This is a genomic window from Arthrobacter horti (assembly GCF_030731045.1).
GTDB classification, from domain to species: domain Bacteria; phylum Actinomycetota; class Actinomycetes; order Actinomycetales; family Micrococcaceae; genus Arthrobacter_E; species Arthrobacter_E nanjingensis.
Map to the genome: position 1 here is coordinate 55,463 of NZ_JAVALS010000008.1, position 55,977 is coordinate 111,439.

Annotated in this window: 55 protein-coding genes (2 of these 55 only partly in view); 39 read left to right on the forward strand and 16 right to left on the reverse strand. The window is 69.4% G+C overall.

Features of this window, described 5'->3' with window-relative positions:
* The 4 genes from Q9R02_RS11845 to Q9R02_RS11860 all read left to right on the forward strand — a co-directional run.
* Positions 1-95: the end of an FtsK/SpoIIIE family DNA translocase gene (locus Q9R02_RS11845; RefSeq protein ID WP_305996901.1), read on the forward strand. 2,785 nt of this gene lie to the left of the window's left edge; the window shows 95 of its 2,880 coding nt (coding positions 2,786-2,880); the start codon falls outside the window, past its left edge; the stop codon is at positions 93-95.
* Positions 96-105: 10 nt separating this feature from the next.
* Complete coding sequence (gene pgsA / locus Q9R02_RS11850) at positions 106-687, forward strand: CDP-diacylglycerol--glycerol-3-phosphate 3-phosphatidyltransferase (protein ID WP_305996902.1); 582 nt, start codon at positions 106-108, stop codon at positions 685-687.
* Positions 680-1,210: a CinA family protein gene (locus Q9R02_RS11855; protein ID WP_425279271.1), complete on the forward strand. Its 531-nt coding sequence runs from the start codon at positions 680-682 to the stop codon at positions 1,208-1,210. Before pgsA ends, Q9R02_RS11855 begins: the two co-directional genes overlap by 8 nt.
* 114 nt (positions 1,211-1,324) lie before the next feature.
* Complete coding sequence (locus Q9R02_RS11860) at positions 1,325-1,744, forward strand: helix-turn-helix domain-containing protein (RefSeq protein WP_305996903.1); 420 nt, start codon at positions 1,325-1,327, stop codon at positions 1,742-1,744.
* A 79-nt stretch (positions 1,745-1,823) separates the two neighbouring features.
* Here Q9R02_RS11860 and Q9R02_RS11865 read toward each other — a convergent pair whose 3' ends face one another.
* Entirely contained in the window at positions 1,824-2,315 is a 492-nt protein-coding gene (locus tag Q9R02_RS11865; protein ID WP_305996904.1) for a MarR family winged helix-turn-helix transcriptional regulator, read from the reverse strand.
* Positions 2,316-2,449: 134 nt separating this feature from the next.
* Here Q9R02_RS11865 and Q9R02_RS11870 point away from each other — a divergent pair, with 134 nt between their 5' ends.
* From Q9R02_RS11870 to dapF, 6 genes are all read left to right on the forward strand, one after another.
* The gene (locus Q9R02_RS11870; RefSeq protein WP_305996905.1) at positions 2,450-2,677 is read left to right on the forward strand and encodes a DUF3046 domain-containing protein; all 228 of its coding nucleotides are present in this window, start codon (positions 2,450-2,452) and stop codon (positions 2,675-2,677) included.
* A 241-nt stretch (positions 2,678-2,918) separates the two neighbouring features.
* The gene (gene recA / locus Q9R02_RS11875; protein WP_305996906.1) at positions 2,919-3,974 is read left to right on the forward strand and encodes a recombinase RecA; all 1,056 of its coding nucleotides are present in this window, start codon (positions 2,919-2,921) and stop codon (positions 3,972-3,974) included.
* A 295-nt stretch (positions 3,975-4,269) separates the two neighbouring features.
* Positions 4,270-4,923 carry a regulatory protein RecX gene (locus tag Q9R02_RS11880; protein ID WP_305996907.1) on the forward strand — a complete coding sequence of 218 codons (654 nt, stop codon included), beginning with the start codon at positions 4,270-4,272 and terminating at the stop codon, positions 4,921-4,923.
* Positions 4,924-4,965: 42 nt separating this feature from the next.
* Positions 4,966-6,528, forward strand: a complete 1,563-nt coding sequence (gene miaB, locus Q9R02_RS11885; protein ID WP_425279270.1) for a tRNA (N6-isopentenyl adenosine(37)-C2)-methylthiotransferase MiaB — start codon at positions 4,966-4,968, stop codon at positions 6,526-6,528.
* Positions 6,525-7,460, forward strand: a complete 936-nt coding sequence (gene miaA, locus Q9R02_RS11890; protein WP_305996908.1) for a tRNA (adenosine(37)-N6)-dimethylallyltransferase MiaA — start codon at positions 6,525-6,527, stop codon at positions 7,458-7,460. The genes miaB and miaA overlap by 4 nt, the downstream gene beginning before the upstream one ends.
* Positions 7,457-8,401 (forward strand): diaminopimelate epimerase, encoded by a 945-nt coding sequence (gene dapF, locus Q9R02_RS11895; protein ID WP_305996909.1) that lies wholly within the window; start codon positions 7,457-7,459, stop codon positions 8,399-8,401. The genes miaA and dapF overlap by 4 nt, the downstream gene beginning before the upstream one ends.
* Positions 8,402-8,496: 95 nt before the next feature.
* Here the strand turns inward: dapF and Q9R02_RS11900 are convergent, their stop codons facing one another.
* Positions 8,497-9,108, reverse strand: a complete 612-nt coding sequence (locus tag Q9R02_RS11900) for a class I SAM-dependent methyltransferase (RefSeq protein WP_305996910.1) — start codon at positions 9,106-9,108, stop codon at positions 8,497-8,499.
* A gap of 310 nt (positions 9,109-9,418) precedes the next feature.
* Between Q9R02_RS11900 and hflX the strand changes: the two genes are divergently transcribed.
* On the forward strand, positions 9,419-10,975 hold the full coding sequence (gene hflX, locus Q9R02_RS11905) for a GTPase HflX (RefSeq protein WP_305996911.1): 1,557 nt from the start codon (positions 9,419-9,421) through the stop codon (positions 10,973-10,975).
* Positions 10,968-13,058, forward strand: coding sequence for an ATP-dependent DNA helicase (locus Q9R02_RS11910; protein WP_305996912.1), 2,091 nt, complete (start codon positions 10,968-10,970; stop codon positions 13,056-13,058). Before hflX ends, Q9R02_RS11910 begins: the two co-directional genes overlap by 8 nt.
* A gap of 60 nt (positions 13,059-13,118) precedes the next feature.
* On the opposite strand, the gene lexA is transcribed toward Q9R02_RS11910, so the two are convergent.
* Positions 13,119-13,835: a transcriptional repressor LexA gene (lexA, locus tag Q9R02_RS11915; RefSeq protein ID WP_305996913.1), complete on the reverse strand. Its 717-nt coding sequence runs from the start codon at positions 13,833-13,835 to the stop codon at positions 13,119-13,121.
* Between the two features lie 374 nt (positions 13,836-14,209).
* Here lexA and Q9R02_RS11920 point away from each other — a divergent pair, with 374 nt between their 5' ends.
* The 8 genes from Q9R02_RS11920 (at position 14,210) to Q9R02_RS11955 (ending at position 20,409) form a co-directional block, all read left to right on the forward strand.
* The gene (locus tag Q9R02_RS11920; RefSeq protein ID WP_305996914.1) at positions 14,210-14,626 is read left to right on the forward strand and encodes a LysM peptidoglycan-binding domain-containing protein; all 417 of its coding nucleotides are present in this window, start codon (positions 14,210-14,212) and stop codon (positions 14,624-14,626) included.
* Between the two features lie 73 nt (positions 14,627-14,699).
* A complete protein-coding gene (locus Q9R02_RS11925; protein ID WP_305996915.1) occupies positions 14,700-15,803 on the forward strand; it encodes a histidinol-phosphate transaminase in 1,104 nt (367 codons plus the stop codon).
* Between the two features lie 67 nt (positions 15,804-15,870).
* On the forward strand, positions 15,871-16,485 hold the full coding sequence (gene hisB / locus Q9R02_RS11930) for an imidazoleglycerol-phosphate dehydratase HisB (protein ID WP_305996916.1): 615 nt from the start codon (positions 15,871-15,873) through the stop codon (positions 16,483-16,485).
* Entirely contained in the window at positions 16,482-17,240 is a 759-nt protein-coding gene (gene hisH, locus Q9R02_RS11935; RefSeq protein WP_305996917.1) for an imidazole glycerol phosphate synthase subunit HisH, read from the forward strand. The genes hisB and hisH overlap by 4 nt, the downstream gene beginning before the upstream one ends.
* On the forward strand, positions 17,240-17,398 hold the full coding sequence (locus Q9R02_RS11940) for a CG2302 family histidine operon protein (protein WP_305996918.1): 159 nt from the start codon (positions 17,240-17,242) through the stop codon (positions 17,396-17,398). Before hisH ends, Q9R02_RS11940 begins: the two co-directional genes overlap by 1 nt.
* 25 nt (positions 17,399-17,423) lie before the next feature.
* Positions 17,424-18,176 (forward strand): bifunctional 1-(5-phosphoribosyl)-5-((5-phosphoribosylamino)methylideneamino)imidazole-4-carboxamide isomerase/phosphoribosylanthranilate isomerase PriA, encoded by a 753-nt coding sequence (gene priA, locus Q9R02_RS11945; protein WP_305996919.1) that lies wholly within the window; start codon positions 17,424-17,426, stop codon positions 18,174-18,176.
* 3 nt (positions 18,177-18,179) lie between these two features.
* The gene (locus tag Q9R02_RS11950) at positions 18,180-19,040 is read left to right on the forward strand and encodes an SseB family protein (RefSeq protein ID WP_305996920.1); all 861 of its coding nucleotides are present in this window, start codon (positions 18,180-18,182) and stop codon (positions 19,038-19,040) included.
* Positions 19,041-19,089: 49 nt separating this feature from the next.
* Entirely contained in the window at positions 19,090-20,409 is a 1,320-nt protein-coding gene (locus tag Q9R02_RS11955; RefSeq protein WP_305996921.1) for an MFS transporter, read from the forward strand.
* A 66-nt stretch (positions 20,410-20,475) separates the two neighbouring features.
* On the opposite strand, the gene Q9R02_RS11960 is transcribed toward Q9R02_RS11955, so the two are convergent.
* On the reverse strand, positions 20,476-20,853 hold the full coding sequence (locus tag Q9R02_RS11960; protein ID WP_342006924.1) for a DUF1844 domain-containing protein: 378 nt from the start codon (positions 20,851-20,853) through the stop codon (positions 20,476-20,478).
* A gap of 403 nt (positions 20,854-21,256) precedes the next feature.
* Between Q9R02_RS11960 and infC the strand changes: the two genes are divergently transcribed.
* The 5 genes from infC to Q9R02_RS11985 all read left to right on the forward strand — a co-directional run bounded on the left by infC (position 21,257) and on the right by Q9R02_RS11985 (position 24,898).
* Entirely contained in the window at positions 21,257-22,165 is a 909-nt protein-coding gene (gene infC, locus Q9R02_RS11965) for a translation initiation factor IF-3 (RefSeq protein WP_425279269.1), read from the forward strand.
* 137 nt (positions 22,166-22,302) lie between these two features.
* On the forward strand, positions 22,303-22,497 hold the full coding sequence (rpmI, locus tag Q9R02_RS11970) for a 50S ribosomal protein L35 (protein WP_305996922.1): 195 nt from the start codon (positions 22,303-22,305) through the stop codon (positions 22,495-22,497).
* An 83-nt stretch (positions 22,498-22,580) separates the two neighbouring features.
* Positions 22,581-22,961: a 50S ribosomal protein L20 gene (gene rplT, locus Q9R02_RS11975; RefSeq protein WP_305996923.1), complete on the forward strand. Its 381-nt coding sequence runs from the start codon at positions 22,581-22,583 to the stop codon at positions 22,959-22,961.
* Between the two features lie 11 nt (positions 22,962-22,972).
* On the forward strand, positions 22,973-23,887 hold the full coding sequence (locus Q9R02_RS11980; protein WP_305996924.1) for a TrmH family RNA methyltransferase: 915 nt from the start codon (positions 22,973-22,975) through the stop codon (positions 23,885-23,887).
* Between the two features lie 99 nt (positions 23,888-23,986).
* Positions 23,987-24,898 (forward strand): cation diffusion facilitator family transporter, encoded by a 912-nt coding sequence (locus tag Q9R02_RS11985; protein ID WP_305996925.1) that lies wholly within the window; start codon positions 23,987-23,989, stop codon positions 24,896-24,898.
* 80 nt (positions 24,899-24,978) lie between these two features.
* On the opposite strand, the gene Q9R02_RS11990 is transcribed toward Q9R02_RS11985, so the two are convergent.
* Positions 24,979-26,220 carry an MFS transporter gene (locus tag Q9R02_RS11990; protein WP_305996926.1) on the reverse strand — a complete coding sequence of 414 codons (1,242 nt, stop codon included), beginning with the start codon at positions 26,218-26,220 and terminating at the stop codon, positions 24,979-24,981.
* Between the two features lie 138 nt (positions 26,221-26,358).
* Between Q9R02_RS11990 and Q9R02_RS11995 the strand changes: the two genes are divergently transcribed.
* Entirely contained in the window at positions 26,359-26,790 is a 432-nt protein-coding gene (locus Q9R02_RS11995) for a (deoxy)nucleoside triphosphate pyrophosphohydrolase (protein ID WP_305996927.1), read from the forward strand.
* On the opposite strand, the gene Q9R02_RS12000 is transcribed toward Q9R02_RS11995, so the two are convergent.
* Complete coding sequence (locus Q9R02_RS12000) at positions 26,701-27,930, reverse strand: Rv2578c family radical SAM protein (protein ID WP_305996928.1); 1,230 nt, start codon at positions 27,928-27,930, stop codon at positions 26,701-26,703. The two genes, Q9R02_RS11995 and Q9R02_RS12000, sit on opposite strands and share 90 nt — an antisense overlap.
* Positions 27,931-27,985: 55 nt before the next feature.
* Positions 27,986-28,615, reverse strand: a complete 630-nt coding sequence (locus Q9R02_RS12005; RefSeq protein ID WP_305996929.1) for an SIMPL domain-containing protein — start codon at positions 28,613-28,615, stop codon at positions 27,986-27,988.
* Between the two features lie 129 nt (positions 28,616-28,744).
* Here Q9R02_RS12005 and pheS point away from each other — a divergent pair, with 129 nt between their 5' ends.
* From pheS to Q9R02_RS12020, 3 genes are all read left to right on the forward strand, one after another.
* A complete protein-coding gene (gene pheS, locus Q9R02_RS12010) occupies positions 28,745-29,806 on the forward strand; it encodes a phenylalanine--tRNA ligase subunit alpha (RefSeq protein WP_305996930.1) in 1,062 nt (353 codons plus the stop codon).
* A 2-nt stretch (positions 29,807-29,808) separates the two neighbouring features.
* Positions 29,809-32,352, forward strand: coding sequence for a phenylalanine--tRNA ligase subunit beta (gene pheT, locus Q9R02_RS12015; RefSeq protein ID WP_305996931.1), 2,544 nt, complete (start codon positions 29,809-29,811; stop codon positions 32,350-32,352).
* Between the two features lie 86 nt (positions 32,353-32,438).
* Complete coding sequence (locus Q9R02_RS12020) at positions 32,439-33,143, forward strand: 4'-phosphopantetheinyl transferase family protein (protein ID WP_305996932.1); 705 nt, start codon at positions 32,439-32,441, stop codon at positions 33,141-33,143.
* On the opposite strand, the gene Q9R02_RS12025 is transcribed toward Q9R02_RS12020, so the two are convergent.
* From Q9R02_RS12025 to Q9R02_RS12035, 3 genes are all read right to left on the reverse strand, one after another.
* The gene (locus Q9R02_RS12025; protein ID WP_305996933.1) at positions 33,088-34,440 is read right to left on the reverse strand and encodes a M1 family metallopeptidase; all 1,353 of its coding nucleotides are present in this window, start codon (positions 34,438-34,440) and stop codon (positions 33,088-33,090) included. The genes Q9R02_RS12020 and Q9R02_RS12025 overlap by 56 nt on opposite strands.
* A gap of 41 nt (positions 34,441-34,481) precedes the next feature.
* Positions 34,482-38,357 carry a Pls/PosA family non-ribosomal peptide synthetase gene (locus tag Q9R02_RS12030; RefSeq protein ID WP_305996962.1) on the reverse strand — a complete coding sequence of 1,292 codons (3,876 nt, stop codon included), beginning with the start codon at positions 38,355-38,357 and terminating at the stop codon, positions 34,482-34,484.
* A 185-nt stretch (positions 38,358-38,542) separates the two neighbouring features.
* Positions 38,543-39,514, reverse strand: coding sequence for a quinone oxidoreductase family protein (locus tag Q9R02_RS12035; RefSeq protein ID WP_305996934.1), 972 nt, complete (start codon positions 39,512-39,514; stop codon positions 38,543-38,545).
* 133 nt (positions 39,515-39,647) lie between these two features.
* Between Q9R02_RS12035 and argC the strand changes: the two genes are divergently transcribed.
* The 9 genes from argC to Q9R02_RS12080 all read left to right on the forward strand — a co-directional run bounded on the left by argC (position 39,648) and on the right by Q9R02_RS12080 (position 49,136).
* Positions 39,648-40,679 (forward strand): N-acetyl-gamma-glutamyl-phosphate reductase, encoded by a 1,032-nt coding sequence (gene argC, locus Q9R02_RS12040; RefSeq protein ID WP_305996935.1) that lies wholly within the window; start codon positions 39,648-39,650, stop codon positions 40,677-40,679.
* Positions 40,676-41,842: a bifunctional glutamate N-acetyltransferase/amino-acid acetyltransferase ArgJ gene (gene argJ / locus Q9R02_RS12045; protein ID WP_305996936.1), complete on the forward strand. Its 1,167-nt coding sequence runs from the start codon at positions 40,676-40,678 to the stop codon at positions 41,840-41,842. Before argC ends, argJ begins: the two co-directional genes overlap by 4 nt.
* 46 nt (positions 41,843-41,888) lie before the next feature.
* Positions 41,889-42,824 carry an acetylglutamate kinase gene (argB, locus tag Q9R02_RS12050; protein ID WP_305996937.1) on the forward strand — a complete coding sequence of 312 codons (936 nt, stop codon included), beginning with the start codon at positions 41,889-41,891 and terminating at the stop codon, positions 42,822-42,824.
* Positions 42,821-44,098, forward strand: a complete 1,278-nt coding sequence (locus Q9R02_RS12055; protein WP_305996938.1) for an acetylornithine transaminase — start codon at positions 42,821-42,823, stop codon at positions 44,096-44,098. Before argB ends, Q9R02_RS12055 begins: the two co-directional genes overlap by 4 nt.
* 6 nt (positions 44,099-44,104) lie before the next feature.
* On the forward strand, positions 44,105-45,073 hold the full coding sequence (gene argF / locus Q9R02_RS12060) for an ornithine carbamoyltransferase (RefSeq protein WP_305996939.1): 969 nt from the start codon (positions 44,105-44,107) through the stop codon (positions 45,071-45,073).
* Entirely contained in the window at positions 45,073-45,600 is a 528-nt protein-coding gene (locus tag Q9R02_RS12065) for an arginine repressor (RefSeq protein WP_305996940.1), read from the forward strand. Before argF ends, Q9R02_RS12065 begins: the two co-directional genes overlap by 1 nt.
* A 75-nt stretch (positions 45,601-45,675) precedes the next feature.
* Positions 45,676-46,881, forward strand: a complete 1,206-nt coding sequence (locus tag Q9R02_RS12070) for an argininosuccinate synthase (RefSeq protein ID WP_305996941.1) — start codon at positions 45,676-45,678, stop codon at positions 46,879-46,881.
* A gap of 2 nt (positions 46,882-46,883) precedes the next feature.
* Positions 46,884-48,299, forward strand: a complete 1,416-nt coding sequence (gene argH / locus Q9R02_RS12075) for an argininosuccinate lyase (RefSeq protein ID WP_305996942.1) — start codon at positions 46,884-46,886, stop codon at positions 48,297-48,299.
* Between the two features lie 93 nt (positions 48,300-48,392).
* Positions 48,393-49,136: a maleylpyruvate isomerase family mycothiol-dependent enzyme gene (locus Q9R02_RS12080; RefSeq protein ID WP_305996943.1), complete on the forward strand. Its 744-nt coding sequence runs from the start codon at positions 48,393-48,395 to the stop codon at positions 49,134-49,136.
* 58 nt (positions 49,137-49,194) lie between these two features.
* Here the strand turns inward: Q9R02_RS12080 and Q9R02_RS12085 are convergent, their stop codons facing one another.
* Together Q9R02_RS12085 and Q9R02_RS12090 are read right to left on the reverse strand one after the other, a co-directional pair.
* A complete protein-coding gene (locus Q9R02_RS12085) occupies positions 49,195-49,695 on the reverse strand; it encodes a methylated-DNA--[protein]-cysteine S-methyltransferase (protein WP_305996944.1) in 501 nt (166 codons plus the stop codon).
* Entirely contained in the window at positions 49,688-51,214 is a 1,527-nt protein-coding gene (locus Q9R02_RS12090) for a DNA-3-methyladenine glycosylase 2 family protein (protein ID WP_305996945.1), read from the reverse strand. Before Q9R02_RS12090 ends, Q9R02_RS12085 begins: the two co-directional genes overlap by 8 nt.
* Before the next feature lie 85 nt (positions 51,215-51,299).
* Here Q9R02_RS12090 and Q9R02_RS12095 point away from each other — a divergent pair, with 85 nt between their 5' ends.
* A complete protein-coding gene (locus Q9R02_RS12095; protein WP_305996946.1) occupies positions 51,300-52,007 on the forward strand; it encodes a DNA-3-methyladenine glycosylase in 708 nt (235 codons plus the stop codon).
* 102 nt (positions 52,008-52,109) lie between these two features.
* Here the strand turns inward: Q9R02_RS12095 and Q9R02_RS12100 are convergent, their stop codons facing one another.
* The 4 genes in view from Q9R02_RS12100 to fdrA are tightly spaced (at most 29 nt apart) and all read right to left on the reverse strand, a layout consistent with a single transcriptional unit that may run on beyond the window.
* Complete coding sequence (locus Q9R02_RS12100) at positions 52,110-52,604, reverse strand: nucleoside deaminase (protein WP_305996947.1); 495 nt, start codon at positions 52,602-52,604, stop codon at positions 52,110-52,112.
* A gap of 29 nt (positions 52,605-52,633) precedes the next feature.
* Complete coding sequence (locus tag Q9R02_RS12105) at positions 52,634-54,136, reverse strand: cytosine permease (RefSeq protein WP_305996948.1); 1,503 nt, start codon at positions 54,134-54,136, stop codon at positions 52,634-52,636.
* Positions 54,133-55,557 (reverse strand): YlbE family protein, encoded by a 1,425-nt coding sequence (locus Q9R02_RS12110; RefSeq protein ID WP_305996949.1) that lies wholly within the window; start codon positions 55,555-55,557, stop codon positions 54,133-54,135. Before Q9R02_RS12110 ends, Q9R02_RS12105 begins: the two co-directional genes overlap by 4 nt.
* On the reverse strand, positions 55,557-55,977 hold the 3' end of the coding sequence (fdrA, locus tag Q9R02_RS12115; RefSeq protein ID WP_305996950.1) for an acyl-CoA synthetase FdrA. It continues 1,127 nt past the right edge of the window; the window shows 421 of its 1,548 coding nt (coding positions 1,128-1,548); its start codon lies beyond the right edge, outside the window — the gene reads right to left on this strand; its stop codon occupies positions 55,557-55,559. The genes Q9R02_RS12110 and fdrA overlap by 1 nt, the downstream gene beginning before the upstream one ends.

Genomic DNA, 55,977 nt, shown 5'->3' on the forward strand with positions numbered 1-55,977 from the left:
TCGTCCAGCAGGACCTGGACAACCGCACGCAGGCGGTGGACTACGGCGATGACGACGACGGCGGCGAGGACGCCTGGCAGCTGACCGGGCGGTAGCCTTGGGAGGGTGAGCAGTACCTCCTCCTCGCAGGTCTGGAACCTGCCCAACATCCTGACCATGCTCCGCATCGTGATGGTGCCCTTCTTCGCCTGGTTCCTCCTCGCCGACGCCGGCGCCCAAGGGCCTTGGCGCTGGGCGGCGCTCGGAGTCTTCGTCGTCGCCATGTACACCGACCAGCTGGACGGGGACATCGCCCGTAAGCGCGGGCTCATCACCGACTTCGGGAAGATCGCGGACCCGATCGCGGACAAGCTCCTGACGGGCACCGCGTTCGTGATCCTCTCCATCCTGGGGCAGGTCCCGTGGTGGGCCACCGTGGTGATGCTGGTCCGGGAGTGGGGCATCACCTTGCTGCGGCTGGTGGTGATCCGCTACGGCGTGATCCCCGCCTCGAGCGGAGGCAAGCTGAAGACGATCCTGCAGACCGTGGTCCTGTTCCTCTACCTCCTGCCGTTCACGGCCCTGTGGGGCTGGCTCGGTGTGGTGGCGTTCGTCCTGCTCATGCTGACGGTGGCCGTCACTGTAGTGACCGGTCTGCAGTACGTGGTCCAGTCGGTGAAGCTTATCCGGGGAGGTTCCCGTGGCTGAGCCGCGGAGCGCGGAAGCCGGCCGCGCAGCGGCGGGCGGGCTGGACGCCGTCGTGCGGGAGACCGTGGCGCTGGCCGTCTCCCTCGGGCTGACGACGGCGACCGCGGAATCCCTGACGGCAGGCCTGGTGGCAGCGCGCATCGCCGACGTGCCCGGCGCGTCAGCCACGCTGCGCGGGGGAGTGGTGGCGTACCACAACGGTGTCAAGGAGCAGGTCCTGGGCGTCCCGGCCGGGCTCCTGGCCGAGAGAGGCTCGGTGGACCTGGACGTGGCGCGGGCCATGGCGGCCGGCGCTCGGACGGCCTGCGGCGCGGATGTCGCGGTCAGCACCACCGGTGTGGCCGGTCCTGACCCGCATGACGGCAAGCCCGTGGGAACGGTGTTCATCGGCATCGCGGACGCGTCCGGGAGCCGTGGATACGCGCATCAGTTCGACGGGGACCGCCCGCGGATCCGGGAGGCGGCCCTGAGCGCGGCCGTGGGCCACTTGCTGGACGCTCTCCGTGAGTTGTCTGGAAAATGACTGCGGGGGAACAAAAGCCCAGGGCGAGAAGTTACTTTAGTGTCGCCATCACGATAGTGATGGCCATAGGATGACAACAGGCCTTGGGCCTGCAAGAAGGAGCGAGCGATACACATGGTCAAGCAGCCCGTATCCGTGAACGGCGTGGTCCGCTGGAAGGATGTGGGCCTCCTCGATCCGGCACAGCACGAAGCGAAGGAGCGCAAGATGGTGATCCTGCGTCACGAAATCGGTGATGTCCTCCGCGATGTCCGCCAGCGTCAGGGGCGTACCCTGCGGGAAGTCTCCCACAGCGCACGCGTCTCGCTCGGCTACCTGAGCGAAGTGGAGCGCGGCCAAAAGGAAGCCTCCTCGGAACTGCTCTCCTCGATCTGCACCGCCCTCGACGTCCCGCTCTCCAGCATGCTCCGCGAGGTCAGCGACCGGGTTGCTGTGGCCGAAGGCCTCGCCGTGCCGGACACCGTCCCTCAGGACTTCGCCCAGCGTTACGGCCGCGGCCTTGGAGACGAACTGGAACTCGTCGGAAGCCGCTGATCCAGCGGTCCGGTCCGAAGACAGACGACAATGCCCGGTGGCGCCTCAGGCGTCACCGGGCATTGGTCGTCTCCGGGCCTCAGAGCCCGTCGCGCTCGTACAGGGTGTTGAGCTTCCCCAGGTTCTCCGCCAGGGCGTCCAGTTCGCCGGCGTCCCACTCGCCCAGCCGCTGCCGGAAGATCGCCCGGCGAGCGTCCTGCACCCGGGCCATGGTGGCCTCGCCGTGCCCCGTGAGCCGGAGCAGCCACGCCCGGCCGTCCTGTGGGTCGGCGTCCTTGGTCACCAGGTCGAGGCTGATGAGAAAGGCCACCTGCCGGCTGACGGTGGGCTTGCCCACCCCGATGAGCGAGGCCAGCTCGGTCAGGCGGATCGCGCCGTGCTGGCGCAGGATGGTCAGCAGGCCGTAGGCCGAGGGATCCAGGTCCGGGTGGACTTCGCGCGAGAGCCGCAGGGAGACCGCTCTGCCGCGCCGCCACAGGAGGCTCAGCTGGTGCTCTACGGCGTGAATCGCCTGGTCGAGGTCCGTGTCCCCGTCAGGGGTGAACGGGCCGTCGCCCGGTGAAGCAGTCATGCTCCTAAGGTTAGTACGCGTGGGGGCCGAGCGGCGTGGGACCCGGCTTGAGCGTCCGCGCGAGGGTCAGTGAGCGGAACGCCCGGTGGTAGGCAGTTTGGGGGCTGACCCGGGCCCCGTGAGAAGCTGGGGCAGTGCGACGTTCTCAGTTCTGGCAGTTGATGGATGACGAGTTCGGGGCCGCCTATTCGCGGCATCTCGCCGGGAGCCTGGCGCTCCGGGAGCTGGGCAGCCGGACACCCTTGCAGGCCATCTCTGACGGCTGGGATCTGAAGGCCGTCTGGATCGCCGTCTGCGAGGCCCAGGACGTGCCGGAGCAACGGCGTCTGGGGAAGGAACCCAAGCCCGTCCGGGGCCGCTGAGCGGAGCGGTTCCGGGCAACACGCCGGCAAGTATTCGAATAGTTGTTCGAATGGGGCTAAGCTCGAATCCAGGAAAAAACTCGGCCGGGTTGTCCACATGGAGCGGCTCGCGGGAATTAATGTCAGTGCCCGCATCTACTCTCGGAAATGAGGCCACACGGCGAACCGTCGGGTGGTTCAGGACTCAGGTCATCAACGTCGCGGGCCCCGCCGGGATCGCGAATGAAACAAGGGGTATGTCATGGCGGCAGCAACACCGGACCGCGCCAAAGCTCTCGAGGCGGCGCTGGCCCAGATCGATAAGCAGTTCGGCAAGGGATCCATCATGCGTCTGGGTGACGACACCCGGGCACCCATCGAGGTCATCCCTACGGGTTCCATCGCCATGGACGTGGCCCTGGGCATCGGAGGACTTCCGCGTGGCCGCGTGGTGGAGATCTACGGTCCGGAATCCTCTGGTAAGACCACCGTGGCATTGCACGCCGTGGCCAACGCACAGCGTGCCGGCGGCCTGGCCGCGTTCATCGACGCCGAGCACGCGCTGGACCCGGAGTACGCGGCCAAGCTGGGCGTGGACACCGACGCCCTCCTGGTCTCCCAGCCGGACACCGGTGAACAGGCCCTGGAGATCATGGACATGCTGGTCTCCTCCGGCGCCCTGGACATCGTCGTCATCGACTCCGTGGCCGCCCTGGTGCCGCGTGCGGAAATCGAAGGCGAGATGGGTGACAGCCACGTCGGCCTCCAGGCCCGCCTCATGAGCCAGGCCCTCCGTAAGATCACGGGCCGTCTGAACCAGACCAAGACCACGGCAATCTTCATCAACCAGCTGCGTGAGAAGATCGGCGTCTTCTTCGGCTCCCCGGAAACCACCACGGGTGGTAAGGCGCTGAAGTTCTACGCCTCCGTGCGTATCGATGTCCGCCGGATCCAGACCCTCAAGGAGGGCGCGGACTCCGTGGGCAACCGCACCAAGGTGAAGATCGTCAAGAACAAGATGGCCCCGCCCTTCAAGACCGCGGAGTTCGACATCATCTACGGCCACGGCATCTCCCGCGAGGGCGGCATCATCGACATGGGCGTGGAGCACGGCATCATCAAGAAGTCGGGTTCCTGGTACACCTATGACGGTGACCAGCTCGGTCAGGGCATGGAGAACTCGCGGCGCTTCCTGCGGGACAACCCCGACCTGGCGGACGAGCTGGAGCGCCTCATCAAGGAGAAGCTCGGTGTCGGCCCGAGTGCCGCGACGGCCGAGGAAGACAACCCGAAGCTGAAGGCCGTTGACGGACTCTGATCATGGAGGTGCTGAATCCGTGAGTGGCGATCAGACCTCACGAGGTGCTTCATCCTGGAGCCCCGGCATGCCCATGCCGGGGCTCCAGCCCGCTTCCCGGTTGTCCAAGCCGACGGGGCCCGCCCGGGAGCTTCCCTGGAGTCAGGCTCCGGACGGCGGCACCGGGGGCCACGGTACCCCGGAAGGGAACGTGGACGGCACCGCGGCCCGGAGGCGGTCCCGGAGCGGACCGAAGGCGGGGCGGCGTGGTGGCCGGGCCCGCGGCACGGGCCGAGCCGTCCTGGAAGACCCTTTCATGCGCGAGGACGCCGTCACTGCCGAACCGCCGCCGTCTCTGGAGACGATGTTCGACGGTCCGCCACCGCTGGACCTGGAACCGCCCCCGGAGGAGGAGGCGTTCGGGGAGCCGCCGTTCCCCGAGGACGAGCGGGATTCCGATGCCGACGCCGACCCTGAGTCCGTGGCGCGGGCCATCGTGCTGCGTCAACTGAGCGCGGGCCCGCGGACCCGGCATCAATTGGCCGTGAAGCTCAAGGACCGCGAGGTCCCGGAGGCCGCTGCTCGAGTGGTTCTGGACCGCTTCGAGGAGCTCACGCTCATCGACGACCGGGAGTTCGCCGCACTCTGGGTGCGCAGCCGCTCGGAACACCGTCACCTCGGTTCCGGGGCACTGCGCCGGGAACTCAGGGACAAGGGTGTCGCGGAGCCGCTCATCGCCGAGGCGTTGGAGCAGCTCAGCCAGGACGCCGAACGCGAGTCCGCTCAGCATCTGGTGGCGCGCAAGCTCGCCCGGGTGGACCGGGGTTCTCTGGACCGCAAGGAGCGGGACAAGCACACCCGCAGGCTCGTGGCCATGCTGGTGCGCAAGGGCCATTCTCCCGGGACCGCTTTCTCCGTGGTCGCGGAGGAACTGGACCGGGAGCCGGAGGAGTGGGACGCGGACGAATGACACCGGCCCGTGCCGTGCGGAGGCCCCGGTACCCTTGTAAGGGTGAGCACCACCCTCCCTTCTCCCGTCGCCCTGGCCCCTGACGGCCGTCCTGCATTCGAGGACGCCCAGGATACGAACCGCCGCACCTACCAGGTACGGACTTTCGGATGTCAGATGAACGTCCACGATTCGGAGCGCATGGCAGGCCTCCTGGAGGACGCCGGCATGGTTCCGGTGACGGAGGGACTGGCGGATGTCATCGTCTTCAACACCTGCGCCGTCCGCGAGAACGCGGACAACAAGCTGTACGGCCACCTGGGCCAGCTTGCTCCCCTGAAGGAGAAGAACCCGGACCTGCAGATCGCCGTCGGCGGCTGCTTGGCCCAGAAGGACCGCGACACCATCCTGCAGAAGGCGCCGTGGGTGGACGCCGTGTTCGGCACGCACAATGTCGGGGCCCTCCCGGCGCTGCTCGAGCGCGCCCGCCACAACTCGAAGGCCCAGCTGGAGATCCTCGAATCGCTCGAGGTCTTCCCGTCCACACTGCCGACCAAGCGCGACTCCGTGTACTCGGGCTGGGTGTCCATCAGCGTGGGCTGCAACAACACCTGCACCTTCTGCATCGTCCCGTCCCTGCGCGGCCAGGAACGCGACCGCCGCCCCGGTGAGATCCTGGCCGAGATCCAGGCCCTGGTGGACGACGGTGCCATCGAGGTCACGCTGCTCGGCCAGAACGTGAATTCCTACGGAGTGGAGTTCGGCGACCGCCTGGCGTTCAGCAAACTGCTGCGCGCCTGCGGCCAGATCGAAGGACTGGAGCGCGTCCGCTTCACCAGCCCTCACCCGGCGGCCTTCACCGACGACGTCATCGAGGCCATGGCGGAGACACCGAATGTCATGCCGCAGCTCCACATGCCACTGCAGTCCGGTTCGGACAAGGTCCTCAAGGACATGCGCCGTTCCTACCGTTCCACCAAGTTCCTGGGCATCCTGGACAAGGTGCGTGAGCGCATTCCGCACGCGGCCATCTCCACGGACATCATCGTGGGGTTCCCCGGTGAGACCGAGGAAGACTTCCAGGCCACCCTGGACGTCGTCGAGCAGTCCCGCTTCGCCACGGCCTTCACCTTCCAGTACTCCAAGCGCCCGGGCACCCCGGCCGCCGATCTGCCGGACCAGCTGCCCAAGGCCGTGGTCCAGGAGCGTTACGAGCGCCTGGTCGCCCTGCAGGACCGTATCGCCGCCGAAGAGAACGCCAAGCAGGTGGGCCGCGAGGTCGAGGTCCTGGTCGCGGCACAGAGCGGACGGAAGTCGGAACAGACCCACCGCCTGAGCGGCCGTTCCCAGGACCAGCGCCTGGTCCACTTCAGCGTCCCGGAAGGCGCGGAGGTGCCGCGCCCCGGCGACCTGGTCACCGTCACCATCACCGAAGCGGCTGCCTTCCACCTGGTCGCCGATCCCGCCACACCGGCCGACTACCGTTTCCGCCGTTCCCGCGCCGGCGACGCCTGGGACCGCTCCCAGGCCGAGTCCTGCGGCGTGCCCGGAACCGGCACCGCAGGCACCGTGCCGGGCAAGGGCGTCCTGCTCGGCATGCCGAAGCTGCCCACGCCCGTCCGGTGACTCTTCCCTCGGCGAGCAGCGCGGCTCGCAACGGTGTCGCGCTGCCGCTCATCGCCGTCGTCGGCGCCACCGGCACCGGGAAGTCCGAGCTGGGCATCCGCCTCGCCGAGCGGCTGGACGGCGAGATCATCAACGCGGACGCCATGCAGTTCTACCGCGGCATGGATATCGGCACGGCGAAACTGAGCCTGGCCGAGCGCGGCGGCATCCCGCATCACCTGCTGGACACGCTGGACGTCACCGAAGAGGCCAGCGTCAGCGACTTCCAGCGTCAGGCCCGTGAACTCATGGCCGAGATCCGTGGCCGCGGCAGGGTCCCCATCCTGGTGGGCGGATCCGGCCTGTACGTGCGGGCCGCCGTGGACGTCCTCGAATTCCCCGGCACCGACCCTGAAGTCCGCGCCGCGCTGGAGGCTGAGGCCGCCGAGCGCGGGCTGGCGCCCCTGCGTGAGCGGCTGCGCGCCGTCGACCCCGTGAGCGCCGAACGCCTCGGCGACGAACGCCGGGTGATCCGGGCCCTGGAGGTCCACCGGCTCACCGGCCGGCCCTTCAGCTCCTTCATGCCGCAGCGCGAGTACGTGCAGCCGACGGTCCAGATCGGGCTTGAGGCGGACCGGGAGGTGCTCAAGGAACGATTGGCGCTGCGAGTCCACCGCATGGCCGACGCCGGCCTGGGCGAGGAAGTGCGCAGGCTCGATGCCGCCGGGCTCAGGGACGGGAAGACCGCCTCCCGTGCGATCAGCTACGCCCAGTTCCTCGCGGCCCAGGACGGGCTGATCACCGAGGCGGGAGCCGTTGAGGACACCATCGTCGCCACGCGCAAGTTCGCCCGCCGGCAGCTGACCTGGTTCCGGGCCGATCCGCGCATCCGCTGGCTGGACTGGATGGCCCCGGACCTGGTGGAGCGCGCGACGCTATCCTTGGGAGTATGACTGAAACTGTTGCCATGCACGCCCCCACCGTCCTCGCCGGACTGCGAGGCCTGGAATTCGCCAAGGGGCATGGCACCGGCAACGACTTCGTGCTGATCGCCGACGCCGAGGGCGTCCGTGACGTGACGGACGAACAGGTCGCGGTGCTGTGTGACCGTCACCAGGGCATCGGCGGCGACGGCCTCATCCGGGCCGTGCCATCCCGTTTCCTGCCCGAGGGACAGGCCCTGCTGGAGACCGATCCGGACGCCGAGTGGTTCATGGACTACCGCAACAACGACGGCTCCATCGCGGAGATGTGCGGCAACGGGGTCCGCGCCTTCGTGCACTTTCTCCTGGACTCCTCGCTGGCCGAACTGCCGGAAGGCGGATCGCTGAGGATCGGCACCCGCGCGGGCGTCAAGGAGGTCACCCGCATCCCCGGCGGATACGCCGTGGACATGGGACCCTGGGGTTTCATCCACCCGGAGGAGGCCGAAGAACGCGCCGTCGACTCCATCGTCAGCGCCCGGGGGCTCGAGGGCGAGCGGCCCGCGCTCTCCATCACCATGGGCAACCCGCACACCGTGCTGGCCCTCGCCGGGCTGGACGAGCTGTCCGCCCTGCCGCTCACCGAGATCCCCACGGTGCACCCACTGCCGCCGCACGGGACGAACGTCGAGTTCGTCGTGCCCGCCGAGCCGCTGGTGCACGACGGCGTGGGGCGGGTCAGCATGCGCGTCCACGAGCGGGGCGTGGGGGAGACCCAGTCGTGCGGCACCGGTGCGTGCGCCGCGGCTGCGGCGATCCGCTACTGGGCCGGCCCGGCAGCGCCGGCGCAGTGGCAGGTCAGCGTGCCCGGCGGCGTCGTCGGCGTCACCTTCCTGCCGGCCGGTGCGGACGGCGAGCACGTGATCCTCAGCGGCCCCGCCACGATCGTGGCCCGCGGCCGGCTCGGCTGATCCCCAGCCGCTCCCACACTTCGCTTCGCTCAGGGTGGGCCCCTCGCGGCCGGGGCCCCACCCAGCCGCTCTGCCCCAGTCGGACGTCAGCTCAGTCAGCTCTCGCGGCGCACCAGCAGGGTCCGGAAGGCCTTCGCCGTGGCGAAGCGGCTGACAGCGAAGCCGGCCGGAAGCGACTCCGCGAGCCACTTCTGCAAGGAGTCGGAGCCGAGGTTCTTCTGCACCACCAGGTACGCCTCGCCGCCCGGGTTCAGCCGGGGGATCCAGCGCAGCAGCAGCTCGTGAAGTTCGGCCTTGCCGATGCGGATGGGCGGGTTGGACCAGATCAGGTCGAAGCCCAGCGCGGGGTCCACGTCGTCCGGCAGCGACGCTGTCAGGTGTTCCAGGCCCAGACTCAGCGCGTTCTCCCGGGTCAATGCGATGCAGCGCTGATTCACGTCCACCGCCGTCACACGGGCCGCGGGGGACTTCAGCGCCAGCGTCAGAGCGATGGGTCCCCAGCCGCATCCGATGTCCAGGAAGGAGCCCTCGGCCGGAGGCTCCGGGACGTCGGCCAGGAAGACGGCCGTCCCCTTGTCCACGCCGTCGGGGCTGAAGATCCCGGAGGACGTGTGCAGCTGCCGTTCCCGGCCGTCCAGGGTGACCCGGAGGGGCTTACGGACGAACTCCCCGGCGGGCTCGGCGCTGAAGTAATGTGCGGACTCCATGGGAGTAAAGACTAGTCGGCGGTCCGGGACCGGAAGAGCTGGTAGAATTGCTGAATGCTGATTTTCCTGTGACCCCTCCCGGCCTGCGAAACGGACCCTCAGGGACCACTCGCCCCGTGCCAGTCGAGGACCGCGAACCCGCTGATTCATCAGATCCGACTTCCGGGGTGCGCACCACAGGAAACCATCCGGCCTCCAGACGCAAGGCGTCTCCGGCAGGCTGTTGACAGTCCTTCCGCATCCCTTTCATCCCGTCCCGTTTCCGTCGGTGCCGCCGACTACCATGGGACCGAACGCTTCGAGGGAGAACATGACCGAAAAGACTCAACCCGGTTCCGAACTGAGCCCGGAGGAGATGCAGGCCGTCATCGACCGCATCCTGGCCACGGACGCCGCCGGCACGGCCGCCGCGGAGCAGCTCGACGAGCGTGCCGGACTCCTGGGCGGCAAGGCCCAGGCCCTGTCCAGCCTGGACAAGGAGCACAGCAGCTACGACGGCGCTCAGGAGGACCTCGCGGAACGCCGGGCTCTCCGCCGCATCGCCGGCCTCTCCACGGAACTCGAGGACGTCACCGAAGTCGAGTACCGGCAGCTGCGCCTGGAGCGGGTGGTCCTGGCCGGCCTCTGGACCGAGGGCACCCTGGCGGATGCGGAGAACTCCCTGCGGGAGCTGGCCGCACTCGCGGAGACCGCAGGATCCGAGGTGCTGGACGGTCTGGTGCAGAAGCGCCAGAAGCCGGACGGCAGCACCTTCCTGGGGTCCGGCAAGGCCCTGGAGCTCCGGGACATCGTGATGGCCACCGGCGCCGATACCGTGGTGGTGGACTCCGAACTGGCGCCTTCGCAGCGCCGTGCCCTGGAAGACATCGTCAAGGTCAAGGTCATCGACCGGACCGGCCTCATCCTGGACATCTTCGCGCAGCACGCCAAGAGCCGCGAGGGCAAGGCCCAGGTGGAACTGGCACAGCTCGAGTACCTCCTGCCGCGACTGCGTGGCTGGGGTGAATCGATGTCCCGCCAGGCCGGTGGCCAGGTGGGCAGCGCCGGCGCCGGCATGGGCTCCCGTGGCCCCGGTGAGACCAAGATCGAACTGGACCGCCGGAAGATCCGCAACCGCATGGCGAAGCTCCGCAAGGAGATCGAGGGGATGAAGCCCGCCCGGGAGGCCAAACGCGCCAACCGCAAGCGGAACGAGATCCCCTCCGTGGCCATCGCCGGGTACACCAATGCCGGCAAGTCCTCGCTGCTCAACCGCCTCACGGACGCGGGCGTCCTGGTGGAGAACGCCCTGTTCGCCACCTTGGATCCCACCGTCCGCCGGGCGCAGACCCCGGACGGGATCACCTACACCCTTGCGGACACGGTCGGCTTCGTGCGGTCCCTGCCGACCCAGCTCGTGGAGGCCTTCCGCTCCACCCTGGAGGAGGTGGCGGACGCCGACCTCATCCTCCACGTGGTGGACGTGTCCCACCCGGATCCTGAAGGGCAGATCGCCGCGGTACGGCAGGTGTTCACCGAAGTCGACGCCCGCAAGGTGCAGGAGATCATCGTCCTGAACAAGGCCGACGCCGCAGACCCGTTCGTGGTGGAGCGCCTGCGCCAGCGGGAACCCCGCAGCCTGGTGGTGTCCGCCCGCTCCGGCGAGGGGATCCCGGAACTTCTTGAGGAGATCAGCCGCTCCATCCCGCGCCCCGACGTGCGGATGGAGCTCCTGGTGCCGTATCAGCGCGGGGACGTGCTGAACAAGCTGCACGAGGGTGAATCGGAGATCCTCTCGATCGAACACACAGGCGAGGGCAGCCTGGTCCGTGTCATCGTGCGGCAGTCGCTGGCCGCGGAATTGGAGCAGTTCGTCATCCATGAGTGAGACGTCCACCGCAGGCCGCCCGGAAGACCAGGAACCCGGGGAGGACAGCCCCGCCGTGCGGCGGGCGCTGGCGCTCCTGGACACTGCGGTGTCCGCCATGGGCGGCCAGAGCCGCACCGGGCAGCACCAGATGGTCAGCCGGGTCGCTTCGGCACTGGACGAGCAGCGCCATCTGCTTGTCCAGGCCGGCACCGGCACCGGTAAGTCGCTCGGCTATCTCGTCCCGGTGATCGATGATGCCGTTCGCAACGGCAACCGCGCCATCATCTCCACGGCCACGCTCGCCCTTCAGGCCCAGATCATGGGGCGGGACCTCCCGCGCCTGCTCAAGGCCCTGGACCCCGAACTGCCCCGGCCCGTGAAGACCGCCCTGGTCAAGGGCCGGTCGAACTATCTGTGCATGCACAAGGTGGGCGGTGGCTTCCCGGAGGAGGACCCGGCAGAGGACCAGCTCTTCGGTGTCGGCGCGGACGGCGCGCTCTTCAGCTCCTCCACCGGCCCGGGCCTGGGAAGCGGCCCGGGCACCCAGCTGGGGCGGGAGATCCTGCGGCTGCGCGACTGGGCCCAGGAGACGGACACGGGGGACCGGGACGATCTCACGCCCGGCGTCTCCGAGCGTGCCTGGCGGCAGGTCTCGGTGACCGCGCTCGAGTGCATCGGCCCGGCCAAGTGCCCCATGGCGGAGGAGTGCTTCAGCGAGCGGGCACGTGCCGTCGCCGCCGAGTCCGACGTCATCGTGACGAATCACGCCATGCTGGCGATCAACGCCTTCGAAGGCGTCGCCGTACTGCCCGAGTACGACGTCGTGGTGGTGGACGAGGCGCATGAGCTGCAGGACCGCGTCACCGGCGCCGTGACCGGGCAGCTCTCCGAGGCAATGGTGACGGCCGCGGCACGCGCCGCCCGGCGGCACGCCCACATCGACATCGGTGCACTGGAATCGGCCGCACGGGGCCTTGAGGACGCCTTGGCGCCGCTCCCCACGGGCCTGCTGGCCAGGGGAATCGACGAGCCGCTCGGCCTGGCGATCGACGCCGTCCGTGAGGCGTGCCGCGCCGCGCTCTCCGACTCCAAACCGGACCAGGGCCAGCCTGCCGACGGCGCGCTCCAGGCGGCGCGGTCGCGCCTCACGCAATTGCTGGAGGTGAGCGAGCGCCTGCTCGTGGTGGGGGAGCGGCAGGAGGTCGTGTGGCTGACCCGCACCGGCACCTTCGAGCCTGGTGCCGGCTACCGCCCGGCCGACGACGACGCACCCGCCACCGTGACCGTCGCGCCCCTGAGCGTGGCCATGAAACTGCGCGATGGACTGTTCGACGGGCACACCGCGATCCTCACGTCGGCGACCCTTGCCATCGGCGCCGCCTTCGACCAGGCCGCCGGCGACGTCGGGCTCAAAGGCCCCGGTGCGCCGGACTGGGAGGGCGTGGATGTCGGATCGCCGTTCGACTATCCGCGGCAGGGGATGCTTTACGTGGCCCGCCACCTGCCTAAGCCCGGCCGCGGCATCGGCGCGGAAGCCCTCCAGGAAGTGGTGGACCTCATCAAGGCCTCCGGCGGAGGAGCACTCGGCCTGTTCTCCTCCCGCCGGGCCGCGGAGGAAGCGGCGGACTATGTCCGGGAGCATGTGGACGTTCCGGTGCTGTGCCAGGGCGAGGCCACCATGAGTTCCCTCATCAAGGACTTCGCAGAGGACCGCGACGCCTGCCTGTTCGGGACGCTGACCCTGTGGCAGGGCGTGGACGTCCCGGGAGACTCCTGCCGTCTGGTCATCATGGACCGGATCCCCTTCCCCCGTCCGGACGATCCGCTGAACACGGCGCGGTCCCGTGCCGTGGCACAGAACGGCGGCAACGGGTTCATGGCGATCTCCGCCAGCAGCGCCGCCATCAAGATGGCACAGGGCGCGGGGCGTCTGATCCGTGCCACGGGGGACAAAGGCGTGGTGGCTGTCTTGGATTCGAGGCTCGCCACGGAACGCTACGGAGGTTTCATCCGGTCCACGCTCCCGCCCTTCTGGGCGACCACGGACCGCCAGGTGGTCCTGGAAGCCCTGGGCCGGCTCGCGGTTCCGCAGAAGGCGTGAGAAAGGCCGGGCGCCCTTGTGGGGTGCCCGGCCTTGTCCGTCCGCCTGGACGTCCGTCGATCAGAGCGAGCGGAGCACCGAGACGACCTTGCCCATCACGGTCGCGTGGTCACCCAGGATGGGCTCATAGCGGGTGTTCTGGGGGAGCAGCCAGGTGTGGCCGTCCCGCTGGCGGAACGTCTTGACGGTCGCCTCGTCGTCCAGGAGGGCCGCGACGATGTCCCCGTTCTCCGCGCCGCTCTGCCGGCGCACCACCACCCAGTCGCCGTCGCAGATGGCGGCGTCCACCATGGAATCACCCACCACCTTCAGCATGAACAGCTCGCCGTGGCCCACCAGCTGCCGGGGCAGGGGCATGACATCCTCCACTTGCTGGTCGGCCAGGATCGGGCCACCGGCCGCGATGCGGCCCACCAGGGGGACCATCGCCGCATCGGTGGACGTGCTGAGTTCGGCCACCACGGAACGCGGCTGGGTCACCGCCGCCGGCGAAGGAGTGGCGCTCTCCAGGGTCAGGGGGATCAGGATCTCCATGGCCCGGGGCCGCTTGGGGTCGCGGCGGATGTAACCCAGACGTTCCAGCTGACTCAGCTGGTGCGTGACGCTGGACAGGCTGGCCAGGCCGACCGTGTCGCCGATCTCACGCATCGACGGCGGGTAGCCGTTGGTCTCGACGGACCTCTGGATGGTCTCCAGGATCTTCTTCTGCCGGGGGGTGAGGCCGCGGTTGCCGGAGACCCTGCCCTGGGCGGGCTCGCTCGCTGAAGTCCTGGCCATTCCCACTCCTGTCGGACAGACCCCCTGCGGAGGGGTCCGGTGTTCGTTCGATGGACCGCGTCCGGCGCGGGCGCCGGGGGCGGAACGGGAGCCTCCGGGCGGGAGCCTGGAATTAATGTCAGACCCCTCTGATGTCCTTGTCACCAGCAGGAAGTTCCCACCTCCCACGCTAGGTGAGGAACGGGGCTGAATCAAACATTTGTTCTAGCGAGTCTTGACAGTATTCGTAGATATGTCCTAAAAATGAAATGTCCCGAGTTCGAATACATGTTCGAACTCCGAGCCTGGAACGGTCGCTGGGCATCGAACGAAGATGCGCCACCGCGTACCGGAACCCGCGACGAACGCCCGGCGGGTCAGAGAAGGGGAAAGAAATGTCTGCACAGCTTCTGGCGGTTCCGTCGCTGCCCATCGAACGCAGGGTCACCCGTCCCGCACCGGCCATGCGGCACGCGTCCGTCGCGCGGACGGTTCCGGACGGGCCGCGGATGCGGCTCACCCGCCGTGGTCGCTTCGTGTTCTTCGGGCTGCCGACGGCGATCCTTCTCGCAGCGCTCCTGACTGTCGGCGCAGGCGCACTGCTCAACCCCGTGCGCGCCACGGATGCGCATACCCGGGGCGCGTCGACGGTGTCCGTAGTGGTACGCCCCGGTGAGACCTTGTGGGGCATCGCCCAGCGAGTGGCTCCCGAGCGCGACCCCCGCGAAGTCGTCGGCGAGATCGCGCGGCTGAACGGCCTGAAGGCGTCCCAGCTCATGGCCGGTCAGGAACTGTTCCTCCCCGCCAACTAGCAGGATCTGTCCCAGAATGCCGGTGGAGAGCAACAATTCCTGCCCGGGGACCCGGGCAACCTAGACTGTACGGGTGAGTGAACAACTGCAACGTCTGGCGAAGCTCCCCTTGCGGGAGAACCTGAAGGGCATCAGCCCCTACGGCGCCCCGCAGATCGATGTCCCGATCCTCCTGAACGTGAATGAGAACACTCATGGCGTTCCCGCGGAGGTCGTGGAGTCCATCACGGAGGCAGTGGCCAAGGCCGCAGCTTCGCTCAACCGCTACCCGGACCGTGAGTTCACCGAGCTCCGGGCCGCCCTGGCCGACTACCTTGGCCACGGGCTCGCCCCGGAGAACATCTGGGCGGCCAATGGCTCCAATGAAGTGCTCCAGCAGATCCTTCAGGCGTTCGGCGGCCCGGGCCGCACCGCCCTCGGTTTCCCTCCCACGTACTCCATGTACCCGTTGCTCGCCAGCGGCACGGACACCGAGTACGTGAAGGGTGAGCGCGACGCCGACTTCGAGCTCTCCGCCGAGTCCGCCGCACGCCAGGTGCGCGAGCTCGCGCCGAACATCGTCTTCCTCTGCTCACCGAACAATCCCACGGGCACCAGGCTCGGCCTGGACGTGGTCGAGGCCGTCTATGACGCGGGCGAGGCGAGCCGGACCATCGTCATCGTGGACGAGGCCTACCACGAGTTCGCGCACGACGGGACTCCGAGTGCCCTGTCGCTCCTGCCCGGCCGCGAGCGGCTGATCGTCTCCCGCACCATGAGCAAGGCCTTCGCCCTCGCCGGAGCCCGGCTCGGCTATCTCGCCGCCGCCCCCGAGGTGGCCGACGCTCTGCGGCTGGTCCGCCTCCCATACCACCTCTCGGCGGTCACCCAGGCGACCGCCCTGGCAGCCCTGGCCAACCGGGAACTGCTCATGGCCGACGTCGAGGACATCAAGGTCCAGCGTGACCGGATCGTCGACGAACTGCGCTCCATGGGCCTGACTCCTGCGGCCTCGGACTCCAACTACGTCTTCTTCGGCGGCCTGGAGGATCCGGCGGCCATCTGGAAGGGGCTGCTGGAGGAGGGCATCCTGATCCGCGACGTCGGGATCCCCGGCCATCTGCGGGTCACTGCCGGCACCGAGACGGAGACCACGGCCTTCCTGGTCAGGCTCCGCGAACTGCTCGGTCAGGCCTGAGCGGACCCGGCGGCACCGAGCCGCCGGCCATGAGATTCAACCAGCGCGAACCCTAAGGAGCACTCGCATGAGCGCAGCGACCACGCCCCGTACCGCCAGCATGGAGCGGACCACCAGCGAGTCGAGCGTCTTCGTCAGCATCGACCTGGATGGCAGTGGCGTCGCCGATATCAGCACCACAGTGCCGTTCTACGACCATATGCTGAACGCGCTGTGCAAGCACTCCCTCATCGACCTCACCGTGCGTGCCACGGGTGACACCCACATCGACGCCCACCACACCGTGGAAGACGTGGCGATCACGTTCGGTGAGGTCCTCAAGCAGGCGCTCGGCTCCAAGGCCGGCATCCGCCGCTTCGGTGACGCCACGGTGCCGCTCGACGAGGCTCTCGCCCGCGCCGTCGTCGACGTCTCCGGCCGCCCGTACCTGGTGCACGAAGGCGAGCCCGCCGGTCAGGAATACCACCTCATCGGCGGTCACTTCACCGGCTCGCTGACGCGCCACGCGTTCGAAGCCATCACGCTGCACGCCGGCATCTGCCTGCACATGGACGTGCTGCGCGGCCGGGACCCCCACCACATCGTGGAAGCCCAGTTCAAGGCCTTCGCCCGCGCGCTGCGCGCCGCGATCGAGCCGGACCCGCGCGTCGAGGGTATCCCGTCCACTAAGGGAGCACTGTGAGCCAGGACGAGAAGAACAGTCCCACTCAATCACTGAATGAGGGCGCCGTTCGCGATGCCCACTCGGGCAAGCGGATTCAGAGCCCGGAAGGCAAGCCGACCGTCACGGTACTCGACTACGGTTCCGGCAATGTCCGCTCCGCGGTCCGTGCACTGGAGGCCGCGGGCGCCGAGGTGACTCTCAGCGCCAAGGCCGAGGACGTCCTGAACGCGGACGGACTGCTCGTCCCGGGCGTCGGCGCGTTCGCCACCGTGATGAAGGAACTCAAGGACGTCGACGCGATCCGTCTGATCGGGCGCCGGGTGGCCGGCGGCCGCCCCGTGCTCGCCATCTGCGTGGGCCTCCAAGTCCTCTTCGAGAAGGGCGTGGAGCACGGTGTGGAGGCCGAGGGCATCGGCGAATGGCCCGGCACTGTCGAGCTCCTCCCGGCACAGGTGGTCCCGCACATGGGCTGGAACACCGTCACGGCGCCGAAGGGCAGCCTCCTGTTCGAAGGTGTGGAGAACGAGCGCTTCTACTTCGTGCACTCCTACGGCGTCCAGCACTGGGACTTCGACGTCACCCAGCCGCACATGGCACCGCCGAAGGTCACGTGGTCCGAACACGGTGCCCCGTTCATCGCGGCCGTGGAGAACGGACCGCTCTGCGCCACACAGTTCCATCCGGAGAAGTCCGGGGAGGCCGGAGCCAGGCTCCTGCGGAACTGGGTCGGGTCGCTCCGCAAGGCCGGCGCCGCCAAGGGGGCCACCGCCTGATGTGGTCGGTTCTCCTGATGGGCCTGGGCGGACTGCTGGCCGGTGGAGGGATCTCCTTCATCCAGCAGAAGAAGCCCCGCTGGCTCGTCATCGCTTTCTTCGTCCTGGCCGCCATGTCCTTGCTGGCAGCCTTCCTTCTCACGTTCAATGCCAAGTAGGCGCCCCGCGCCGTCCGGAGGGACCATGACCGACACCCAGCTCCCCGTCCTTGAACTCCTGCCCGCCGTCGACGTCGTGAACGGCCAGGCCGTGCGCCTGGTGCAGGGCGAGGCCGGCAGCGAGACCAGCTACGGCACGCCTCTCGAGGCCGCGCTCAACTGGCAGCAGAATGGTGCGGAGTGGGTCCATCTGGTGGACCTGGACGCCGCCTTCGACCGCGGGGACAACGCCGCGATCCTGCGCGAGGTGGTCACCTCGCTGGACCTGAAGGTGGAGCTTTCCGGCGGCCTGCGCGACGACGCGAGCCTCGAGCGTGCCCTGGTGGACCTGGGCGTCGCGCGCGTCAACCTGGGCACCGCCGCGCTGGAGAATCCTGAGTGGACTGCCCGTGCGATCGAGCGCTTCGGCGACCGCATCGCCGTCGGCCTGGACGTCCGGGGGACCACCCTGGCCGGCCGCGGCTGGACCAAGGAGGGCGGCGACCTCTGGGAGGTCCTGGCCCGCCTGGAGGACGCCGGCTGCGCCCGGTACGTGGTCACCGACGTCACCAAGGACGGCACGCTGCAGGGCCCCAATGTGGAGCTCCTGAAGCAGATGGTGGAGAAGACCGGCAAGCCCGTGGTGGCGTCCGGCGGCATCTCCAGCCTGGCCGATCTGGAGGCCCTGCGTGCCCTCGTACCCCTCGGAGTGGAGGGCGCCATCATCGGCAAAGCACTCTACTCCGGTGCGTTCACCCTGCCCGAGGCGCTCGACGTCGCCGGCCGGCGGCAGGCCTGAGCCATGGCCGCCCACCGCGAGCTTCCGGGCCACATCGCGGCCGCCCTGGCAGGTGCCGGCGGTCCCGCCGACTCAGCCGGCCGCCCCTGGGAGGGACGCTCCCTGGCCGGGGATGACGCGCACATTCACAACTTCGAGCACGACGACGGCGAGGCGAGCCCCGCGCTGGCCGCAGCCCTCGCCGCGCTACGGGACGGGAGCGGCGGAGAGGCCGGCGTGCTGGCCGCCCTCGCGACGGCCCGGGTGTTCATCCCGATCGTCGCCCAGCTGGCCGAGGAGGGCGAGGGACACGACGGGCTGCACGCCGACAAGCAGGCCGACATGGCCCTGGTGACCATCAAAGCTCCGGACGGCCGGATGGCCCTGCCGGTGTTCAGTTCGGCAGGAGCCCTGGAGCGCTGGCATCCCGAGGCCCGTCCGGTGGCGACGTACGCCGCCCGGGCGGCGCTCTCCGCGGTGTCGGAGCAGGCGCAGCTGATGGTCCTGGATCCGGGCTCGGACTTCACCTTCGTGGTGCGCCGGGCCCCGCTGTGGGCGCTCGCTCAGCAGAAGGAGTGGACGCCGTCCTATGAGGATCCGGCCGTCGCCGAGGCCTTCCGCGCCAGCGGCCAGTGGCACCCGGCCGTGGGGGCCATCCAGGTCCGACGGGGCTCCGGCGTGGTCTCGCGTGACGCCCAGGGCGTGGAGGTGGCCGGTGGTGGCATCGGCCCGGAACTCTGCGTTGAGCTGGGGCTCCGCCCAGGGCTCGACTCCGCTCAGGTGAGTGCTCTGGTGTCCGAACTGCAGCGGAACTGGGCCGGAAATGAAACACTTGCTGAAGGGGTTGACTCCATCGAGGTCAAGGTGACCCTCTTCCACGATTGACGGTGCGTTCAGTGCGCCGTCTCCGCGACTCGCACGTAAGGAACGGGCTGTGAATTTCGTCCGGTACAAGGAACTCCTGGCCGACAAGGAGGTCCGCTGGCTCCTGCTGGTGGGCATGATCGCCCGCATCCCGCATTCGGCGTCGGGCATCCTCCTGACCCTGCACGTCGTCCTGACTCTCGGCAAAGGGTTCGCGGCGGCCGGCGCGGCCGCCGCACTCTTCACGATCGGAATGGCCGTCGGGGCGCCGTGGCGCGGCCGTCGGGTCGACGTCGCCGGACTGCGGGTCGCCTTGATCCCGTCGATCGTCTCCGAGGCCGTCATCTGGACCGTCCTCCCGCACGTCTCCTACGAATGGATCCTGCCGCTGGCGCTGGTCGGCGGTGCGTTCAGCCTCCCGATCTTCAGCGTGATCCGTCAGTCGCTCGGCGTGCTCGTCCACGACGAGAAGATGCGCACCGCCTACGCCCTGGATTCGATCGCCACCGAGATGGTCTTCATGATCGGGCCGGCCGTGGCGGCCGTGGCCGCCACCGGATGGTCCACGGTGTGGGGCATGACGCTGGTGGGCTGGCTGACGGCCCTGGCGGGCCTCTTCCTGGTCTGGATGAACCCGCCCACCCGCAGCGAGGTGCCGGAGGCCGACGAGGAGGAGCAGCAGCGTCTCGCGGCCGAGTGCGAGGCCGCCGAGCACGCGGTCGCGGATACCGCCGTCGGCAATCCGCAGGGTGCGGCAGGTGAACTCCTGGAGGTCGCCGTCCGCCGGTCGACCGTCGCCGGGCGACGGCGGGGCAGCCGGCTCCCGCGTCCCTTCTCCTGGATCACCGGTGGCCTGCTGGCGCTCTTCCTCACCGCGGCCGGTGCAGGCCTGGTCCTCAGCGGCACCGACGTGTCCGTGGTGGGTCTGCTGAGGCAGCAAGGGCACGAGTCCGAACTCGGGATCGTGTTCTTCTTCTGGTGCGCGTCCTCCATGGTGGGCGGCCTGGTCTACGGGGCCATGAAGCGCAAGGTCTCGCCCATGCTCCTGCTCCTGGCCATGGCGGTGCTGACCATCCCCATGGGCTTCGCGCAGGACACCTGGTCCCTGGCGCTGCTGTCCAACCTACCGGGCTTCCTGTGCGCACCGGTGCTGTCCGCCACGTCCGAGTACGTCGCCGAGATGGTGGAGGAGCAGCGTCGTGGCGAGGCCATGGGCTGGTACGGCTCATTCCTCACGGCCGGCACGGCGCTCGGCTCGCCCATGACCGGTGTCTTCATCGACATGGTCGGCCCGTGGTCCGGTTTCGTGGTCATCGGTGTGGCCGGTGTGCTCCTGGTCCTGGTGGCCACGGGAGCGCGGATGCTGCGGCGGCGCCTCGCGTCCGTGTGACAGGGAACGACGACGGCGGGTGGCCACCTCAATGAGGTGGCCACCCGCCGTCGTCGTTGAGGAAGCTCAGGCCACCGGGCCGGTGAACTTCTCGCCCGGGCCCTTGCCCGGCTCGTCCTTGATGAGGGAGGCCTCGCGGAAGGCCAGCTGCAGCGTGCGCAGGCCGTCGCGCAACGGGCCCGCGTGCTGGGAGCCGATCTCCGGTGCGGCTGCGGTGATGAAACCTGCCAGCGCGGTGATGAGCTTGCGGGCCTCATCGAGGTCCTTGAGCTCCTGCGCGTCCGGGCCGTCCGCCAGTCCGAGCTTGACCGCTGCCGCGCTCATGAGGTGGACGGCCGCGGTGGAGATGACCTCCACGGCGGGAACCTCCGCGATGTCCCTGGTGTGGTCCGTGGCGCCCTGGGCCTCGGAGCCGTTGCCTTCTGCCTGTTCGAAACTACTCACTTGATAAGCTTGGCACAGACCGACTGGGAGTCATGACAGGGAGGGCGCGCCGTGCAAACGGGGCGTTTGGCCAAGTCGTGCCGCTTTCGTGTAAGATTTATTCCTAGTTTGCAAGTGGAGCTTTCTCCCACCCGCGTCGACCGCCGTCCACGCAGGATAAGCGCTGTCAAGCGCCTTCCTGTGGATCGGACACCAAAGGTCGCCGGGTCAGAAACGGGCCTTCGCCCCGTGCCTGCCGCCCCAGGGTGGCCAGGTGTGACGAAGGACTCCGTCTCAGATTCCTGAGGCCTCCCTTGCACTGGCAAGAGGAGGCCTTTCTCATTGCCAGTGGACACCAGGCAACGAGCAACAGGAGCTACACATTAGCGATCCACGTATCAATGAGCGTATCCGCGTCCCCGAGGTGCGGTTGGTCGGCCCTGCAGGTGAGCAGGTGGGCATCGTCCGCATTGAGGACGCCCTCCGTCTTGCCGCGGAAGCGGACCTTGATCTCGTTGAGGTTGCACCCCAGGCCAAGCCTCCGGTCTGCAAGCTGATGGACTTCGGCAAGTACAAGTACGAAGCCGCAGTGAAGGCCCGCGAGGCCCGGAAGAACCAGACGAACACGGTCCTCAAGGAAATCCGTTTCCGCCTGAAGATCGACAAGCACGACTACGAGACCAAGCGTGGCCACGCCCTCCGCTTCCTCGGTGCCGGTGACAAGGTCAAGGCCATGATCCAGTTCCGTGGCCGTGAGCAGCAGCGCCCGGAGATGGGCATTCGCCTCCTCCAGCGTTTCGCCGAGGACGTCGCCGAGGTCGGTGTGGTGGAGTCCGCACCGCGCATCGACGGCCGCAACATGGTCATGGTGGTCGGTCCGCTGAAGAACAAGGCCGAGGCCAAGGCGGAAGCCCGCCGAGCCGCCCAGCGTGCCGAGTCCCTGGCCCAGAACGAGGCCAAGGCCCGTACCGAGGCCGAGCGCGTCGACACGGACAACGCCACCCCGCTGAGCAACAACCTGGGCGAGCAGCTCGCCGAGGCACTCAAGCAGAGCGAGGCCGCGCAGGCAGAGGTCGTCGAGACTGAAGCCGTGGAAGCCGAAGCGATCGAGACCGAAGTGGCCGAGGCCGCTGAGGCTCCCGTGGAGGAGACCGTGGCTGAGGAAACCGCCGTCGTCGAGACCGTAGCCCCGGTCGAGGAGGCCGTGGTCGTGGAGGAGTCCGCTCCGAAGCCGGCCGCCGCCCCCAAGCCCGCTGCGACGCCTCGCCCCGCAGCCCCGAAGGCCGCTCCGAAGCCGGGTGCTCCCAAGCCCTCGGCCCGCAAGGCCAACTAGACCACCACTCGTTCGTTCCGGTGGCGCTCCACGATGAGAGCCACCGGAACGGCAAGCCCCGCGGCGCCCCGTCAGGGACGCCGGAATGTGATTCGCAGGCCGCAAGGTCCTGTGGCAACGTAAGGAGATCGGTTCTCATGCCGAAGATGAAGACCCACAGTGGTGCCAAGAAGCGCTTCAAGCTCACCGGTACCGGCAAGCTGAAGCGCCAGCAGGCCAACCGCCGCCACTACCTGGAGCACAAGCCCACCACGCTGACCCGCCGCCTGGCCGGTGACAAGATCGTCGCCAAGGGTGATGCCAAGGTCATCAAGAAGATGCTGGGCCTCTAATCCAATTCCCGGCCGGACGGCCAACCACTTGAAGTCCTGCGGGCGCTGGAAAGCGCGGCAGGCATGATTGAAGGAGTACGCACGTGGCACGTGTGAAGCGGGCGGTCAACGCCCAGAAGAAGCGTCGGGTTGTTCTTGAGCGCGCCAAGGGTTACCGCGGCCAGCGGTCCCGCCTGTACCGCAAGGCCAAGGAGCAGCTGCTCCACTCGTTCGTCTACAGCTACGGCGACCGCCGCAAGCGCAAGGGCGACTTCCGCCGCCTGTGGATCCAGCGCATCAACGCCGCCTCCCGCGCCAACGGCCTGACCTACAACCGCCTCATCCAGGGCCTGAAGGCCGCCGAGGTCGAGGTCGACCGCCGCATGCTCGCCGAGCTGGCCGTCTCCGACGCCGCCACCTTCGCCGCTCTGGTGAAGCTGGCCAAGGACGCCCTTCCGGCTGACACCTCCGCCCCGAAGAACTGAATCTTCACAGCGTGAGCTTTTCCGAGCGCCCCCAAGCCTCCCTCATGTCCAACCCCCGGGCCGACCGGGTCAGGGACGTGGCACGGCTTGCGGGGCGCTCGGCGCGTCTGAAGCGAGAGCACTTCCTCGCCGAAGGCCCGCAGGCAGTCCGTGAGGCGCTCGTGGCGCACCGGGACCGCGTGGCGCGCGGCGAGGAAGGGCTGGTCACCGAGGTCTACGCGAGCCAGGCATGCCTGGACCGCCACCCGGAGATCGCCGAAGCCGCCGCCCGGGTCACCACCCGGCTGGCCACGGATGAGGTCCTGGCCGCCATGGCGGACACCGTCAACCCTCAGGGCATCGTGGCCGTGTGCCGCTTCGTGCACCGGCCGCTGGCCGAGGTGCTCGACGCCGGCCCGCGCCTCCTGGCGGTCCTGTGCCAGGTCCGCGACCCCGGAAACGCCGGCACCGTGCTGCGCGCCGCCGATGCGGCCGGTGCGGACGCCGTCATCTACTCGTCCTCCAGCGTGGACATCTACAACCCGAAGGCCGTGCGCTCCACGGCGGGCTCCCTGTTCCACCTGCCGGTGGTGACCGGCGTCGACGTCGCAGAGCTGGCAGCCGAATGCGCCGCCCGCGGCATCGGCATCCTCGCCGCCGACGGCTACGGCAGCCTCGACCTGGACGAACTGCAGGACGCCAGTGCCGCCCGCCGCCTCGGCGTCGCGCCCTCAGAGAGCGACGACGGCGCCGCTGCGGCGTCGTACGATCTGGCAAGGCCCACGGCGTGGTTCTTCGGCAATGAGGCGCAGGGTCTGTCCGCCGAGGAGATCGCGCTGGCGGACCACCGCGTGGCGGTCCCCGTCTACGGCTCGGCCGAGAGCCTCAACCTCGGCACCGCGGCGACCGTCTGCGTCTACGCCAGCGCCCGCGCTCAGCGCCGCTGAGCGGCTTCCCGCGCACTCCGGAGCCTTCCGCCTCCCTGGAGTTTCCCCGGGCCACTACGCTTGGGTGTTGACTCATCACAGCGAACTCCAAGGGGAATCATGTCCGCAAGTGGCGGAACCAAGGCCGTTGTGGCCGCATTGACGGCCAATCTCGCGATCGCAGCCATGAAGTTCGTGGCCTACGCCTTCACGTTCAGCAGCTCGATGCTCGCGGAGGCGATCCACTCCGTGGCCGATTCCGGCAATCAGCTCCTGCTCCTGCTGGGCGGCAAGCGTTCCCGACGGGCCGCCGACTCGGCCCACCCTTTCGGGTACGGCCGCGAGCGGTACATCTACGCCTTCATCGTCTCGATCGTGCTCTTCAGCGTGGGCGGTCTGTTCGCGCTGTACGAGGCGTACGAGAAGTTCCATGACCCGCACGGCATCGACGGCCCGTTCTGGTGGGTCCCGCTGGCTGTTCTGGTGGGCGCGATCGTGGCGGAAGGCTTCTCCTTCCGGACGGCCATCAAGGAGGCCAACCACACGCGCGGCAAACAGGGGTGGATCCCGTTCGTCCGCAACGCCAAGCAACCCGAGCTGCCCGTGATCCTCCTGGAGGACTTCGGCGCCCTCATCGGTCTGGTGTTCGCCCTCTTCGGCGTGAGCATGACCCTGCTGACCGGCAACGGGATCTGGGACGCGTTGGGCACGGGCATGATCGGCCTGCTCCTGGTAGCCATCGCGATCATCCTGGCCCTGGAGACGAAGTCCCTGCTCATCGGGGAGTCGGCGGGCGCCGCTGACCTCGCCGCCATTGAGGAGGCCATCCAGGAGGACGGCACCCGCATCATCCACCTGCGGACCCTGCACCTGGGTCCCGAGGAGCTTCTGGTGGCCGCTAAGTTCAGCGTGGCCAAGGGGGCCACCGGCGCGGACATCGCCCAGGCGATCGACGGCACCGAGGCCCGCATCCGCGGGGCCGTCCCGTCAGCCCGGGTGATCTACCTGGAACCGGACGTGTACCGCGGCTGAGGCCCCAGGATTCCGAATGCGCCGAAGGCCGGACCCGAAAGGGTCCGGCCTTCGGCGCATTCCGTCCATGCAGCCGTGGCTCAGTGCTGGACGTCGTGATGCGGTGCCGCGTGGACCGGGAAGCGGCGTTCGAGGCGGCCGCTGGTGAAGGCGATGGCAAGACCCATGAGCGCCAGGACGGAGCCGACCAGTGCAGGAGCCGCGTAGCCGAAGCCCAGGGCGATGACGACGCCGCCCAGGAAGGCGCCGATCGCATTGCCGACATTGAGCGCCGCGTGATTGAGAGAGGACGCCAGGCTGGGTGCGTCGGGGGAGGCGTCCAGCAGGCGGCTCTGCAGGGGAGCCGTGAGCAGCGATCCCATGCCGCCCACGATGAAGACCATCAGGAGCGCCGTCGGGGCCCACTGCACGGCGAAGAAGTACACGGCCAGGGCGATCGCGATGAGGATCAGGGCGCGGTAGATGGCTCCCATCACGGACTTGTCCGCGAGGCGCCCGCCGATCAGTGTGCCGATCACCATGCCGAGGCCGTAGATGGCCACCACCAGGGGGATCAGGACCTGTGGCAGGTGGCTGACCTCCGTCATGGTGTGGGAGATGTAGGTGTAGGTGGCGAAGAAGCCGCCGAAGCCGATCATGCCGGTCAGGAGCGCCATCCAGACTTGGATGCGCTTGAGGGCACCGAGCTCGCGCCGGATGCTGGCGCCGGGGTGCACCGGCTCGTACGGGACGAAGACGGCGATCGCGAGTGCCGTGAGCAGCGCGATCGCCGAGACCAGCGCGAACAGGAGCTGCCAGCCGAAGTTCTGTCCCAGCCAGGTGGCGAAGGGGACACCGATCACGTTGGCGACCGTCAGGCCCGTCATGACCATGGAGATCGCCCAGCCGCGCTTGGTGGCCGCGACCAGGGAGGAGGCGATCACGGCGGCGATGCCGAAGTAGGCGCCGTGGGGGAGCCCGGAGATGAAACGGGAGAGAGCCATGGCCCCGTAGCCGGAGGCGAGCATGCTGGACGCGTTCGCGACGGCGTAGAACAACATGAGCCCGATGGCCAGGTGCTTGCGCGGCAGCTTCGCCCCGAAGGCTGCCAGCAGGGGAGCTCCGACGCACACGCCCAGGGCGTAGGCGGAGATGAGAGTGCCGGCCTCCGGAGTGCTCAAGTGAAGACCGTGTTCCACCTCCTTGAGGAGGCCCATCATGGCGAACTCGACAGTTCCGATGGCGAAGCCGCCCAGTGCCAGGGAGACGACGGCCAGGGTCAGAGCCCGGGGCGAGAGCTGTGGACGCGGCAGAGTGGTGCCCGTCGAGGGTGCGGTGGTCACGGAAATTCCTTGCATGGAGTGAGGGATGGTGATCACGACGTCGGGACCAGAGGTTTCCATTGTCGCAACGCGAACGCCCTCCGCGCTATTTCAGGCCGTCTGAGCTAGACCGTGCACGGCTCTCGCTAAGCTGAATGGATGACTCTCGCACCCCGCCTGGTGGTCGGCGCCGCCGTACTCGATTCTCTGCAGGAGCCCCGCATGCTGCTTTGCGCGCGCAGGAGCGCGCCGGAATCCCTTGCCGGCCTCTGGGAGTTCCCCGGCGGAAAGGTCGAGCCGGGTGAAGGAGCGGAGGAGGCTCTGCACCGGGAACTGAGCGAGGAACTCGGGGTCACCGCGGTCCTGGGGGAGGAAGTGCGCTCGGGGCGCGCCGACGGCTGGGTCCTGAACGAGAAGGCCGTCATGCGGGTCTGGCTCGCGGAACTGAGCGGCGGCACGCCACAGGCCTTGGAGGACCACGACGAGCTCCGCTGGGTGCCTCTAGAAGAGAGCGCCCTGAACGCCCTGCCGTGGATTCCTGCGGACTTCCCGATCGTGGCCGCCGTCGTGGAGGCGACGCGGGGCTCCTGACAGTCGGTGTCCGCTCTCCGCCGCGAGGGAGCGTGGCGCGGCCACGTTCGGGTGGGGCCGTTCGGGCATGCTGCCTTGGGGATACTGTGCCTCCTCCACCCGGGGATCCGGATGGAACTCGGTGGCGGAGTCCTGGGTCAGGCCGTCGTGGGCGAAGGCCCCGGACGGCGGGAAACCGTGCTTCCGTTTGAAGAACGCCACACGCTGTGCGAGCCACTTCCGGTAGCCGGCATCGGCGTAGGAGCCGGAGCCCTGCGGGCCGCCGTAGAGACGGCGGTACTTGCCCACCAGCGACGGGTGGTTGCGGGCCAGCCAGCTCATGAACCACTCCCGGGTCCCGGGCCGGAGGTACAGTGCGCCAGCCGTCACTCCCGTGGCGCCCGCGGCCGCCAGAGAGGAGAAGAGTTCGTCCAGAGCGTCGTCCGAGTCACTGAGGTACGGCAGGATCGGCATGGCCATGACCCCGCACGGCAGGCCGGCCTCGCGGAGCCGCGACACGAGGCGCAGCCGGGCGCGTGGCCCAGGTGTTCCCGGCTCGATGGCGGCCTGCAGTTCCTCGTCCATCATGGCCAGGGAGATGCCCAGCCCGATCGGCACCAGCTGGGCGGCCTCCTTCAGCAGAGGGATGTCCCGGGAGAGCAGCGTCCCCTTGGTCAGGATGGAGAACGGCGTGCCGGATTCCGCCAGAGCTTCGATGATGCCCGGCATGAGCCGGTAGCGGCCCTCGGCCCGCTGGTACGGGTCCGTGTTGGTCCCCAGCGCCACGTGCTCGCGCGTCCAGGACGGGCGGGCCAGCTCGGCGCGCAGCACCGGTCCCGCGTTGACCTTCACCACCACCTGGGAATCGAAGTCGAGGCCCGAGTCGAAGTCCAGATAGGTGTGGCTCTTCCTCGCGAAGCAGTACACGCAGGCATGGCTGCAGCCCCGGTAGGGGTTGACGGTCCAGCCGAACGGCATGGTCGACTGAGGCGGGACCTTGTTGAGCACCGATTTCGCGGTGACCTCATGGAAGGTGATTCCCGCGAACTCGGGCGTTGAGATGGAACGCAGCAGGCCCGCCATGGGCAGAAGGGGGGCGGCCGTCGGGGCAGTGACATCGTCCACCAGAGCCGGCTGGAGTGCCTGTGCGTCCCATCTCATGCAAGTATTCGAACATATGTTCGAACCATGCGCAAGGGTCCGGGCCAGGCTCCCGTCAGGCCACGGCCCAGGACACCGCCAGGGACACGGTGATGGCCTCCTCGCCCGCTTCGATCCCGGACGGTGTGCCGACCGCCATGGCCCGTGCGAACGCGATGGGCGGAGACTGATCGCCGCTCTCCTGCACGGACAGCACCTCACCCAACCGGACCCCGGCCGAGGCTGCCAGCTGAGTGGCGCGGGCCAGTGCGTCCGCCCAGGCGGCGTCGCGCGCCTCGCGTTCCGCGGCCGTCGTATCGGAGACGGAGAGTGAGAAGCCGTTCAGGCGCAGTGAAGCACCGCCCGCGTCGATCGCGGAGGCGAGCGCCTCCGGGGCGTCCTGGAGGAAACGGAGGGTGACGCTCAGGCCGCCCTGCGCCACGTAGCCGCGCAGGCCGACGTCGTTCCCGTCCTCCCAGCGGCGCTCCGCGCGGAGGCTGCGTCCGGTGGTGGAGAGGTCCTTGCCGTCGACCCCGGCCACACGCAGCGCCGTGGCGACCGCGTCGAGGCAGGCCGCCGACGCGCGGAACGCCTCCTGCACGGTGTCCGCCAGGCATTCGACGGTGAACTGGGCTGTGGCGAGGTCCGGCGTGGCATGAGCAGTGCCGTGCCCCACCACTGAGATCGCCCGTTGAGTGGATTCCATGCGTTGCCTCCTGCTGGCTCGGGGGATTCCGGCCCGCGGACCGCCGCGACCCGGCATGCGCACGTGAATTAGACTGGCTGCGGGGCCGTACGCCCCGACACCAAACCCTGCGATGTGAGAACACGGTACATGTCTGAGACCACGAAGGAAGTCATGGCACCCAGTCCTCTCGACGAAGAGGCTCTGCAAGGAGCCGTCGCCGAGGCACTGGAGGCCTTCGCCGCCGCCGCCGATCTGGAGCAGCTGAAGGCCGCCCGTCTGGCGCACACCGGCGAGAAGTCGCCGCTGAGCCAGGCCAACGCCGCCATCCGCGACCTTGCCAAGGACCAGAAGAGCGCCGCCGGCAAGCTGATCGGCGCCGCCCGCGGCCAGGTGAACAAGGCGCTCGCCGCCCGCGCCGCCGTGCTGGAGGAGGAGAACGACGCGCGGATCCTCCTGGAGGAGACCGTGGACGTCACGGCGGCCCCGCGCCGTCGTCGCGCCGGCGCACGGCACCCGCTCTCCGTGCTGCAGGAGCAGGTCAGCGACATCTTCGTGGGCATGGGCTGGGAGATCGCAGAAGGCCCCGAGCTCGAGTCCGAGTGGTTCAACTTCGACGCCCTGAACTTCCAGCCGGACCACCCGGCCCGGGAGATGCAGGACACCTTCTTCGTGGAGCCGCCCGAGGCCCACCTCCTGCTGCGCACCCACACCTCCCCGGTGCAGGTCCGCTCCATGCTGGAGCGTGAACTGCCCGTGTACGTGCTGTGCCCCGGCAAGGTGTTCCGCACGGACGAACTCGACGCCACCCACACCCCGGTGTTCCACCAGTTCGAAGGCCTGGCCATCGACAAGGGCCTGTCCATGGCGGACCTGCGCGGCACGCTGGAGCACTTCGCCCGGCAGATGTTCGGCGACGAGGCCCAGATCCGTCTGCGCCCCAACTACTTCCCCTTCACCGAGCCCAGCGCCGAACTGGACATCTGGCACCCGGGCGCCAAGGGCGGCCCCCGCTGGATCGAGTGGGGCGGTTGCGGCATGGTCAACCCGAACGTGCTCCGCGCGGCCGGGATCGACCCGGAGGAGTACTCCGGCTTCGCGTTCGGCATGGGCATCGAACGCACCCTCATGTTCCGTAACGAGGTCGCAGACATGCGGGACATGATCGAGGGCGACATTCGTTTCAGCGAGCACTTCGGGATGGAGATCTAAGCGTGCGCATTCCACTTTCCTGGCTCCGTGACTACACGGAGCTCCCTGCAGGCGCGTCCGCCGAGGACCTCATGGCGGACCTGGTCCGCGTCGGCTTCGAAGAGGAGGACGTGCACCGTCCCGCCGACTCCATCTCCGGCCCCGTGGTGGTGGGCCAGGTGCTGTCCCTGGTCAAGGAGCCGCAGAGCAACGGCAAGACCATCAACTGGTGCCAGGTCCGCGTGGTCCCGGAAGGCCGGGAGCAGACCCTGGAAGGCAAGGGCATCGACCCCTCCGGCGTCCAGGGCATCGTCTGCGGCGCCCACAACTTCGTGGAGGGCGACAAGGTGGTGGTGACCCTCCCGGGCGCCGTGCTGCCCGGTGACTTCCACATCTCCCCGCGCAAGACCTACGGCCACGTCTCCGCCGGAATGATCGCCTCCGCCCGCGAACTGGGCCTGGGCGACGAGCACGATGGCATCATCGTCCTCTCCACCCTGGGCCTGGACCCTGAGCTCGGCACCGACGCCTTGGAGCTGTTCGGGCTGAAGGACGAGGCCGCGGAGATCAATGTGACCCCGGACCGCAGCTACGCCTTCAGCCTCCGCGGTGTGGCCCGCGAATACGCGCACGCCACCGGCACCCCGTTCACCGACCCGGCCACCACGGTCACCGTGCCGGCCGGCCTCACGGGCGGATTCCCGGTCACCCTGGCCGATGACGCCCCCATCTATGGTGTCCCCGGCTGTGACCGCTTCGTGGCCCGCGTGGTCCGTGGCGTGGATGCGAGCCGTCCCACCCCGCAGTGGATGGTCTCCCGGCTGCGCCTGGCGGGCATCCGCTCCATCAGCCTGCCCGTGGACATCTCCAACTACGTCATGCTGGAGCTCGGTCAGCCGAACCACTGCTACGACCTGGACACGCTGGACACCGGTATTACCGTCCGCCGTGCCCTCCCGGGCGAGCGCCTGGTGACCCTGGACGACAAGGACCGCGAGCTCAGCGGCGAGGACCTGGTCATCGCCGACGCCTCCGGTGCCATCGGCATCGCCGGTGTCATGGGCGGCGCCCGCACCGAGGTTTCGGATTCCACCACGGACATCCTGGTGGAGGCCGCGCACTTCGACACCGTCTCCATCGCCCGTTCCCGCCGCCGCCACAAGCTGCCGAGCGAAGCGTCCAAACGCTTCGAGCGCGGCGTCGACTGGCAGCTCGGCCCCGTCGCCGCCCAGCGCGTCGTCGACCTGCTGGTGGAACTCGCCGGTGGCACCGCCGATGACGCCGGCACCGACGTGGGCACCGCGCCGTCGTCCGTGGCCGTCTTCCTGCCCGCAGGCTTCGCGGCCGCCCGCATCGGCGTGGACTACAGCACCGAGCAGATCGTGGGCAGCCTCACCGATCTGGGCGCCACGGTGGAGGACACCGAGGGCGGCTGGACCGTGACGGTCCCGTCCTGGCGCAACGACCTGGTCACCAAGGAGGACCTCTCCGAGGAGATCGCCCGCCTGGTCGGTTACGACACCATCCCGGCCACCCTCCCCGTGGCGCCCCCCGGCCGGGGCCTGAGCCGCGTGCAGAAGCAGCGCCGCCGGGTGCTGCAGGCGCTCGCCGACGCCGGCCTGGTGGAGGTCATGGCCTACCCGTTCGTCTCCAAGGCGTCCAACGACGTGTTCGGCACGGCCGAGCCGGGCGCCCCGGTGCCTGCCGTGAAGCTCGCCAACCCGCTGAGCGAGGAGTTCGGCTGGCTGCGGACGTCCGTGCTGCCGGGCCTGATCGAGGTGGCCAAGCGCAACATCTCCCGCGGTTTCCGCGATCTGGCCCTGTACGAATCCGGTCTGGTGTTCCTGCCGTCCGGCGAGTTCGGCACCGCGTCCATCCCGACGCTCGGCGCCAAGCCGGCCGAGGACGTCCTGGACGGCCTCTACAACGGCATCCCGGAGCAGCCTCTGCACATCGGCGGTCTGCTGGTGGGCAAGGACAGCCCCGCCGCGCCGGGCAACAGCCCGCGCGCCTGGGACTGGTCGGATGCCCTCGACGCCGCCCGCGTCGCCGCCGATGTGCTCGGCGTCGAGGTCGTCGTGGAGCAGGGCGCCCACCAGGCGTTCCACCCGGGCCGTGCCGCCCGCCTGAGCCTGCGCTCCGGCGAGCTGGTCGGTTACGCCGGCGAGCTGCACCCCAAGCTGCTGGCCTCGCTGGACCTGCCGGCCCGGACGGTCGCGTTCGAGATCGACGGCGACGTGCTCTTCGAGGCGGCGGCAGACGTCGTCGTCGCGAAGCACATCTCCACCTTCCCGGTGGCGACGCAGGACGTGGCGCTGATCGTCGACGGCGGCCTGCCCGCCGCCCACGTGCAGGACGCCCTGCGCGAGGGTGCCGGTGAGCTGCTGGAGGATGTGGCGCTGTTCGACGTGTACGTCGGCATCGGCATCCCGGAGGGCAAGAAGTCCCTGGCCTTCGGCCTGCGCTTCCGCGCCGAGGACCGGACGCTGACCGCGGACGAGGCCTCCGAGGCCCGCGCCGCGGCCGTGGCCCTGGCCGCCGAGCGTTTCGGGGCCGTCCAGCGCTGATCCCACTCCATCGACTGCTCCGTAGATGTCGTTTTGACCGTTCAGAACGACATCTACGGAGCAGTCGATGTGTTTAAGGTGGGATCATGCGCGTGATCACCTGGCTCGGGTCTCTGGAGGAGGCCGCGCGCCGTGGAGACCTTCCGCCTCTGGACGCACGCGAGCAGGACAGGGCACGGGCCTTCGCGAACCCCGGGGCCCGGAATCGCTTCGCCACCTTGCGCTCTGTCCAGCGGCGTCTGCTCGCCGGGGCGCTCGGCGTGGCCCCGGACCTCCTCCTCAGCGACTACGCCTGCCCCGAGTGCGGCCCCGACGCCGGCCACGGCCGGCCCGGCTACCGGCTCACCGACCGCTCAGGGAATCGGACGACGCCGCCCTTCGCTCTCTCCGCCAGCCGCGCGGGGGAGTGGGGCGCCGTCGTCGTGGCCCTGGACGTGCCGGAAGGCTTCCGGCTGGGTGTGGATCTGACGCTCGAGGCGGAGATCTTCGACGGCTTCGATACGGTGGCGCTCAGCGCTGCCGAGCGGGCGTGGATCGGGTCACTGCCGCCGGAGGAGCGCATCAGTGCGCGGGCGGGCCTGTGGGCCGCCAAGGAGGCGATCGCCAAACGGGACGGTCACGGCCTCCGCAAAGACCCATCCACGATAGAGGCGCTCGGCCGCCGGGGCCTCGTGGAGCTGAGAGTGAGCGCGGCGGGACCCGGGACCGGCGGAGGCGCACTGCCCCCGCACCGGCTCATGGCCGCGGTGCCGGAAAAGGCGGAAGCCGCTTTTCGTAGAGCCACGGCCTGAGCAGGGCGGCCGCACCGAGCCCGGGCACCAAGGTGTCCGCCAGGGCGAAGAAGTCCGCCGAGGTCACCGAACCGTGCCGGTGCGCGCGGGTCCAGGTGTGCAGGAAGGCGAAGAACGCCTCGGAACCCATGGCCAGGCGCAGAGCATGGACGGCCAGGGCGCCACGCTTGTACACACGGTCATCGAACATGTCCTCCGGCCCGGGTTCCCCCACCACCAGGTCCTGTGGGGAGTCCGCCAGCTTGCGCCAGGCGGCCAGGGCTCGCAGCCGGGTGCTCAGGGTGGCGCTCGCCTCGCTCCACAGCCATTCGGCATAGCAGGCGAAGCCCTCGTGCAGCCAGATGTCCTTCCAGGACGCCACGGTCAGCGAGTTGCCGAACCACTGGTGGCTCAGCTCGTGCGCCACCAGACGCTGGGCCTCCCACTCGAGCTCCAGATGATTGCGGCCGATGATGGAGAGCCCCTGCGCCTCGAGCGGGATCTCCAGCTCGTCCTCGGTGACCACCACGCCGTACTCGCCGAACGGGTAGGGGCCGAAGAGGTCCTCGAACACCTCCATCATGCGGCGCTGCTGCTCCAGGCCACGCTCGGCCTCGAGGCGGAGCGCCGGGTGGACGGCCACGTTGATGGGCACGGCCGCGAGGGAACCGGGGATGCCGAAGGAGGTGTACCTCCCGATCTGCAGCGTGGCGAGATAGCTCGCCATGGGAGCCTTCTGTTCGTACACCCACGTTTCGCGGCTGGACTTGCGGCGGTGCTCCACGAGGCGGCCGTTGCAGACCACGCGGTAGTCCGCGTCAGTCGTCACGGTGAAGCGGTAGGAGGCCTTCTGGCTCGGGTGATCATTGCACGGGAACCACGACGGCGCGCCGTCGGGCTGCCCGGCCACCAGCACGCCGTCGCGCAGCTCCTCCCAGCCGACCTCGCCCCAGGTGCCGCGGCGCGGACGCGGATTGCCGTCGTAGCGGACCTCCAGGAGGAAGTCTTCGCCCTTGCCGACGGGGTGAGGGGCGTTGATCACGAGTTTGTCGCCGCGCTGGCTGAACTTGGAGACCCGGGAGCCGTTGAGCTGAACCTTCCCGGCCTTCAGCCCGGCGAGGTCCAGCATGATCTGGTTCAGCCGCGTGGTGGCCCGGCCCCGGATGACCGCGACGCCCTGAAGGCGGTTGCTCGCCAGCCTGATGTCGAGTTCCAGCTCGTAGTGCCGGACGGTGTAGTCCGGACTGCCATGGCCCGGGGTGTACGGGTCCGGGATGGAGGCCGGGTGGCTTTTCTTGCCGTGCTGGTGCTCAGACATGGTGGGTTTCGGGTTACCTGGGGTCGGGGACAGGGACGGGGTCAGACGGACGGGCCGCGCCAGGGGCTGACCGGGTTGCCCATCCAGTAGCTGCCCGCTGGAACGGCTTCGCCGCGCATCACGAGTGAGGCGGGCCCCACGGTGGCCCCTGCCCCCAGCGATGCCTGGGGCAGGATCACGCCGTGCGGTCCCATGGTGGAGCCGGCCTCCAACGTTACGGTATCAATCGCCATGATCCGGTCGTGGAACAGGTGGGTCTGGACCACGCAGCCGCGGTTGACGGTGGAGCCGTCGCCGAGCGTGACCAGATCCGCCTCCGGCAGCCAGTAGCTCTCACACCAGACCCCGTGCCCGATCTTCGCGCCGAGCGCCCGGAGCCACCAGACGAGCGCCGGGGTGCCGGCCGCCGCGCGGGCGAACCAGGGAGCGGAGACCACCTCGATGAACGCGTCCACCACCTCGTTCCGCCAGATGAAGGAGCTCCACAGCGGGTGCTCGCCTTCGCGGATGCGGCCCACCAGGAGCCACTTGGCGATCACGGCGCTGCCGGCCGCCACCGCTCCCGCGGCCAGCACGACGACGCCGCCCAGCAGCGCGGCGAGCCAGTACCCTGCCCAGTGAGCGACGGCGTCGAGAGCGGCCATGACGCCCACCGCCAGGTAGGCGGTGAGCAGCACCGGGACCACCCGGCAGAGCTCCCAGAGGCTGCGGGCCACCTTCAGGCGGGTGGGCGGCTCGAAGGTGCGGCTGGCGTCGCTGCTCTGGGCCACCCGCCGGAGGCGGACCGGTGGGCTGCCGAGCCACGAGGTGCCGGACTTCGCCTTGCGGGGCGTCGCGGACAGGACGGCCACCAGGGAGTTCTTCGGCACACTGCGGCCGGCGGCCGTCATGCCGGAGTTGCCCAGGAACGCCCGCTTGCCCACCTTGGCCGGGGCGATGTGGAGCCAGCCGCCGCCGAGCTCGTAGGAGGCGACCATCGTGTCATCGGCCAGGAACGCGCCGTCGCCCACGGTGGTCATCTTGGGGACCAGAAGGACGGTGGAGGCCTCCACGTTCTTGCCGATCGAGGCTCCCAGCAGACGCAGCCAGACAGGCGTGAAGAGGCTGGCATAGATCGGGAAGAGCAGGTCTCTCGCCATGTCCAGGACGCGTTCCGTGGCCCAGACCTGCCAGCCGATGCGGCTGCGGACGGGGAAGTGGCCCTCCCGCAGTCCCGTGCCGAGCGCCCGCGTGGCCAGCAGGATGAGGAGGGCGTTGCCCAGGAACCAGATGAGCGCGCCGAGTGGGACGGACCAGGCGAGGGCGCCCAGCGCCGTGCTGAGCCGGTCCGCACCGCGGAGGGAGCCGGCCACCATCAGACCGGCTCCGGCGGCCGTCACGAACGGGATGCAGGCCAGGAGGCCGGAAGCCGCAGCGAAGGCGCTGAGCCAGGCGATCTCCTGTGCGCCGTGCCGGATCCTGGTGTGCTCCGGCCAGTCAGGCTTGGCCTTGCCGATGCGCTCGGCGGGGGAGCCGGCCACGGTGACGCCGGCCTTGACCTTACCGGTCACGGCGGAGCCGGGTTCCACGATGGCGTCGGCTCCCACCCGGGAACCTGGCATGAGCGTGCTGCGCGCGCCGACCGTGGCGCCCGCCCCGATGGAGATGGCCCCGATATGGACCGTGTCCCCGTCCACCCACCAGCCGGAGAGGTCCACCTCGGGCTCGATGCTGGCCCCGCGGCCCACAGAGAGCAGACCGGTCACGGGCGGGACCGAGTGGAGGTTGACGTCCGGGCCGAGCTTCGCGCCCAGGGCGCGCGCGTAGTACGGCACCCAGGGGGCGCTGGCCAGGCTGACCGCATTGGCGGAGTCCTGGATCTGTTCGGCGAGCCAGAGCTTCAGGTGGACCCGGCCGGCCCGGGGGTACACACCCGGAGTGACGCCCTTCAGCAGCAGGCGGGACGCCAGGACGGCGATGCCCATCCGGCCCAGGGGACTGACGAACACGGCCCAGGAGAGCAGCACCCACCACCAGGAGACCGTGGGCGCCCCGTGCAGCACGCCCCAGGAGGAGAGCAGATTGTTGGCCGCCATCAGGTAGGTCAGCCAGCGCATGCCCACCAGGATCAGCAGGGGCGCACCCATCAGCGTCTGGAAGGTCTGGGTCTTCTTGCCGGTGCGGCGGACCAGCCGTTCCTTCTGGACGACTGCCTCGCCGTCCGGCACGGAGTCCCGGCAGGCCTCGATCAGGGCGCCGACGCGCGGGTTCGCGTAAATGTCCGCCACGGTGACGGTCGGATACTTCCGGCGCAGCGCGGAGACCAGCTGGGCCGCGGCGAGGGAGCCGCCGCCATGCGCGAAGAAGTCCGCGTCCAGGCCGCCGGCCGGGGTGCCGAGCACCGAACCCCAGGAATCCACGATCCACTGGGCGTCCTCGGGCAGGTTCAGAGGCGCGGCGTCGGCGGCGTCGCCCGGGCCGCCGGCGAGCGGCCAGGGGAGGGCCTTACGGTCCACTTTTCCGCTCGTCTTGGTCGGCAGGGTGTCCGTGACGGTGAGCAGGGGGATGAGCGGCGCCGGAAGGGTCGCCGTCAGCAGCTCACGCAGGGCGCTCAGGTCCAGCTCCGCTTCGCCGCCCGGGACGAGGTAGCCCACCAGCACCTGGTTCCCGGCCGCCGTCGTCTGCACGGCCGCGGCGGCGCCCGCCACGTCCGGCAGGGCCTGGAGCGCGGCGTCCACCTCCCCGAGTTCGATGCGCCGGCCGCCGAGCTTGACCTGTTCGTCGGCGCGGCCCTGGAACACGAGGCCCTCGGCCTCGTAACGGACCAGGTCGCCGGAGCGGTAGGCACGCTCCCAGCCGAGACTCGGCATGGGTGCGTACTTCTCGGCGTCCTTCTCCGGGTCCAGATAGCGGGCCAGGCCGACGCCGCCGATGATCAGCTCGCCCACCTCGCCTTCCGTGACCGGGAGGCCTTCGGCGTCGACGACGGCGAGGTCCCAGCCGTCCAGCGGCAGGCCGATCCGCACGGGGCCGGGGCCGCCCAGCGGAGCGGCGCAGGCGACCACGGTGGCCTCGGTGGGGCCGTACGTGTTCCACACCTCACGGCCGTCCACCGCCAGGCGTTCGGCGAGTTCGGGCGGGCAGGCCTCGCCGCCGAATATCAGCAGCCGGACGTTCTCCAGGGCCTCCGCGGGCCAGAGGGCGGCGAGGGTGGGGACGGTGGAGACCACGGTGATGCCGTGGTTGATAAGCCACGGGCCCAGGTCCATGCCGGTCCGGACGAGTGCCCGCGGGGCGGGGACCAGGCAGGCTCCGTAGCGCCAGGCGAGCCACATCTCCTCGCAAGAGGCGTCGAAGGCCACGGACAGTCCCGCCAGGACGCGGTCGTCAGGTCCGATGGGCTCCTGTTGCAGGAACAGCCGTGCCTCGGCGTCGACGAACGCTGCCGAGTTGCGGTGACGGACGGCCACGCCTTTCGGCGTGCCGGTGGAACCGGAGGTGAAGATCACCCACGAATCGTCCTCCAGGCCGGGCATCCGCGGGGTGGGGAACGGCCTGGGCCGCTTCTTATCCACCACGATCTCGCCCTTGGCCTTCAGGATGCCGGCCACCCGGGCCTCACTGAAGACCAGGCGGGCGCGTTCGTCGGGGTCGTCCGCGTCCACGGGCACGTACGCGGCGCCGATCAGCAGGGTGGCCAGGATGGCGATGTACAGCTCATTGGTGCCGGACGGGATGCGGATGCCCACTTTGTCGCCGGCGCCGAGACCGTTCAGGTGCAGCTTGCGGGCGTACGCCCGGACCTCCTTGGCCAGTTCGCCGTAGCTCAGGGACTTCCGGCCGTCGTCCAGGGCCGACGCTTCGGGGAACGCCTCCACGCTGGCCAGGAAGATGTCCACCAGGGTCCGCCCGGGCGGGGTCAGCGCACTGCCTGGCATCTGGGGAGCGTGAACGGTCACGTCTGGAGATGACGACGACGGCGCGCCGGGCGCCTGTGCGTGCGGCTCGCCGTAGGCGGGTTCGGAAGGGATGGAGGGATGCTCGGTCACGCCAGCATCCTTTCTGTTGCGAGTGAATCAGTGGTGAACGGGCAACCGGGACGCCAGCGCGCCGGCGCGGGCGTTCAGGATGCGTCGGGGACCAGGAGGACCTTGCCCGTGGTCCGCCGAGCCGCCAGGTCCCGGTGGGCGTCGGCCGCGCGGGAGAGCGGATACCGTGCTCCGATGCGGACGGTGAGCTCTCCGGCTGCCGCTGCGCCGAAAACCTCGGAGGAGCGCCACCGGCGCTCCTCGGCGTCCAGCAGGTGATGGCCCAAGGTGGGCCGGGTGAGGAAAAGGGATCCCGAGGAGTTCAGGCGCTGAGGGTCCACGGGCGGCACGGGTCCGGAAGCCGCCCCGAAGAGCACCAGCGTGCCCCGGACACGCAGGCTCGCCAGTGAGCCGTCGAAGGTGTCCCGCCCCACGCCGTCGTACACCACGTCCACCCCGCGCCCGTCGGTGAACCCCCGGGCCTGCCTGGTGAAGTCCTCGTAACCGGCCACCAGGTCGGCGCCCGCGCCGCGGGCCAGCTCCGCTTTCTCCGGGGTGGAGACCGTGGTGATGACGCGCGCGCCGCGTGCCTTGAGCAGCTGGATCAGGAGCAGCCCCACCCCACCGGCGCCGGCGTGGACCAGGGCCGTGGTGTCCGGGCCGGCCGGGAAACTCGAGGTGACCAGGTAGTGCGCCGTCATGCCCTGGAGGGGCAGCGCGGCGGCGGTCTCGAGATCCAGTGCGTCCGGCACGGGAAGAGCCTGGTCCGCGTCCACGAGCGCGAACTCCGCATAGCAGGACGAGCCTTCGGCCGTGGCGATCCGGTCTCCCACGGAGAATCCCGTGACCCCTTCGCCCACGGCGTCCACCACGCCGGAGGCCTCGGCACCCGGGGTCCACGGGAACGGCAGGGGGTAGATGCCCTGCCGCTGGTACGTTTCGATGAAATTGACGCCGGTGGCCGCCACGCGGAAACGGAGCTGCCCTGGGCCCGGCTGCGGGGGCGCGGCGTCGGTGTACTCGAGGACCTCCGGTCCGCCGGTGTGCTGGGCGATGATGGCGTGCATTGAGTGCCTCTCTGGCTCCGCGGCGCGTGTTTCTGCCATCCTATGCATCGCCGGTGTCGGGGTCTTCACGCCATGCCGATGCATAATTATTTGCAGTAATGCATATTCTTGCTTCGAGGTGTAGAGTGTGCGCATGAGCATATCCGTCGCCGTTTCCGGGGCCAGTGGCTACGCGGGTGGAGAGGTTCTGCGCCTGCTCGCCACCCACCCTGGCGTGACCATCGGGGCCATCACCGCCCACAGCAATGCCGGTGCCCGCCTGGGCAGCGTCCAGCCTCAGCTCCACTCCCTGGGTGACCGCATCCTGGAGGAGACCAGCGTGGAGAACCTGGCCGGTCACGATGTCGTCTTCCTGGCCCTGCCGCACGGCGCCTCCGCCGCCATCGCCGCACAGCTCCCGGAAGGCACGCTGGTGATCGACGCCGGCGCAGACCACCGCCTCGAGGACCCCATGGCGTGGGAGAAGTTCTACGGCTCCGCCCATGCGGGCACCTGGCCGTACGGGCTTCCGGAACTCCCCGGCCATCGTGAGCGGCTCCGAGGCGCCAAGCGCATCGCGGTCCCCGGCTGCTACCCCACCTCCTCACTGCTGGCCCTGACCCCCGGGTTCGCCGCAGGCCTGCTCGAACCACAGGACGTGGTCATCGTCTCGGCTTCCGGGACCTCAGGCGCCGGCAAGGCCGCCAAGGTGAACCTGATCGGCTCCGAGGTCGTGGGTTCCATGTCCCCGTACGGCGTCGGTGGCGGCCACCGCCACACGCCGGAGATCGAGCAGGGCCTGTCGGCCGCGGCGGGCGAGAGCGTGAGCGTCTCCTTCACCCCGACGCTGGCCCCGATGAGCCGCGGCATCCTCACCACGGCCACCGCACGGGTGAAACCGGGCGTGGGCTCGGAGGAGCTGCGGGCGGCCTGGCATGACGCGTATGAGAACGAGGCGTTCGTCCACCTGCTCCCCGAGGGGCAGTGGCCCGCCACCAAGTCCGTGCAGGGAACCAACCACGCGGTCATCCAACTGGCGTTCGACCCGCACGTCGGCCGGGTGATCGTCTCGGCCGCGATCGACAATCTGACCAAGGGCACGGCCGGTGGAGCCGTGCAGTCCATGAACATCGCCCTGGGCCTCGATGAGGGCCTGGGCCTGCAGCAGCTCGGAGTCGCCCCGTGAGTGTCACCCTTCCCCTCGGTTTCCGTGCCGCCGGCATCACGGCCGGCCTGAAGGCCAGCGGCAAGCCGGACATGGCTCTGGTCATCAACGACGGCCCCACCAAGCACGCGGCCGCGGTCTTCACCAGCAATCGCGTGGCGGCCGCCCCGGTGCACTGGTCCCGGCAGGTCCTGGCGGACGGCCGTGTGGACGCGGTGGTGCTCAACTCCGGCGGCGCCAACGCCTGCACGGGGCCGCAGGGATTCCAGAACACGCATGCCACGGCCGAGAAGGCCGCCAAGCTGCTCGGCATCTCGGCAGGGGACGTGGCGGTCTGCTCCACGGGCCTGATCGGTGAGCAGCTGCCCATGGACAAGATCCTCCCGGGCGTGGAGGCTCTGGTGGACAACGCCGGGCCGGACGCCGGCTCGGCCGCCGCCGAGGCGATCATGACCACGGACACCGTCAGCAAGGAAGCCAGCTTCATCGGCGTCGACTACCTCGGCACGGGCTTCACCATCGGCGGGATGGCCAAGGGCGCCGGCATGCTGGCCCCCGGCCTGGCCACGATGCTGGTGGTCATCACCACGGACGCCGTCGTTCCCGCGGAGCTGCTGGATACCGAGCTGCGCGAAGCCGTGCGGGTGAGCTTCAACCGGGCGGACTCGGACGGCTGCATGTCCACCAATGACACCGTCATCCTGCTCGCCTCCGGGGCTTCCGGCGCCTACCCCAACGGCGAGGAGTTCTCAAAGGGCCTCCAGCAGGTCTGCAAGGAACTGGCGCGCAAGCTCATCGGCGACGCCGAGGGCGCCGGGCACGACATCGCCATCCGTGCTTTCAACGCCGCCAGCGAACTGGACGCGGAGACGGTTGGACGCGCCGTGGCACGCTCCAACCTGTTCAAGACCGCCATCTTCGGCAAGGACCCGAACTGGGGCCGCGTGCTCTCCGCCGTCGGCACCACGGACGCGGTCTTCGACCCGGACAGGCTCAACGTCTCCATCAACGGTGTCCAGATCTGCCGCAACGGCGGGATCGGGGATGACCGCTCCCTGGTGAACCTCGAGGAGCGCGAGGTCCACGTGGAGATCGACCTGAACGCGGGCGAGGAGGAGGCCACCATCTGGACCAACGACCTCACCCACGACTACGTGCACGAAAACAGCGCCTACTCCAGCTGAACACCCCGCCGTCAGACCGGCGCCCACCTATGCCCAAGGAGCATTCATGACCTCCAGCACCTCGAGGGATCTCGGCCAGGCCCAGGCCAAGGCCGGGACCCTCATCGAGGCACTGCCATGGATCCAGCGGTTCGCCGGGAACACCATGGTCATCAAATACGGCGGCAACGCCATGATCAATGAGGAGCTGCGCCGGGCGTTCGCGGAGGACATCGTGTTCCTGCACCACGTCGGCGTGAAGCCCGTGGTGGTCCACGGCGGCGGTCCGCAGATCAACTCGATGCTGGAGCGCCTGGGCATCGAGAGCGAGTTCAAGGGCGGGCTGCGCGTCACCACGCCGGAAGCCATGGACGTCGTCCGGATGGTCCTCACGGGCCAGGTGGGCCGCGAGCTGGTGGGCCTGATCAACAACCACGGCCCCTACGCCGTGGGCCTCTCCGGTGAGGACGGAGGCCTGCTGCAGGCCGTGCGGACCGGCACCGAGGTGGACGGCGAGCCCGTGGACCTGGGCCTGGTGGGTGAGGTGGTGGGCGTGAACCCGCGTGCCATCACCGATCTCCTGGAAGCCAAGCGCATCCCGGTCATCTCCACGGTCGCTCCGGAGATCGGCCCCGACGGCCTCCCCACGGGGGACGTGCTGAACGTCAACGCGGACACGGCCGCGGCCGCCGTCGCAGAGGCCCTGGGCGCCAGCAAGCTGGTCATCCTGACCGACGTCGAAGGTCTGTACGCGAACTGGCCGGACAAGGACTCCCTCATCTCCTCGCTCAGCGCGGCTCAGCTGCGGGAGATCATCCCCACCCTCCAGTCCGGCATGATCCCCAAGATGCTGGCCTGCCTGAAAGCCGTCGACGGCGGCGTGCCTCAGGCGCACATCGTGGACGGCCGCCTGCCGCACTCGATGCTGCTGGAAGTTTTCACCGCCGCGGGTATCGGCACGCAGGTGGTACAGGATTCGGACCTCGTGGAGGTGGACGCATGAACCGGCACTCACTGGAAGCCCGGGAGGAGAACCTCCTGGACACGCCCGCCGCGAGCGGCGCGGAATGGCTCGCCCGCTACTCGGGCGCCATGCTGAACGTCTTCGGCACGCCGCAGCGTGTCCTGGTGCGCGGCGCCGGTGCGCTCGTCTGGGACGCCGACGGCAAGGAATACCTGGACCTGCTGGGCGGCATCGCCGTCAACGCGCTCGGCCATGCCCACCCGTTCGTGACCTCGGTGATCTCCAGCCAGCTGGCCACGCTGGGCCACGTGTCCAACTTCTTCGCCTCGCCGCCGCAGATCGCGCTCGCAGAGAAGCTGTTGCAGCTGACCGGCGCCCCGGAGGGGTCCAAGGTCTTCTTCACCAACTCCGGCACGGAGTCCAATGAGGCCGCTTTCAAGCTCGCCCGCCGGAATGCGGACGGGCCGGACGGCCCACGGCGCAAGATCATCGCCTTGGAGGGCGCCTTCCACGGCCGCACCATGGGCGCCTTGGCGCTCACCGCCAAGCAGGCGTACCGCGAGCCGTTCGAGCCGCTGCCCGGCGGCGTCGTGCATATCCCCTTCAACGACGCCGACGCCCTCCGCGCGGCCGTCGACTCCCAGACCGCGGCCGTGTTCCTCGAGCCCATCCAGGGTGAGGCCGGCGTCAAGCCGCTCGACGCGGAGTACCTGCGGCTCGCCCGCGAACTGTGCACCGAGCACGGCGCCCTGCTCATCGTGGACGAGGTGCAGACCGGCGTCGGCCGGACGGGCGCCTGGTTCGCCATCCAGGAGAGCGGGGTGCTGCCGGACGCGATGACCCTGGCCAAGGGGCTGGGCGGTGGCTTCCCGATCGGTGCCCTGGTCACCTTCGGTGAGAAGACCTCGGCGCTCTTGAACCCGGGCCAGCACGGCACCACCTTCGGCGGCAACCCCGTCGGCACCGCGGCCGCCCTGGCCACACTGCACGTGATCGAGCAGCAGGGCCTCCTGGCCCAGGTCCGGGCGACCGGTGAGCATCTGAAGGCCGGCCTCGCCGCACTGGACGGCGTGACGGAGGTGCGCCAGCGCGGCCTGCTGATCGGCCTGGACCTGGACGCCGACGTCGCGCCTGCCTTCGTCACGGCCGCCCTCGACGCCGGCTTCATCCTCAATGCCCCAGGGCCGCGCACGCTGCGCCTGGCGCCGCCGCTCATCCTCAGTGTGGAGCAGGCGGACCGCTTCCTGGCCGCGTTCCCAGCCATCCTGTCCACCGTGCTGAGCGCCGCCTCGGCACCGACCGCCGCAGAGTAGGACCTCATGACCTCCACACGTCACTTCCTGAAGGACACCGATCTCAGCCCGGCCGAGCTGGTCGAGGTCCTGGACCTCGCCGCCCGGCTGAAGGCCGCACCGCACTCTCTGGACGTCTATGCGGGAGAGGGCCGCGCCCGCCAGACGGTCGCCGTCATCTTCGACAAGACCTCCACGCGAACCCGCGTCTCCTTCAGCGCCGGCATCTCCGAGCTCGGTGGCAGCGCGCTGATCATCAACCCGGGCGAAGCGCAGATCGGCCACAAGGAGTCCGTGGAGGACACCGCCAAGGTGCTGGAGCGCATGGTCTCCACCATCGTCTGGCGCACCGGCGCTCACCAGGGGCTGGTGGACATGGCCGCCAACTCGCGCGTCCCGGTCATCAACGCCCTCTGCGACGACTATCACCCGTGCCAGCTCCTGGCCGATCTCCTGACCATCCGGGAGCACAAGGGCACACTGGCCGGCCTGACGCTGGCCTATCTGGGCGACGCGGCCAACAACATGGCCAACTCCTACCTCCTGGCCGCGGTCAACGCCGGGATGCACGTGCGCATCGCCGGGCCCCAGGGCTACCTTCCGGCACCGGAGATCGTCGCGGCCGGTGAGGTGCTCGCCGCACAGACCGGGGGCAGTGTCCTGGTCACCACGGATGCGGCCGCGGCGCTCGACGGCGCGGACGTCGTGGCCACCGACACCTGGGTGTCCATGGGCCAGGAGGCGGAGAAGGCCGAGCGGATGACCCTCTTCCGCAGCTACTCCGTCACCACCGAGGCCATGGCGCTCGCAGCGCCGGACGCCGTCGTGCTGCACTGCCTGCCCGCCTACCGCGGTTACGAGATCGAAGCCGAGGTCATCGACGGCCCGCAGTCCGTGGTCTGGGACGAGGCGGAGAACCGTCTGCACGCCCAGAAGGCGCTCATGGCCTGGCTCATGCACCGCTCCGGCCTGGCCGTCGTCCCCGGCCTGGACTGATGACCGCCGCCCATCCCGGGGCCGCCAGCCCCGCCACCAAGACCGCCCGGCAGGCGCGCATCACGGCGATCCTGCGGGGGGAGAGCGTGCGCTCGCAGGCCGAACTGGCGTCCTTGCTGGCCGACGACGGCGTGCAGGTCACCCAGGCGACCCTCTCGCGCGATCTTGTGGAGATCGGCGCGGTGCGGGTGCGGGGGAGCGACGGTGGCCTGGTGTATGCCGTGCCCGGCGAGGGTGGCGACCGGGGGCCGACGAGCGCCGTGGCCCAGGAGATCCTGGACGCCCGGCTGGAGAAGCTGTGCGGCGAGCTGCTGGTGACGGCCGAGTCCTCGGCGAACCTGGTGGTCCTGCGCACCCCTCCGGGCGCGGCGAACTTCCTGGCGCTGGCCATCGACCACTCCGTGATGCCGTCCGTGCTGGGCACCATCGCGGGGGATGACACCGTCCTCCTGGTGGCCCGTGACCCCCAGGGCGGCGAAGCCCTGGCGGCGCGATTCCTGGCCATGGCGGAGAGCAATTCCAACTGAATCCCGACTATGCATACTTACTCATAGCAATGTATAGTCATTCATAAATCAACGAACTACCAAGGAGATACCACCGTGACTGAGCGCATCGTCCTGGCCTACTCCGGCGGCCTTGACACCTCTGTGGCCATCGGCTGGATCGGCGAAGCCACCGGCGCCGAAGTGATCGCCGTGGCGGTCGACGTCGGACAGGGTGGCGAGTCTCTCGAGACCATCCGCCAGCGCGCCCTCGGCTGCGGCGCCGTCGAGGCCTACGTGGCCGACGCCCGCGACGAATTCGCCAACGAGTACGCCATGCCGACCCTGAAGGCCAACGCCCTCTACCAGGGCCACTACCCGCTGGTCTCCGCGATCTCCCGCCCGGTGATCGTCAAGCACCTGGTGAAGGCCGCCCGCGAGTTCGGCGCCACCACCGTGGCCCACGGCTGCACCGGCAAGGGTAACGACCAGGTCCGCTTCGAGGTCGGCATCCAGACCCTGGGCCCGGACCTGAAGTGCATCGCCCCCGTCCGCGACCTCGCCCTCACCCGCGACAAGGCCATCGCCTTCGCCGAGGAGAAGGGCCTGCCGATCGAGACCACCAAGAAGAACCCGTACTCGATCGACCAGAACGTCTGGGGCCGCGCCGTGGAGACGGGCTATCTCGAGGACATCTGGAACGCCCCCACCAAGGACATCTACGACTACACGGCCACCCCGGAGTTCCCGCCGGCGCCTGATGAGGTCACCATCACCTTCCACCAGGGCGTCCCGGTGGCGATCGACGGCGTCGCGGTCTCCCCGCTGCAGGCCATCCAGGAGCTCAATCGCCGCGCCGGCGCCCAGGGCGTGGGCCGCATCGACGTGGTCGAGGACCGCCTGGTGGGCATCAAGTCCCGCGAGATCTACGAGGCCCCGGGCGCCATGGCGCTCATCACTGCCCACAAGCACCTCGAGGACGTCACCATCGAGCGCGAGCAGGCCCGCTTCAAGGCCACCGTGGGCCAGCGCTGGTCCGAGCTGGTCTACGACGGCCAGTGGTTCTCCCCGCTCAAGCGCTCCCTGGACGCCTTCATCGAGGACACCCAGAAGTACGTCTCCGGCGACATCCGCATGACGCTGCACGGTGGCCAGGCCATCGTCAACGGCCGCCGCTCGGACACCAGCCTCTACGACTTCGATCTGGCCACCTACGACACGGGCGACACCTTCGACCAGTCCATGGCCCGCGGCTTCATCGAGCTCTGGGGCATGTCCTCCAAGGTCGCCTCCACCCGCGATCAGCGGGTCACGGGAGCCTGAGCATGAGTTCCGGTACCAACGAGGGTGCGCTCTGGGGCGCGCGCTTCGCCGGCGCCCCGGCGGACGCGCTCGCCGCGCTGAGCAAGTCCACGCACTTCGACTGGCGCCTGGCGCGCTACGACATCGCCGGCTCCAAGGCGCACGCCCGCGTGCTCCACAAGGCGGGCCTGCTCGACGACGCCGAGCTGGACGGCATGCTGAGCGCGCTCACGCAGCTGGATGACGACGTCGCGAGCGGCGCCTATGTGGCGGCCGAAAGCGATGAGGACGTGCACGGCTCCCTGGAGCGCGGCCTGCTGGAGCGCGCCGGCACGCACCTGGGCGGCAAGCTCCGCGCGGGCCGTTCCCGCAATGACCAGATCGCCACGCTGGGACGCATGTTCCTGCGGGACCACGCCCGGATCATCGCCGCGCGCGTGCTGGACGTGGTGGACGCCCTCGTGGCGCAGGCCAAGGCCCACCCGGAGGTGGCCATGCCGGGCCGCACGCATCTGCAGCACGCGCAGCCGGTCCTGCTCAGCCACCACCTGCTGGCGCACGCCTGGGCCCTGCTGCGGGACGTGCAGCGTCTGCAGGACTGGGACAAGCGCGCGGGTGTCTCGCCCTACGGCTCGGGTGCCCTGGCCGGCTCCTCGCTGGGCCTGGACCCGGAGGCCGTCGCGGCGGACCTGGGCTTCTTCTCCGCGGTGCACAACTCGATCGACGGCACGGCCTCCCGTGACGTCTTCGCCGAGTTCGCCTGGGTCGCGGCCATGATCGGCGTGGACATCTCGCGGATCTCGGAGGAGGTCATCCTCTGGGCCACCAAGGAGTTCTCCTTCGTCACGCTGGACGACGCGTACTCCACGGGATCGTCCATCATGCCGCAGAAGAAGAACCCAGACGTCGCCGAGCTGGCCCGGGGCAAGGCGGGCCGCCTCATCGGTGACCTGACCGGCCTCCTGGCCACGCTCAAGGGCCTGCCCCTGGCGTACAACCGGGATCTGCAGGAGGACAAGGAACCCGTGTTCGACGCGGCCGACACCCTGGAGCTGCTGCTCCCCGCGGTGTCCGGCATGATCGCCACGCTGGGCTTCAACACGGAGCGCATGCAGGCGCTCGCGCCGCAGGGCTTCGCCCTCGCCACGGACGTGGCCGAGTGGCTGGTCCGTCAGGGCGTGCCGTTCCGCGAGGCGCATGAGCTCTCCGGTGCCGCCGTCAAGCAGGCCGAGAGCCGCGGCGTCGAACTCTGGGACCTGACGGATGAGGAGTACGCGGCCATCTCGCCGCAGCTGACGCCCGAGGTCCGTGGCGTGCTCTCCACGGAGGGTTCGCTGGCGAGCCGCAGCGCGCAGGGCGGTACGGCACCGAGCGCCGTCGCCCGGCAGCTGCAGGCGCTGAAGGCCGAACTGGACCAGGCCAGGGCGTTCCTGGGCTGAGCCTTCCCCGGCTGAGCCGTCGGCCGAAGCGATGAACCGGGATCCCTCGCGGATCCCGGTTCATCGCCGTTAACTGACCGGTACGATGGGTCCATGACTCAGATCACACCCGGGCCCGAGGTTCTGCGGGCCGATCTCCACGCGGCCGCCGCCCTCGTCGAGAAGATCGCGGCGCCCCTGGACGATGCCGCCGTGAAGGCTCCGTCCGTGCTGCCCGGCTGGAGCCGAGGCCATGTCCTGGCCCACATCATGGGCATCAGCGATGCCATGGCACGGCAGGTGGAGAGCGCCCGTCGCGGGGAGCTCGTGGAACTGTACGACGGCGGTTACGAAGGCCGTACGGCCCGGATCGAGCTCGCGGCCGGACATGCGGCGGAGGAGCACCGGGCGGATGTCCACGCCGCCCTGACACGCGCCCTGGACGCCTTCGACGCCCTGGGCCCTCAGGAGTGGGACGCACGCATCACGTACCGGGACGGCGTGGTCCGCGACGGCGGTCTGGCCCTCTGGCGTGAACTCGTCATCCACGGCACGGACCTGGGCCTGGATTACGGCCCGGAGACATGGTCGAAGGCCTTCTGCCTGCACCTGTTCGACTTTCTCGAGGCGCGCGTCCCGGTGGACCACCACTTCGTGCTGCAGCCACTGGGCCTGCCGCCCCGCACGCTCGGCGCCGGTCCGCGCGGCGTCGTGATCAGCGGGATGCTGACCGACATCGCGGCGTGGCTGGCCGGGCGCGAACCCAGCCTGGACACCCTGCGCGCCTCGGCCGCCGCGGACGACGTCGACCTGCCGCCGCTGCTGCCCTGGCCGTCAGGCGTCGCCCCCACCAACTAGTCGGGACGTTCTGTCGGAATGGGTGCTCGTATCCGACAGATCGTCCCGACCAGTTGGATCAGACGGAGAGTTCCGCCTCGCGCGCCAAGAGGCTCTCCTTGACGGTCAGGCCCCAGCGGAAGCCGCCCAGGGACCCGTCGTTGCGCACGATCCGGTGACAGGGCACGAAGAGTGCCGCCGCATTGAACGCGCATGCACTCGCTGCCGCCCGTACCGCCTTGGGGTTACCTGCCGCGGACGCGTAGTCGGTGTAGCTGAGCGGGTGCCCGGCGGCGACCTCCCGCAGCACGTCCCAGGCGCGTTCGCGGAACGGTCCGGACTTCTGCCGCACCGGCACGGACATCGGTGCCGCGAGGTCGCCGTCGTAGTACGCCTGCACGGCGTCGCTCAGGGCCCCCAGGGTGGCGACCTCCGTCAGGCCGGCGGGCCGGAGGCTCGCGTGGACCTGCGGGAGCAACTCGTCCAGTTCTGCCGTCCAGCCGGCGGCGAGCACCGCGCCGTCCTGGGCGATCAGGGTGAAGGGCCCGTCGGGGGTGGTGAGGGTGGTGTAGTCAGCCATGGTGGGCCGTCCTCTCGCTGTCATTCGATGGAGTCGTGGTGCTCCGGCGCGGGGCTGTCAGCGCCGCGCGCCAGAGGTGCAGAGTGGCGTAGGAGCGCCAGGGGGAGACCCCGGCGAAGGCCGGGTCCCCATCACCACCGATGCTGCGGATGCCATTGCGGATCGCGGCATCGCCGGCCAGGAACACGTCCGGGGAGCCGAGCACGCGCATGGACAGGTATCCGACCGTCCACGGCCCGACTCCGGGCTGGGGGAGCAGCTTCGCGGCCAGGGTCTCCGGGGTGTCGCCGAAGCCGAAGTCCAGCTCTCCGGACGCCATCGCCGCGGTGACCTTCTGCAGAGAGCCGGTGCGCCGGGCAGGGCCGCGGAGCAGCTCCGGCAGCTTCTCAGCCAGTGCCGCCGGTGCGGGGAACAGCCGGGTGATGGCCTGTTCGGGATCTTCCGGCGACCTCTGAGCGGTAGGGGAGAACGGCTCGCCGCAGGCGCTCAGTCCCCCCAGCGCCGTGCGTGCCGCCGCCACGGTGATCTGCTGGCCCACCATGGCGCGGACCAGCATCTCCTGCGGGTCCAGCGCTCCCGGCAGCCGCATCCCGGGCAGGGCTCGCACCTGCGGCGCCAGCCGTGGATCGCCCTCCAGGACGCCGTCCACGGCTTCCGGATCCGCGTCCAGGTCGAAGAGCCGCCGCACGCGGGTGATCAGGGTGTGCAGGTCCTTCAGGGCGACGGAACGGATGGTCAGCTCGAGCGCGCCGCGCGTGAGCGACACGCGGAAGTGCGCCACGCCATGCGGCAGCGCCAGTGCGCGCTCGTAGAAGTCCGGGCCGGCCAGTTCGACGCCTGGAATGGCACGGGCCGCCAGGAAGGCGAAGATCCCGGGTTCGAGCTCGCCGCGGTACGGCAGCCGGAGGCTGAGGCTTCCGGGCGTCTCCGGGACGGTGCGCCGCTGCGCCACCCGTTCGGCGGCCGGGGCCGTCGCGCGGAGCTGGCCCGGGGTGCGGTCGTAGACCTGGAGAACCGTCTCGTTGAACTGGCGGACGCTGTTGAAGCCGGAGGCGAAGGCGACGTCGGCCACGCCCATCCGCGTGGACACCAGGAGCTGCCGTGCGGTCTGGGCGCGGGCCGCCCGTGCCAGGGCCAGCGGCCCCGCGCCCAGTTCCTGGGTGAGGATCCGGCCGAGCTGCCGCGTCGAGTAGCCGAGCCGAGCGGCCAGGGCGGGGACGCCGCCGTCGTCCACCACGCCGTCGTTGATGAGCCGCATGGCGCGCCCGGCGACGTCGGAGCGCACGTTCCAGGCAGGGGTTCCGGGGACGGCCTCCGGCAGGCAGCGCTTGCAGGCGCGGTAGCCGGACTCGTGTGCGGCGGCGGAGGTCTCGAAGAACTCGACGTTCTCCGGTTTCGGGGTCCGGGCGGGGCAGGACGGGCGGCAGTAGATGCCGGTGCTCTTCACCGCCGTGTAGAACTGGCCGTCGAAACGCGAGTCCCGCGTGTCGATCGCCCGGTAGCGCTGCCAGAAGTCCATGGCTCCATTCTGGCAGTTTCCGGACATCAATGGTGGCGGTTTTCGGACATCGCAGTGGGCGCCGCCGGGTGGTAGCGTGCGGACCATGGCCGGCCCGCACTCCGAGAACAGCCCGCGCTCTGAGAACAGAACAGCGCGCTGGCTGGCGCCCGGGGAGATCCGGGAGCTGCTCAGCGGCGACCCGGTGGAGCTGGCGCCGCGGCTGCTGGGTGCGGTCATCAGCCACACGACGCCGGAGGGCACGGTCGCTGTCCGTCTCACCGAACTGGAGGCCTACCGGGGCCCACGGGACTCCGGTTTCCCGGACCCCGGAGCGCACAGCTACCGGGGGAAGACCGCCCGGAACGCGCCGATGTTCGGCCCGCCCGCCCACCTGTACTGCTATTTCACCTATGGGATGCACTACTGCGTCAACATGGTGTGCTGGCCGGACGGCCGGGCCGGCGGGATCCTGATGCGCGCCGGGGTGGTCCAGGACGGTCTGGAGCTCGCACGGTCCCGGCGGCCATCCTCCCGCAAGGACATCCAGCTGGCGCAGGGACCCGCGCGTCTGGCCTCCTGCCTGGGCCTCACGACGGCGGAGTCCGGGCGGGACCTCCTTGCGGCGCCGCTGGCGCTCGCGGTTCCCCGGACGGCTCTGATGCACGACGCCGGCCTGGGGGCGGGTGTGCGCTCCGGCCCGCGCGTCGGGGTCTCGGGCGAGGGCGGCGGCCCCGCGTACCCGTGGCGCTTCTGGGTGGACGGGGAGCCCAGTGTGTCCCCGTACCGCGCGGCGAAGGCCCGCACGCGCTGAACCGCCGTCAGACGCAAGGAAGGGCCGGACCACGAATGGTCCGGCCCTTCCTTTCGCAGGATGGCGTCCCGGGATCAGCTCCCTGGGATCACGTGCGCTGGATCAGTTCTGGGCGTTGAGCGCCTGGAACTCGGTCCAGATGGACGCGCAGTCCTCGCGGCCCTCACCGAGGTGCACCATGTCCAGGGTGGACGTGTCGCTCCCGTCGAGGTAGTTGCGCAGGTGCATGTCACTGAACCCGTTGTCACCGGCATCCACGTGGGTGGAGGCGTAGTAACAGGTCTTGATCCCGGCCCACATCATGACGGCCACGCACATGGGGCACGGCTCGCACGTCGCGTACATGACGCAGTCCGAGAGATCCAGCGTGTTCAGCTTCTTGCAGGCCTCGCGGACGGCCACCATCTCGGCGTGGCCGGAGATGTCCGTCTCACGCAGCACGGTGTTCCCGAGCGCCACGACGATCTCGCCCTCGCTGTTGACCAGCGTGGCGCCGAACGGACCGCCATCGCCGGCACGCATGCCGGCCAGGGTGACCTCGACGGCCGGGCCGAAGTAGCCGTCCAGGACTTCCGCGGAGGGAAGAGTGTGAGTCATTGTTCTTTCCTTGCGTTAGAAGTGGAGCCTCAGGACGCCGAAGACCGGCGGGCGGAGAGCGTCAGCAGGGTGTAGCCCACGAAGCCGATGAACAGACCGGAGAAGAACGCGAGGTTCTTCACCTGGACCAGGAAGTCCACGTCCTTGAACACGGTGCCCGCCATCGTGACCACGAAGCTCACGATCAGCACGCCGAGGGCGCGCCAGTTGTAGGCGGGCAGCGAACCCTTCTCCCCACCCTTGTAGTCCGCGTAGATGCCGTCCAGGTCCAGGGTCTGCTTGCGCTCCACGAAGTAGGACGCCAGCATGATGCCGAGGATCGGGCCGAACATCGAGCCGATGAAGGAGTAGAAGAGGAAGAGCACGTCCGTGTTGGACACGAACAGCCATGGCAGCATCAGCGTGCCGATGATCGCGGCGAGGATCGCACCGCGGTTCACGGTGAAGGCCTTCGGCATCTGGGCGGTCAGCTGGAGGCCGGCCGGCAGCATGTTGCCGAAGACGCAGAACGCGATCGCGCCCACGTTCATCGCCAGGATCAGCAGCACCACCACGAACGGGTTGCCGATCGAGTTGATGGCTTCGACGAACACGCCGGGGCGGTTGATGTCGAAGTGACCGTTCGTGGCCACCTGCAGCGACGCCATGAAGGACACCACCACCAGCGTGAACAGCACGTAGGAGCCGAGCACGCCGATCGGGAATCCGATCATGGGGGCCTTCAGAGTCTTCGCGTTCCGGGTGTAGTCGCCTGTGTTGACAATCGGCCCGGCCCAGTTCGAGACGAGCGCGGAGACGCAGCTGATGAAGATCAGCGGGGTGACCGGCGTGTTCACGGCCTGGAAGCTGAACACGTTGCCGAAGCCGCCGGCGTTGACCACGGCGAGGACCACCGCGATCACCACCAGGATGAAGACCGCCGGGTTGGCCCAGTTGCTGAACTTGCCCAGGAACTTCTGCCCGCCCAGGAACAGCGCCACCGTGATCACCCAGGTGATCGCGTAGGAGATCGCCGTCGGGATCGGCAGGCCGAGGATGTCGGCACCGCCCCCGATGTTCTTGAACCCCGGGAAGATGGTCTCGAACACCACGTCGAACGCGGAGGCCGAGGACACCGTGGTGATCCCGAAGAAGGCGAAGCCGGCGATGATGCCACGGACCCAGGTGGGCACCAGGGCACCTTTGTGACCGAAGGCCTCACGCAGCTGCATGGCGAACGGGACACCGTACTTCGCGGCGGCCTGTCCGTTGAGGATGTAACCGACCGAGACGATCACCGCGGAGAGCATGATCGCGGCGACCACCTGCCAGGCGTTCAGGCCGAGGGCGAAGAAGCCGATGACCGTGAAGTAGGACAGGATGTTGTGGATCGGGCCCATCCAGACGGTGATGAACTGCGGGACTTTCCAGCCGCGGTCTTTGGGGCGGATGGGCAGCACGTCGTCGGCGTAGCCGCTCGCGCGGTACCGCTCCACCGCCTCCTGTCCCGGATCGATCATCTCAGGGGCCTCGGCGAGGCCCCCTTCACTCATGCGGAGATCCGCTCGGAGAGGCTCAGGAGGGCCTTCTGGAACGCCTCGACGGGCGGGTGGGTGATGCCCGCGCCGATCATGCCGATGCCCGGCTCCTTGTGGGCGATCGCGGTGTTGATGATGGGCAGGATGCCGGTCTCCATCACCTTGCGGACGTCGATGCCGCTGGGGACGCCCATGAAGTCGAGCGCCGGGATGGTGATGTTCGGGTTGTTGCCGGTGGTGATGTCGTTCATGGTGCGCGAGTAGCCCATGGCCTCTTCGACGGTGCCGCCGACGAGGGCGACGATCGCGGGGGCCGCGGCCATGGCGAAGCCGCCGATGCCGAAGGTCTCGGTGATGGCCGAGTCGCCCATGTCCAGACCGGAGTCGTCACGGGTGTAGCCGGCGAACATCGGGCCGATGACCTCCTGCGCGGGGCCGGTGAACCACTGGCCTCCGGTGCCGGAGACGCGGATGCCGAAGTCGACGCCGTTGCGGGCCATCGTGGTGACCACGGTGGAGTTCTCGATGCCGTTGGCGGCATCCATGGACGCCTTGGCGGCCACCATCCAGGTCGGGCCGGAGAAGTAGTCCGACGACGCGACGAAGTCGAAGACCTCGCGCTTCTCCTTCGTGGTGAAGTCCGTCTCCAGGATGTACGGGGCCAGGGCCTGGATCAGCAGGGTGGTGCCGGCCACGTTGCGGTTGTGCGCCTCGTCGCCCATGTGCAGGGCCTGGGAGAGCATCAGACGCAGGTCCAGGCCGTCGGTGTTGAGCTCCATGGCGCCTGCGAGCACCGGGCCGAACACATCGCGCATCCAGTTCAGGCGGTCGATGACCGACTGGTCGTTCGCGCCGAAGCGGAGGATCTTGGAGAGCTGCTCGGACAGGTTGGTGTAGGCGGTGTTGCCGTAGGTGCGGTTGGTGACCTTGTGCACCCACATGCTCGCACTGGTCACACCGGCCATGGAGCCGACCGACTGGTGCTCGTGGCACGGGGAGAACGTGATTTCACCGGAGGAGGCGAGCTCAAAGGCCTCGTCGAGGTCCTTGGCCAGGCCTTCGAAGACCAGAGCGCCGGTCACGGCGCCCTTCATGGGGCCGGACATGCGCGGGAACCCGATCGGCGGGCCGGAGTGCAGGATGGTGGTCTTGGTCATCCCGGGGACGGCGTCGATCGCCTGGCCGAAGCCCTCCAGGAACGGCTGGGAGCCGAGGATGCGCTCCAGGGCGACCTGGTTGGCTGCGTCGATCTTCTCGGCGACGGCCGGGTCCTCGAGGCGGCTCAGCGCGGCGATGACCTCGGGGTCGCCGCCACCCGGCGGGGTCCAGTCCATCAGCACGGGCTCGACGCCCTGGGTCTTCAGATCGGCTGCGAACATGTCGAGGCCGAGGTTGATCGGCTTCAGGCTTGCGGAGAACAGATCGTTGACGCTCATCAGTTGTCACCCTTCGCGACGAATTCGCGGGCCAGCAGCCCGAGGTTGGTGGAGGAGGAGGCGATGGTCACGCCGGCGGCTTCGAGCTGGGCGACCTGGCCTGCGAACGCCGGGGTGTCCAGGTCGGTGCCGAGCACGTAGCCGAGGATCTCCAGGTGCTGACCACGGGCGGCGGCCTTGGCCTTGGCCTCGGTGATCGCCGGGATGGTCACGCCGACCGGGTCTTCGTGTGCGCCGAAGCCGAGGACGAAGTCCATGGCGATGACGCCGACGCTCGGGTCGTCGGCTTCCTGGACGATGCGCTGCAGACGCAGCGACGGGTCGATCATCGGGTGCGGACGGCCGTTGGTGAAGTCGTCGTCGCCCATGTCGAGGAAGGTGTGCTCGCGGGAGGCATCCATCGCGCCGATCTTGTAGTCG

Excerpts from the sequence above, each read along its gene's own strand:
- Q9R02_RS11860 (WP_305996903.1), top strand. The coding sequence starts at position 1,325 with ATGGTCAAGCAGCCCGTATCCGTGAACGGCGTGGTCCGCTGGAAGGAT.
- Q9R02_RS11865 (WP_305996904.1), bottom strand. The coding sequence starts at position 2,315 with ATGACTGCTTCACCGGGCGACGGCCCGTTCACCCCTGACGGGGACACG.
- recA (WP_305996906.1), top strand. The coding sequence starts at position 2,919 with ATGGCGGCAGCAACACCGGACCGCGCCAAAGCTCTCGAGGCGGCGCTG.
- Q9R02_RS11880 (WP_305996907.1), top strand. The coding sequence starts at position 4,270 with ATGCGCGAGGACGCCGTCACTGCCGAACCGCCGCCGTCTCTGGAGACG.
- dapF (WP_305996909.1), top strand. The coding sequence starts at position 7,457 with ATGACTGAAACTGTTGCCATGCACGCCCCCACCGTCCTCGCCGGACTG.
- Q9R02_RS11900 (WP_305996910.1), bottom strand. The coding sequence starts at position 9,108 with ATGGAGTCCGCACATTACTTCAGCGCCGAGCCCGCCGGGGAGTTCGTC.
- hflX (WP_305996911.1), top strand. The coding sequence starts at position 9,419 with ATGACCGAAAAGACTCAACCCGGTTCCGAACTGAGCCCGGAGGAGATG.
- Q9R02_RS11910 (WP_305996912.1), top strand. The coding sequence starts at position 10,968 with ATGAGTGAGACGTCCACCGCAGGCCGCCCGGAAGACCAGGAACCCGGG.
- lexA (WP_305996913.1), bottom strand. The coding sequence starts at position 13,835 with ATGGCCAGGACTTCAGCGAGCGAGCCCGCCCAGGGCAGGGTCTCCGGC.
- Q9R02_RS11920 (WP_305996914.1), top strand. The coding sequence starts at position 14,210 with ATGTCTGCACAGCTTCTGGCGGTTCCGTCGCTGCCCATCGAACGCAGG.
- hisB (WP_305996916.1), top strand. The coding sequence starts at position 15,871 with ATGAGCGCAGCGACCACGCCCCGTACCGCCAGCATGGAGCGGACCACC.
- Q9R02_RS11940 (WP_305996918.1), top strand. The coding sequence starts at position 17,240 with ATGTGGTCGGTTCTCCTGATGGGCCTGGGCGGACTGCTGGCCGGTGGA.
- priA (WP_305996919.1), top strand. The coding sequence starts at position 17,424 with ATGACCGACACCCAGCTCCCCGTCCTTGAACTCCTGCCCGCCGTCGAC.
- Q9R02_RS11950 (WP_305996920.1), top strand. The coding sequence starts at position 18,180 with ATGGCCGCCCACCGCGAGCTTCCGGGCCACATCGCGGCCGCCCTGGCA.
- rpmI (WP_305996922.1), top strand. The coding sequence starts at position 22,303 with ATGCCGAAGATGAAGACCCACAGTGGTGCCAAGAAGCGCTTCAAGCTC.
- Q9R02_RS11985 (WP_305996925.1), top strand. The coding sequence starts at position 23,987 with ATGTCCGCAAGTGGCGGAACCAAGGCCGTTGTGGCCGCATTGACGGCC.
- Q9R02_RS11995 (WP_305996927.1), top strand. The coding sequence starts at position 26,359 with ATGACTCTCGCACCCCGCCTGGTGGTCGGCGCCGCCGTACTCGATTCT.
- Q9R02_RS12000 (WP_305996928.1), bottom strand. The coding sequence starts at position 27,930 with ATGAGATGGGACGCACAGGCACTCCAGCCGGCTCTGGTGGACGATGTC.
- Q9R02_RS12005 (WP_305996929.1), bottom strand. The coding sequence starts at position 28,615 with ATGGAATCCACTCAACGGGCGATCTCAGTGGTGGGGCACGGCACTGCT.
- pheS (WP_305996930.1), top strand. The coding sequence starts at position 28,745 with ATGTCTGAGACCACGAAGGAAGTCATGGCACCCAGTCCTCTCGACGAA.
- Q9R02_RS12020 (WP_305996932.1), top strand. The coding sequence starts at position 32,439 with ATGCGCGTGATCACCTGGCTCGGGTCTCTGGAGGAGGCCGCGCGCCGT.
- Q9R02_RS12025 (WP_305996933.1), bottom strand. The coding sequence starts at position 34,440 with ATGTCTGAGCACCAGCACGGCAAGAAAAGCCACCCGGCCTCCATCCCG.
- Q9R02_RS12030 (WP_305996962.1), bottom strand. The coding sequence starts at position 38,357 with ATGCCAGGCAGTGCGCTGACCCCGCCCGGGCGGACCCTGGTGGACATC.
- Q9R02_RS12035 (WP_305996934.1), bottom strand. The coding sequence starts at position 39,514 with ATGCACGCCATCATCGCCCAGCACACCGGCGGACCGGAGGTCCTCGAG.
- argC (WP_305996935.1), top strand. The coding sequence starts at position 39,648 with ATGAGCATATCCGTCGCCGTTTCCGGGGCCAGTGGCTACGCGGGTGGA.
- argB (WP_305996937.1), top strand. The coding sequence starts at position 41,889 with ATGACCTCCAGCACCTCGAGGGATCTCGGCCAGGCCCAGGCCAAGGCC.
- Q9R02_RS12055 (WP_305996938.1), top strand. The coding sequence starts at position 42,821 with ATGAACCGGCACTCACTGGAAGCCCGGGAGGAGAACCTCCTGGACACG.
- argF (WP_305996939.1), top strand. The coding sequence starts at position 44,105 with ATGACCTCCACACGTCACTTCCTGAAGGACACCGATCTCAGCCCGGCC.
- Q9R02_RS12065 (WP_305996940.1), top strand. The coding sequence starts at position 45,073 with ATGACCGCCGCCCATCCCGGGGCCGCCAGCCCCGCCACCAAGACCGCC.
- argH (WP_305996942.1), top strand. The coding sequence starts at position 46,884 with ATGAGTTCCGGTACCAACGAGGGTGCGCTCTGGGGCGCGCGCTTCGCC.
- Q9R02_RS12080 (WP_305996943.1), top strand. The coding sequence starts at position 48,393 with ATGACTCAGATCACACCCGGGCCCGAGGTTCTGCGGGCCGATCTCCAC.
- Q9R02_RS12085 (WP_305996944.1), bottom strand. The coding sequence starts at position 49,695 with ATGGCTGACTACACCACCCTCACCACCCCCGACGGGCCCTTCACCCTG.
- Q9R02_RS12090 (WP_305996945.1), bottom strand. The coding sequence starts at position 51,214 with ATGGACTTCTGGCAGCGCTACCGGGCGATCGACACGCGGGACTCGCGT.
- Q9R02_RS12095 (WP_305996946.1), top strand. The coding sequence starts at position 51,300 with ATGGCCGGCCCGCACTCCGAGAACAGCCCGCGCTCTGAGAACAGAACA.
- Q9R02_RS12100 (WP_305996947.1), bottom strand. The coding sequence starts at position 52,604 with ATGACTCACACTCTTCCCTCCGCGGAAGTCCTGGACGGCTACTTCGGC.
- Q9R02_RS12105 (WP_305996948.1), bottom strand. The coding sequence starts at position 54,136 with ATGAGTGAAGGGGGCCTCGCCGAGGCCCCTGAGATGATCGATCCGGGA.
- Q9R02_RS12110 (WP_305996949.1), bottom strand. The coding sequence starts at position 55,557 with ATGAGCGTCAACGATCTGTTCTCCGCAAGCCTGAAGCCGATCAACCTC.